The following is a 57,671-nucleotide window of genomic DNA, read 5'->3' as shown; positions in this document are numbered from 1 at the left end:
TTGATGTATCGGCCATGTGTCATCAAAGATTAACCATTGGGTGAGAAAATGCCTGACTCTTCGCAACTCGTTATCGGCGCTGATCCGGCCGCGCAACCCATCGCTCAGGCCATGCGCCTGGCCAACCGCCACGGGCTGATCGCCGGCGCCACCGGCACCGGCAAAACCGTGACATTGCAGCGTCTGGCCGAAGCGTTCAGCGACGCCGGTGTGGCGGTGTTCGCCGCCGACATCAAGGGCGACCTCTGCGGCCTCGGCGCCGCTGGCAACCCGCAGGGCAAAGTGGCCGAGCGCATTGCCGGCATGCCGTGGCTCAGTCACACCCCCAGGCTTATCCCGTGACGCTGTGGGACATTCACGGTGAGTCCGGTCATCCGCTGCGCACCACCCTGAGCGAAATGGGCCCGCTGCTGATCGGCAGCCTGCTCGAGCTGACGGACAGCCAGCAGTCGGCGCTGTACGCGGCGTTCAAGGTGGCGGATCGCGAAGGCTTGCTCCTGCTGGATCTCAAGGATCTGAAAGCGCTGCTCAATCACCTCAAGGACAATCCGCAATTGCTCGGCGAAGACGCGGCGCTGATGACCACCGGTTCCAGCCAGGCGCTGCTGCGCCGTTTGGCGACGCTGGAACAACAGGGCGCCGAAGCCCTGTTCGGCGAGCCGGCGCTGCAACTTGAAGACATCCTGCAACCGGGCGCTGACGGCCGTGGACGCATCCATCTGCTCGACGCCAGTCGGCTGGTGCACGAAGCGCCGAAGGTTTACGCAACGTTCCTGCTGTGGTTGCTGGCCGAGTTGTTCGAGCAACTGCCCGAGCGAGGCGATGCTGACAAACCGCTGCTGGCGCTGTTTTTCGACGAGGCGCACTTGCTGTTCGGCGACACGCCCAAGGCGTTGCAGGAACGGCTAGAACAAGTGGTGCGCCTGATCCGTTCCAAGGGTGTTGGCGTGTATTTCGTCACCCAGTCGCCAGCGGATCTGCCGGATGACGTGCTGGCGCAGTTGGGCTTGCGCATTCAACACGGTCTGCGTGCGTTCACCGCGAAAGAGCAGAAATCCCTGCGCGCCGTGGCCGATGGTTTTCGCCCGAATCCGGCATTCGACAGCCTGTCGGTGTTGACTGAACTGGGGATCGGCGAGGCGCTGGTAGGAACGCTTACCGAGAAGGGCACGCCGGAATTGGTCCAGCGCGTGCTAGTGGCGCCGCCGCAATCGCGGATCGGCCCGCTGACTGCAACCGAGCGCACCGTGCTGATCGCCGGCTCGCCGTTCAAGGGCCGCTATGACAAGCCGATCGACCGCGAGTCGGCCTATGAGATTTTGATGGGACGCAAAGGGCTGGCGCCGGAGGCTGAAACACCAGCGGGCAAACCGGCGGCCGAAGAGCCGAGCCTCGCCGATCGGGCGGGAGAATTCCTCGGTACGGCAGCAGGGCAGGCGCTGAAATCAGCGATGCGCCAGGCCGCCAATAACCTTGGCAAGCAATTGGTGCGGGGGTTGATGGGGTCTCTGCTCGGAGGCAGCAAGCGCCGCTGATCCAGGAATTGCCGGAGATCAAACCTGTGGGAGCGAGCCTGCTCGCGAAAGCGGTGTGTCATTCAACATCAATGTCGGCTGACATGGCCTCTTCGCGAGCAGGCTCGCTCCCACATGGGAATCGTGTGCACAGTCAGGTCTTGCTTTTGGCATGCGCCGCCAGCCGCTCCAGCGCCGCGCGCAATCCCGGATCGCTGATCCCGTCAGCCGTTGATTGAATCGTCTCCGCCGCACTGCTCGACAAATCCATCGTATGCCCGACCGCCCGATGCTGGACGATTGGCGGGCGTACGCTGAATTTGATCCGCGACAGGTTGGCGAACTCTTCGAACAATTGCAGTTGTCGTTGCAGACGTTTCTGCTGATAGCGCAGGCGCGTTGCCCAATGGCCGTCAGTGACCACCAGCGACAGCTCGCCTTCGCGCCACTTGGCTACCCGGCAATGCTCGCGGGCGGCCGGTTGCAGCTGGCTTTCGAGCAGGCGCTGCAAATGCTCCAGACGCTGGGCATGGCCGAGGATGGCTTTCAGCGGTTTGGCTTCGCGGAGCAGAACGGCGGGGGCTCTGGCCGTGAGAGGGCGAAACGCCATGATCGAACACCTGAAGTAACAGAGGCGCCATGTTAGCAGAAAGCTGTGGAACCTCTGGCCCATTGCTTTTGTCCCTGCTTTGCTCATTAAATCAACGCCTGACTTCTTTCCCCCGACGGGTTGAAGTTGAGCAAAACGCCCCTATTTTAAGTGAGCCCCGTCAAAGCGCAGTGCCAGCATCGTGGAACATCGCCACTTTCCTCACCACCGTTTCCGGGTAGAATGCTCGTTCGCATGCGGCCATGAGGGCTGCACGGGCGACTCACGGGGCCGCCCTCCATCCCTTTAGTGTGGAAGATCCTGCCGATATGTTTGCGCCTTTGTTAAAGAAACTTTTTGGAAGCAAGAACGAGCGTGAAGTCAAACGCATGCTCAAGACGGTGCAGCTCGTCAATGCCTTCGAAGAGCAAATGGTGGCCCTTTCGGACGATCAATTGCGCGCCAAGACCGCCGAGTTCAAGGCCCGTATCGCCAAAGGGGAAACCCTCGACAAGCTGTTGCCGGAAGCCTTCGCCGTAGCCCGCGAGGCCGGCAAGCGTGTGATGGGCATGCGCCACTTCGACGTGCAACTCGTCGGCGGCATGACCCTGCACGAAGGCAAGATTGCCGAAATGCGCACCGGTGAGGGCAAGACCCTCGTGGCCACCCTGGGTGTTTACCTCAACGCACTGTCCGGCAAGGGCGTGCACGTTGTGACCGTGAACGACTACCTGGCCCGCCGTGACGCCAACTGGATGCGCCCGCTGTATGAATTCCTCGGCCTGACCGTCGGCGTCGTAACGCCGTTCCAGCCGCCGGAAGAGAAGCGCGCCGCCTACGCCGCCGACATCACCTACGGCACCAACAACGAATTCGGTTTCGACTACCTGCGCGACAACATGGCGTTCAGCATGGATGAAAAATTCCAGCGCGAACTCAACTTTGCCGTGATCGACGAAGTCGACTCCATCCTCATCGACGAAGCGCGTACTCCGCTGATCATTTCCGGTCAGGCCGAGGACAGCTCCAAGCTGTACATGGAGATCAACAAACTGATCCCGCAGCTGGAACTGCACGTCGAGGAAGTCGAAGGCCAGGTCACCAAGGCCGGTCACTACACCGTTGACGAAAAGACCCGTCAGGTCGAACTCAACGAAGCCGGTCACCAGTTCATCGAAGAAATGCTCACCCGCGTCGGCCTGCTGGCCGAAGGCGAGAGCCTGTACTCGGCGCACAACCTTGGCCTGCTGACTCATGTCTACGCCGGTCTGCGTGCGCACAAGCTATTCAACCGCAACATCGAATACATCGTCCAGGACGGTCAGGTCGTGCTGGTCGACGAACACACCGGTCGTACCATGCCGGGTCGTCGTCTGTCCGAAGGCCTGCACCAGGCTATCGAAGCCAAGGAAGGTCTGAACATTCAGGCCGAGAGCCAGACCCTGGCCTCGACCACCTTCCAGAACTACTTCCGTCTGTATACCAAGCTGTCCGGCATGACCGGTACCGCCGACACCGAAGCGTTCGAATTCCACCAGATCTATGGTCTGGAAGTCATGGTCATTCCGCCGAACAAGCCGTTGGCGCGTAAAGACTACAACGACCTGGTGTTCCTCACCGCCGAAGAGAAATACGCGGCGATCGTGGCCGACATCAAGGAAAGCATGGCTGCCGGTCGCCCGGTGCTGGTGGGTACCGCGACCATCGAGACCTCCGAGCACATGTCCGAATTGCTCGTCAAAGAAGGCATCGAACACAAGGTTCTCAACGCCAAGTTCCACGAAAAAGAAGCTGAAATCATCGCTCAGGCCGGTCGTCCGGGTGCGCTGACCATCGCCACCAACATGGCCGGTCGTGGTACCGACATCCTGTTGGGCGGCAACTGGGAAGTGGAAGTCGCTTCGCTGGAAAACCCGACTCCCGAGCAGATTGCACAGATCAAGGCCGACTGGCAGAAGCGTCACCAGCAAGTGCTGGAGTCCGGCGGCTTGCAGGTAATTGCTTCCGAGCGTCACGAATCGCGCCGTATCGACAACCAGCTGCGTGGCCGTGCCGGCCGTCAGGGCGATGCCGGTTCGAGCCGCTTCTACCTGTCGCTGGAAGACAGCCTGATGCGCATCTTCGCCTCCGACCGGGTGAAGAACTTCATGAAAGCCCTGGGCATGCAGCCGGGCGAAGCGATCGAGCACCGCATGGTGACCAACGCAATCGAGAAGGCGCAGCGCAAGGTTGAAGGCCGCAACTTCGACATCCGCAAGCAACTGCTCGAGTTCGACGACGTCAACAACGAGCAGCGTAAAGTGATCTATCACATGCGTAACACGTTGCTGGCCGCCGACAACATCGGTGAGACCATCGCCGACTTCCGTCAGGACGTGCTCAACGCTACCGTCAGCGCACACATTCCGCCGCAATCGCTGCCAGAGCAGTGGGACGTCGCCGGTCTGGAAGCGTCGATCGAAAGCGATTTCGGCGTGAAATTGCCGATCCAGCAGTGGCTCGACGAAGACGATCACCTGTACGAAGAAACCCTGCGCGAGAAGCTCATGGCCGAGCTGATCGCCGCGTACAACGAGAAAGAAGACCAGGCCGGTGCCGAGGCGCTGCGCTCGTTCGAGAAGCAGATCGTCCTGCGCGTACTCGACGACCTGTGGAAAGACCACCTGTCGACCATGGATCACCTGCGTCACGGTATTCACCTGCGTGGCTATGCGCAGAAGAACCCGAAGCAGGAGTACAAGCGCGAATCCTTCACGCTGTTCTCCGAGCTGCTCGATTCGATCAAGCGCGATTCGATCCGCGTGCTCTCGCACGTTCAGGTTCGTCGCGAAGATCCGGAAGCCGAGGAGCAACGCCTGCGTCAGGAAGCCGAAGCACTGGCCGCGCGCATGCAGTTCGAACACGCCGAAGCGCCTGGGCTGGATCAGCCGGAAGCGTTGGGTGAAGAGGTCGATGTGGCCCTCGCCACCGCCACTGCCCCGGTTCGCAACGAGCAGAAGCTGGGCCGCAACGAGCTGTGCTACTGCGGTTCGGGCAAGAAATACAAGCATTGCCACGGGCAGATCCAGTAAAACCCGTTTCAATCGCTGAACACCCGCGCCGCGACCGGCTTCTGCCGTCGCGGCGTTTTGCCATTTATCCCACCGTCCTTTCCCGTGGCGGTGCTGACATCATTGAGTAAGGAGCGCATTCATGGCTGTTGGTCTTGGTCCTTTGCCAACGTTGCACCCGGTTGCCGGTTTTGAACTCGGTATCGCCTCGGCCGGCATCAAGCGCCCGGGGCGCAAGGATGTGGTGGTGATGCGCTGCGCTGAAGGTTCGACCGTGGCTGGCGTGTTTACCCTGAACGCGTTCTGCGCCGCGCCGGTGATCCTGGCGAAAAAGCGCGTGCACAATGCCGTGCGCTATCTGCTGACCAACACCGGCAATGCCAACGCCGGTACCGGCGAGCCTGGTTTGGCGGCTGCCGAGCGCACCACCGCTAGGTTGGCCGAGCTGACCGGCGTCGATGCCAGCCAGATTCTGCCGTACTCCACTGGCGTGATCGGCGAGCCGCTGCCGGTCGAGAAGATCGAAGGCGCGCTGCAAGCTGCGCTGGATGATCTGTCGGAGAACAACTGGGAAGCCGCCGCCACTGGCATCATGACCACCGACACGCTGCCGAAGGGCGCCAGCCGCCAGTTCGAGCATGACGGCGTGACCATCACTGTTACCGGCATCAGCAAAGGCGCCGGCATGATTCGCCCGAACATGGCGACCATGCTGGGTTACATCGCCACCGACGCCAAAGTCTCCCGCGAGGTGCTGCACAATCTGATGCTCGACGGCGCGAACAAGTCGTTTAACCGCATCACCATCGACGGCGACACTTCGACCAACGACTGTTGCATGCTGATCGCCACTGGCAAAGCCGCGTTGCCGGAAATCACCCGCGCTGAAGGCGAGCTGTTCGCCAAGTTGAAGCAGGCGGTGTTTGAAGTGTGCATGGACGTAGCCCAGGCCATCGTGCGCGACGGCGAAGGCGCGACCAAGTTTGTGACCGTCGAAGTGAATGGCGGCGGCAATCATCAGGAATGCCTGGACGTCGGCTACACCGTGGCCCATTCGCCGCTGATCAAGACCGCGCTGTTCGCCTCCGACCCGAACTGGGGCCGCATTTTGGCCGCCGTCGGCCGTGCCGGTGTCCCGGACCTGGACGTGAGCAAGATCGACGTGTTCCTCGGCGACGTGTGCATCGCCAGCCGTGGCGCCCGCGCCGCGACCTACACTGAAGCCCAGGGCTCGGCCGTGATGCAGCAGGAAGAAATCACCATTCGCATCGAACTGGGTCGCGGTGATTGCAGCGAAACCATCTGGACCACCGACCTGTCGCATGAGTACGTGAAGATCAACGCTGAATACCGTACTTGATTCAAGGTGTGGGAGTGAGCTGCCGGCCTCTTCGCGGGCAAGCCCGCTCCCACAGTGATTGCGGTCGTTCACAAATGCCGTGTACACCACCAAAACCTGTGGGAGCGGGCTTGCCCGCGATGACGGACGACCAGACGCCAGACATTCTGGATTGTTTCCCTGACGAAAAGGCGCCACACCATGTCCCTGCACCTGATCATCGGCGACAAACTGCTTTCCTCCTGGTCCCTGCGTGCGGCACTGGCGCTGGACCTGACCGGCGCACCCTACAGCGAAGAGCTGATCAAGCTCGGCAAGCCCGACACCCGCGAGCGCCTGCTCAAGCATTCGCCTACCGGCAAGGTGCCGCTGCTGCAAACCACCCGTGGCACCATCGCCGATTCGCTGGCCATTGCTGAATACCTCGCTGAGCAGTTTCCGTCCGAGCAACTCTGGCCGAGCGATACCTTCGCCCGCGCCCAGGCCCGCTCGGCCTGCGCACAAATGCACAGCGGCTTCTTCGCCATGCGCAATCACATGCCGTTCAACCTGAGCCAGGACGCACCACTGAACCCGGTGCCGCCAGAGGTGAAGGTCGATATCGAACGCATGCTCGCGCTATGGGCTGAGTGTCGTGCGGCAGCCACGGAAGAGGGCCCTTACCTGTTCGGTCGTGTCAGTCTCGCCGATGCCTTTTTCGCGCCGATCGCCGTGCGCTTGCGCACCTATCAGGTGAAGTTGCCGGCAGTCGACGAAGCTTATGTTGAAACCGTCTACCAATGGCCCGCCTTCAAGGCGTGGCAAAAGGCTGGACTGGAGGAATTGAACCCGTGAAACGCGTCCACGTCGCCGCTGCCGTCATTCGTGACGGCGCCGGCAAAATCCTCATCGCTCGCCGCGCTGACACTCAACACCAGGGCGGCTTGTGGGAATTTCCCGGTGGCAAGGTCGAGGCTGACGAGTCGGTCGAATCGGCACTCGCTCGCGAGCTGCACGAAGAGCTGGGCATCGTCGTTGCCGCTGCCCGTCCGCTGATCAAGGTTCGCCACGATTATCCGGACAAACAGGTGTTGCTGGATGTCTGGGAAGTCTCGGCGTTCAGCGGTGAACCCCACGGCGCTGAAGGCCAGCCTTTGGCTTGGGTCCCTGCCGAGGAGTTGATCAACTACGAGTTCCCGGCGGCCAATCAGCCGATCGTCGCGGCAGCGCGCTTGCCTGCCGAATACCTGATCACTCCGGAAGATCTCGAAGGCCCAGCACTGTTGCGCGGCATCCAGAAGGCGATCGCCGGCGGCATCAAATTGATCCAGCTGCGCGCACCCAACGGCTACGACCCGAAATACCGTGATCTGGCGGTCGACGCGGTTGGCCTGTGCGCGGGCAAGGCGCAGTTGATGATCAAAGGGCCGTTCGAATGGCTTGGCGATTTCCCCTCGGCCGGTTGGCACATCACCGCTGCCCAGCTGCGTAAATACGCAGCGGCAGGACGTCCGTTGCCGGCCGAACGCTGGCTCGCGGCATCGTGCCATAACGCCGAAGAGCTGGCGCTGGCCGAGCAGATGGGCGTCGACTTCGTCACCCTGTCACCGGTGCAGCCGACGCTGACGCACCCGGATGCACAGCCGTTGGGGTGGGAGCAGGCACAGGCATTGATCGACGATTTCAGCAAACCGGTGTTTCTGCTCGGTGGAGTAGGGCCGGCGGAGCGCGAGAAAGCCTGGCGTGCTGGGGCTCAGGGTGTGGCGGGAATTCGGGCGTTCTGGCCGGATCCAGTGTAAAGGCTACCGACCTCTTCGCGAGCAGGCTCGCTCCCACAGTGGATTGCATTTCTCCAGTCAGAATGCAGTCAAATGTGGGAGCGAGCCTGCTCGCGAAGGCGCCCTGACAGGCGCTACTTTCCTTCAGGTTTAGCAGCCGGCTGCCACAAAATCTCCGCCACTCCCTGCCGCCGCGCAATCAACCGCGCCACAACAAACAGCAAATCCGACAACCGATTGATATACGCCAGGCCAACCCCGGCCAACGGCTCAACGGCGTTCAAATGCTGACAGCGCCGCTCGGCACCGCGCGCCAGACTGCGGCAGACATGCGCCTGCGCAATCAGCATCGAACCGCCGGGCAAGATGAAGTTTTCCAGCGGCCCCAGCTCTTCATTCCACACATCGATCGCCGCTTCCAGTCGCTCGATTTCAGCCTCGTTCAACGCCTGATATTCAGGCATCGCCAGTTCGCCGCCGAGGTCGAACAGGCGGTGCTGACACGGCGCCAACACGTCGATGATTTCATTCAGTCCTGGGTGCACTTCGCACTCGGCGAGCAAACCGGCGAGCAACACGCCGACCTGACTGTTCAGCGTATCGACCTCGCCGATCGCCTCGATGCGCGGGTGATCCTTGGGGACGCGACGGCCGTCACCGAGGCCGGTCTCGCCTTTGTCGCCGGTGCGGGTGTAGATCTTCGACAAGCGAAAGCCCATGGGTTACCTCGGTAATGAATTGGTTTCGGTGGTCAATGGCGCCGGTTGCGCCAGCGGCAAACGCAGGGTGAAGCAAGTGCCCTGGCCGGGCGCCGACTGCACTTCCATCTGGCCCTTGTGGTTGTTGGTGATGATGAAGTACGACACCGACAGACCAAGCCCCGTGCCCTGGCCGATTTCCTTGGTGGTGAAGAACGGCTCGAAGGTACGCTTGCGCACGCTCTCGCTCATACCGATGCCATTGTCTTCGACCTGAATCTCGGCCCATGGCGGATTGAGTCTTGTGCGCAAGATGATCCGGCCCGGCTCGCTGTCGTCTTCACGCTGGTGAATGGCCTGGGCGGCGTTCTTCAGCAGATTGAGCAGCACCTGTTCCAGCTCGTTGGCGGTGCCCGGCACGGGCCCGAGGGCTGGGTCGAACTGGCGGATGATCGCCTGGCCCTTGAAGTCGAAACCGATGGCCAGATCGAAGTCGTTGCCGGCGATTTCCACGGCTTGGTCGATCAGCGCCGGTAGATCGCACGGCGCCATTTGCCGGGTGCTGCGGCGGCTGAAGCTGAGCATGTGCGTGACGATTTTCGCCGCGCGGGCGCCGGCCTGTTGAATGCCATCGAGCAATTGCGGGACTTCGCGGCCTTGCAGGTAGCGGTTCACCGTGTCCAGTTCGATGCCCAGTTGTTCGGCAGTCTCGATGTTCTTCGGCAGATCCGCCGACAGACGCCGGCGAATGTTCTGCACGTTGTGCAGGATCGCGCCGAGCGGGTTGTTGATTTCGTGGGCCATGCCGGCGGCGAGGCCACCGACCGAGAGCATCTTCTCCGACTGCACCATCATTTCTTCCAGCGACAGACGCTGGGTGATGTCGTCGATACGGATCACCACGCCACGCCCGGCCCCGCCCATCAGCGGATAAAACGTCAGCGCATAGTGTTTGGGTTCATCGTCCTTGAACCAGGTCACCCGGTCGACTTTGGCCACGGTGTGCTGCTCAACGGTAGCCTTGAGCTGCGGCAAGAATGGCTTGAGCGGCTCGAAGGCGAGGAAGATCGGCTGGTTCAGCGCCTCGTCCAAGCGGGTGCCGGAGAGCGCGCTGGCCTCCTGGTTCCACTGGGTGACGTAGAGTTGCTCGTCGAGGGCGATCAGCGCCGAGGGCATCGAGTCGATGATGCTGTTGAGGTAGTTCTGGAAGCCGGTGAGCTTCTTCTCGATCTTGCTGCGCACCTGGACTTCCAGCTCCAGTTTGCGGTTGGTGTGACGGGTTTCCTCGGCCAGCCCCTGCGCCTGATCGTAGGCAGCCTGCGAGTCGTCGCGGGCGCGTTTGAGTTGCTGCTCGCGGGCTTCGATGCGCGAAAGCATGGTGTTGAACGCCTCGGCCAGACTGCCGATTTCGTCGTGATTGCCGCGCGCGGCGCGCAGGGCGTAGTTCTCTTCGCGGGTGACCTGCCGCGACAATTCCTCAAGTTGATGAATGGGGCGGGTAATCAGACGTTTGATCTGCCGGGCAATCACCAGCCACAACAACACACTGAAAATCAGGATGCCGAGGCTGGCGGTCAGGGTGCCGGTGTAGAACGCCATCGGCAGCTCGCTACTGGCGACCAGCAACAGATGTCCCGGCGCCGCACCGGGACGGGGCAGGGTGATCAGTTGATTGCTGCGAAACTCGGTAAGCTGCCAGGCTTCGACATGCCGATAGCGCTCCGGCAAGTGAAGTTTGTCGCCGCGCTGCACCTGCGCCAGACGTTCACCCTTGCCGTCGTACAGGGCAGCGGCGCGCAACGGTGAATAACTGTCGAGCTCCTTGAGCAGACGTTCGGCGCTGCGCGGTGATTCCAGCGCATCGCTGACCAGACTCGGATTGGCAATCAGCCGGCCAATGGTCTGCAGGGCCTGTGGCGCCATGCTTTCCTGGGAAATGTAATAGGCGGCGCTGATAAAGGTCAGGTTGGCGACCAGCAGAACCGTGGTCAACAACACCAGCAGGGCGGCCAGCAGTTTCTGGCCGACCGGCAGGTTTTCAAGGCGCTGGCGCAATGGCATCAGGTTTATCGCAGCAGGGGAACAAGTCGTCAGCCTAGCGGCTGCTCAGTCGCTGGGCAATCCACGCTTGTGCAGATGAGCGATCAGACGTTGCTGCAACTGGTGCAGATGCGGCAGATGCAACTGATGGCGCTCGGCGACTTTACATGCGTGGCCCAACAGATAGCTGATCTCGGTGCGGCGCTGGTTGGCGACGTCCTGATACATCGAAGAATAATTGGCGGCGGTGGCGTGGATCACTCGTTCGACTTCCACTTGCAGATTGTCCGCCGCCGCAGGTTGGCCGCAGCGCTCCAGCAATTCAGCCAGTTCGGCGCAGAGCGTGGCGACTTCGCAATGATGCTCGCTCAGCCCGCCGTTGCGGCAGTCGTGGAGCACGGTCAGCGGATTGATCGCGCAGTTCAGCGCCAGTTTGCGCCACAGTCGAGTGAGGATGTCAGTGCTCCATTCATGGGGAATGTTCGCCGCTTGCAGATCGTCCAGCCAGACCGGCGCCAGCGGATTCGCGCCATCGCCCAGCCAGTTGAACCCGTGACCAGCAAACACCACGCGCCAATCGCCATCGCGGAACGCACCCTCGGTACTGGACGCACTGATACAGCGCGCCTGTGGCACCCGCGCGGCGACGGCGTCCTGACTACCAAGGCCGTTTTGCAGCAGGATCAGTTCGGCATCCGGAGCGAGACGTGGAGCGAGGCGGGCGACGGCCTCTTCGGCGTCATAGGCCTTGCACGCGACCAGCAATCGGCGAATGGGCCCGGGGCTGTCCGGGGTTTCGCCGGGAACTGCATAGGTGTGAGCTTGTCCGTTTTCTACCAGGGTTAATCCGCCCACTGCCTCGTAGCTTTGCAAGCGTGCCGCATCGCGCAGGATCAGTCGCACAGGCAAACCGGCGCGGGCCAGACGTGTCGCCCAGAGTGTGCCGAGGCTGCCGGCGCCGAGTACGTGCCAGGTGGTCGACATCAGTTTTTTGCTCGATTGCTTGCAGGCATGTGCGGCTCGCCGTATCGGTAGGAAAAGACCCGTTATAATGAGCCCGATTTTAACCGCAAGCCAAGCGCGCTCCATCCACATCGAGCGCGCCTTTTTTATTGGAGAGATTACATGCCGTCGTTCGACGTGGTATCCGAACTGGACAAACACGAACTCACCAACGCGGTCGAGAACGCCGTGAAGGAACTCGATCGTCGTTATGACCTGAAAGGCAAAGGCAGCTTCGAGTTCAAGGAAAAAGACCTGACCGTCAGCCTCACCGCCGAAGCCGCTTTCCAGCTCGAAGCGATGATCGAAATCCTCAAGCTCGCGCTGACCAAGCGCAAGATCGACGTGCAGTGCCTCGAGGTCAAGGATGCGTACGCTTCCGGCAAGCTGATGAAGCAGGACGCCATCCTCAAGGAAGGCATCGACAAAGAGCTGGCGAAGAAGATCGTCGGCCACATCAAGGAAGCCAAGCTCAAGGTCCAGGCCGCCATTCAGGGCGAGCAGGTGCGTGTCACCGGCAAGAAGCGCGACGACCTGCAGGAAGCGATCGCGGCCCTGCGTGCCAAGGAATTCGGCATGCCGCTGCAGTTCAACAACTTCCGCGACTAAGCTTGGTCTGAAGGCTATGTGGGAGCGAGCCTGCTCGCGAATGCGGTGTTTCATTCAGCGAAAAGTTGACTGACACGCCGCATTCGCGAGCAGGCTCGCTCCCACAGTTGTTTTGTTGTTTTGAATACACCCGGGAAGCCGGAAATCAGGAGATAGAACATGGATTTGAATGCGGAAGTGGACCACTTGGTCAAGGCGTCCCAGGCGTGGATCCCGATGATCATGGAATACGGCAGCCGCGTACTGCTGGCAGTGATTACCCTGGCGATCGGCTGGTGGCTGATCAACAAGGTCACGCAAAAACTCGGCGGTCTGCTGGCGCTGCGCAATGCTGACCTGGCCTTGCAAGGCTTCATCAGCAGCCTGGCCAACATCATTCTCAAGGTACTGCTGATTGTCAGCGTCGCGTCGATGATCGGCGTCGAAACCACCTCGTTCGTCGCGGCCATCGGTGCTGCGGGTCTGGCAATCGGTCTGGCCTTGCAAGGCAGCCTGGCCAACTTCGCCGGCGGCGTGCTGATTCTGCTGTTCCGTCCGTTCCGTATCGGTGACTGGATCGAAGCCCAAGGCGTGGCGGGCACTGTCGACAGCATCCAGATCTTCCACACCGTGCTGCGTACCGGCGACAACAAGACCATCATCGTGCCCAACGGCAACCTGTCGAACGGCATCATCACCAACACCAACCGTCAGCCAACCCGCAAAGTGGTATTCGATGTGGGCGTGGATTACGAGGCGGATCTGCAGAAAGCTCGGCAGGTGCTGCTGGATCTGGCCAAGGATGCCCGCGTCATGCAGGATCCGGAACCGCAAGCGGTGATTTCGACGCTGGGTGACAGTTCGATCACGGTGTCCCTGCGCGTCTGGGTTAAAACCGCAGACTATTGGGATGTGATGTTCATGTTTAATGAACAGGCGCGTGATCGTTTGAAGGCTGCCGGGATTGATATTCCATTTCCGCAGCGAGTTATACGTGTAGTGCAGGAATCGGCGGCGCAATGATAGGTTGCTAGCTAAGTAATTATTAGCCGGTCTGTCAATACAGATGAAATAAAAAAGGCCCATCGGAAGATGGGCCTTTTTTCATGCTTTAAAACTAACCACTGACAATTACAAGATGTTCAGCGGGTACTCGGTGATCAGGCGGAACTCTTTGACATCGCCTTCACCTTCGTCGGCGTTGGCCACGTGCCAAGCTTGACGAATGCGGAAGGACAGGTCTTTCGCCGGGCCGCTTTGAACAACGTACTTGGCTTCAAAGTTGGTTTCGTGGTGTTTGCCATCTTCACCATACAGACCGGCATAAGCGCTGCCTGCTGGAGTATTGGTGCCATCAATGTCCCAACCTTTGACGTAACGAACCATGAAGCTCAGGCCAGGCACGCCGTACTCAGCCATTTTCAGGTCGTAACGGGCTTGAACGGATTTTTCGCCTGCACCGTTGAAGTCAGAGTACTGGATCGAGTTGGCCAGGAAGATCGAGTCGCCACCACGGTTGTTCTTGCCCACGCCGATGTAGTCGAACGGGGTGTCGCCGTTGACCTTCTGGAAGGCCAGGGTGAAGGTGTGCGCTTTGAGGAACGACAAAGCGGTTGCCAGCGAGAACGTGGTGTTGCTGATGTCGCCCGCTTCGGCACTACCGGTGTCGGTGGTGCGATAGATGTTGAAGTCGGTGTTCAGCGAAGTATCACCACCGAATGGAGTGGTGAGGTTCACGTTGGCGTAGTACTGGTTCCAGATGTCTTCCAGCTTCGCGCCGTACAGCGATGCACTGAGGTTGTCAGTGATCGAGTATTTGCCACCGAAGTAGTCGATGTTGTTCGCCTCAACACCGGCATAGGTAGCGTAGAGGCCGCCATCACGGGCGTTCTTGTCCTGGCTGGAGCCGGAGTAGAAGTGACCGGCTTCGAGATCCAGGTCTTTCACTTCGCTGCTCTGCAACTGGAAGCCAGTGGCAGTTTGCGGAAGGATGCGCGAACCGCCGACAGCAAACACTGGGGAAGTGCTTGGCTGCATGTCGCCGAATTTCAGTTCGGTCTTGGAAACGCGGAACTTGATGGAAGCGCCTGCCTTGCCCTGACTGTCGTTGACGTCACGAGCGTAGCCGTTGGCCTTGACGGTATCGCTACGGCTCATGTTGCCAGTACCGGAAGTACCGTCACCGCCATCCAGTTTCAAGGCCAGATAGCCGTAGGCATCAATACCTACACCCACGGTGCCCTGGGTATAACCGGAGGTGAAGTTGCCGAGGAAACCCTGGGTCCAGTCTTTCTGGTCGCGGCCACCATTCTTGTTGTCACGGTTGAAGTAGTAGTTCTTCAACGTTTCGGTGAGTTTCGCACCTTCAACAAAACCTTTGGCTTCTGCCTGGTCATCTACGAACGGGGCGGCCGTAGCCAACTGGGAACTGGCTGCTGCAGCAACTGCCAGTGCGATCATGCTCCACTTCATCACGCGCATCGTGATTTGCTCCTTTGGTTTTAGAAGAGTACTGCCGTCCCACCTGTTTTATTATCTGGGCGGCTCTTTCTTTTTGTGTCGGCGCAAACTTATATCACGCCGACAATGTTGGCGATACTTGCGAAACCAACCTTTCAGCTTCTTTACGGCGTTGTCGCAAAAGGAGCGCTGGATGTCGCAAATTCACAGTACCGATGCAGCCGGACTGACAACTTTATCGCTGTTTCCGGACCTCTTGGCATCGCTACAAAAGAGTCCCTGGCAAAACACTTGAATCTCCATCGGGCAACCCTGCCACTGTTTTTATTGGCTTCAGGCGACCACTGCCGCTGGCACGCCTATAGTCCATAACGTTACGAATGCAACAAGCGTGCACAAACCGCAAAAATGTCGCGGTTATTTTTCTGTAGCGCGCCCGCATATGTGAAAACCTTGTGAAAACGGGGCCTCGGGCTTGTTTTGTCACACGCTTGACGTGGTTTGCCCAATGGTGTTGCAACGCACCAAAGGTGCGCGAGACAGCAAAAAACGTTACCGGTTCACCCCGTACTGAGTATTTGGCGGATGCCCGACCCAGTGAGCGTAGACGGGTTGTGCAGTTTTGGTGCAAAAAAATCGACGATGGGCCTGAGGGTAGTCTGTCCGTCAGAGAGTCGAGGCTCGCTAGATCAAGGAATTTCATGCGACTCTTCACGTCAAGGCTCATGTCATGGCCTAAGTTGGTGCGCGGCGCGGACAGATGTCTCATGTCGAAGCGGCTGGGGATTAACTGCCGGGGCAGCGTGAAGGCCGCTGCATTCGCAGGTATGCTGCCGTCCTGTCGCTTGGCGCGTCGCCTCTTTGGAGCCGCCGCTAAGCTGAGTCATAGGATCAGCCGGGAGTACGTACAGTGTTTGCTTTGGATTCACGACTTCAACAGGACACCCTGGTCATCGGTGACTTTCCGTTGTGCCGGCTGTTGCTGTCCAACGACAGCAATTACCCGTGGTTCATCCTGGTGCCTCGCCGCGAGGATATAAGCGAGTTGTTTCAGTTGGATGTCGCCGATCAGCAGCTGCTCTGGCAGGAAACCACCACGCTGGCCGAGTTGCTCAAGGATTCGTTCGACGCTGACAAGCTGAACGTCGCAACGCTGGGTAACGTTGTCAGCCAACTGCACATGCATGTCATCGTGCGCAAACGCGATGATGCTGCGTGGCCGGCGCCGGTCTGGGGCAGGCATCCGGCCAAGCCGTACGGCGCGGAACAGGTAGCAGCCATTCGCGAGCGCTTGCGTCTGGTGCTGACTGAAGAATTCACCTTTGTGGAGGGCTGAGTCATGAGCCTTGAAGAGCGCGTAACCGATCTGGAAAGCCGTCTGGCCTTTCAGGATGACACCATTCAGGCATTGAACGATGTGCTGGTGGCCCAACAGAAAGTCATCGAGCGCCTGCAATTGCAGATGGAAGCGCTGATCAAGCGTCACGAAGAAATGGTCGGGCAGTTCGGTGCCTTTGAAGAAGACGCGCCGCCGCCACATTACTGAGCCATTCGGCAGGCATAAAAAAACCGCGAGCAGCCAGGCTGTTCGCGGTTTTTTTGCTTTGGATCAGCGACGCGGCAGGGCGGCGATCACGTCCTCGGCTTGCAGGCCTTTGTCGCGGTTCATCACCGAGAACTCGACGCGCTGGCCTTCGACCAGGACGCGATGGCCTTCGCCACGAATGGCGCGAAAGTGCACGAAAATATCGTCACCGGAATCCCGGGAGATAAAACCGAAACCCTTGGAAGTGTTGAACCACTTCACGGTGCCGGTATCGCGATTGCTCATGTCATAGGTAGTCGGCGCAGCGGCCGGTGACGATTTGTAGAAGCTGATGGCCAGGTGCAGCAGCACGGCAACCAGCGCAATGACCAGGCTGAACAATACGGCCGGCTGGCCAGCGATAACCGGCATCGGCGCGATCAGGGTCAAGGTTTGCAGGACGACGGTCAGTACCAGAAGGGCGCTGACCAGATTTTGCAGATGCTGGCGCGGGCCTTTGTTCCAGTAAGGAATCACTGGAGCGATGACCAGGTTCAGCAGGCCGAAAAAGGCCAGGTAAAGTGCATCGGGCTGTTGCAGGTAAGGAACGGCTTCGGCTTTCAGGCTGGGTATGAACGACAGCAGCAAGGCTGCTGCGCCCATTAGCAGGTGGACGATTTTCAACATTTTGATTGGCTCACGTTATGACGGCTCACAAGGAAGAGCTGAAGGCGCACGGTTCGCTTCAGGACAAAAAAGAGGCGGTGGACACGTACACGGCATCAGCCTATGCGCAACACCCCGGAAAATAGGGCATGGCGACACGCTGCCTATTTAACAGCAAAGCCTGCGGCTACTCAAATCAGCCCGGCCAGCGGCAGAGAAACGGTCGATTTGTCGCAGTCAGGTCACCGATTCATAGCTGCGAGCCGGCGCTTGCCTTGGTAAAGTGGGGGCGAACCTGCTGGATGAATTCACTCATTGTTAGGGGGTAAGCATGGCCATTGATATCGGTATCAGTGAAGAAGACCGCAAATCCATCGTCGAAGGGCTGTCGCGACTGCTGTCGGACACCTACGTGCTGTATCTGAAAACCCATAACTTTCACTGGAACGTCACCGGCCCGATGTTCCGCACGCTGCATTTGATGTTCGAGGAGCAGTACAACGAACTGGCGTTGGCCGTCGACTCAATCGCCGAGCGTATCCGTGCGTTGGGCTTCCCGGCACCGGGCGCCTACGCGACCTACGCGCGTCTTTCTTCTATTAAGGAAGAAGTCGGTGTGCCGAGCGCCGAAGACATGATCAAGCAGTTGGTCGAGGGCCAGGAAGCGGTGACCCGTACCGCACGCGGTATCTTCCCGCTGCTGGACAAGGTCAGCGACGAGCCGACCGCTGACCTGTTGACTCAGCGCATGCAGGTGCACGAAAAAACCGCGTGGATGCTGCGCGCGCTGCTCGAGGAGTGACCCGGCCGCTGCGGACGGCTTGAGGTCGTCCGCACGCTGTCCAGACTCTTACTATTGTCGTTGGCTTATCCTACGAGGCTGGTCAACAAGTCGTATGGCGATAACTTTGTCACTGGGTTTTTATGAAGGCGCAGGATGTTGCCTTATAAATCAGCAGTCATGGCAAAGGAGTGTCAACGCTATGGTAGAAGGAGACAGGCGAAGCGACAGGATGTCGGCTTCGCGGCACGTTATAAAAGTCGATCCGTTTGTCAGCGAGTTCGACATGAATCTGATCCGGCCGTTATCGCGATCGATTCGCCTCAACGGATTTGCGACCTGCCTGCGACTCGAGCAGGTCTACTGGAACATCCTCGGCGGCATGGCCGAGGCCAATCATTGTTCGATCAGCACACTGTTGTCCCATGTCGACCGTGAGGTGCATCTGCGTCACGGCGGGGTGAAGAATTTCAGTGCGCTGGTACGGGTGGTTTGTGTCATGAACGGGATCAAAGAACTCGCACCCGCCGTTTCGCGCTGAAACGGCGGTTGCAATGAGGTTGTGGGCTGTGCAGTGTTACGGCTGCACAGCCCGCATTTAATCGATATAATCCCGCGCTTTCGCCGCAAAGCCCTGCGCGCGGCAGCAATCTGATCGCCGAGACACCCCCATGCCAATGTACGATTACCAATGTGCTTCCTGTGGTCATCAGTTGGAAGCCATTCAGAAGATCAGCGACGCACCGTTGGTCGACTGCCCTGCCTGCCAGGCGCCCGAACTGAAGAAGCAGCTGTCCATGCCGGGTTTTCGCCTCAGCGGCAACGGTTGGTACGAGACCGATTTCAAGACCGGAGCCAAGAAGAATCTGGCCGGTGGCGACAAAGCTGACTAGGGTTCAAACCCTGAACGAACGACACGCGTGAGTGGCCGCCTTGCTTGAAGGCGACAGTTACTCCACCGAATTTCGAATTACGAGAAGCGAACCACACCATGATGCGCAGCCACTATTGCGGCCAACTGAACGAAAGCCTGGAAGGCCAGGAAATTACCCTTTGCGGATGGGTTCACCGTCGCCGCGATCACGGCGGGGTGATTTTCCTCGACATCCGTGATCGTGATGGTCTGGCCCAGGTGGTGTTCGATCCGGATCGTGCCGAGAGCTTCGCCGCCGCCGATCGCGTGCGCAGCGAATACGTTGTGAAAATCACCGGCAAGGTGCGTCTGCGTCCGGCCGGTGCGACCAACGCCAACATGGCCTCGGGCATGATCGAAGTGCTGGGTTATGAACTGGAAGTGCTGAACGAGTCGGAAACCCCGCCGTTCCCGCTCAACGAGTTCTCCGACGTCGGCGAAGAAACCCGCCTGCGCTATCGCTTCCTCGACCTGCGTCGTCCGGAGATGGCCGAGAAGCTGCGTCTGCGTTCGCGCATGACCACCAGCATCCGCCGCTTCCTCGACGAAAACGGTTTCCTCGATGTCGAAACTCCGATCCTGACCCGGGCCACCCCGGAAGGTGCGCGGGACTATCTGGTGCCGAGCCGTACCCACGCCGGTTCGTTCTTCGCCCTGCCGCAATCGCCGCAGCTGTTCAAGCAACTGCTGATGGTGGCCGGCTTCGACCGTTACTACCAGATCGCCAAATGCTTCCGTGACGAAGACCTGCGTGCCGACCGTCAGCCGGAATTCACCCAGATCGACATCGAGACCAGTTTCCTCGATGAAAAAGAGATCATGGGCCTGACCGAGCAGATGATCCGCAACCTGTTCAAGGAAGTGCTGAATCTGGAATTCGGCGAATTCCCGCACATGACTTTCGAAGAAGCCATGCGCCGCTACGGTTCGGACAAGCCGGACCTGCGTATTCCACTCGAACTGGTTGACGTTGCCGACCAGCTCAAAGAAGTTGAATTCAAGGTGTTCAGCGGCCCGGCCAACGATCCGAAGTGCCGCATCGCCGCACTGCGCGTTCCGAGGCGGGGCGAGCATGCCGCGCAAGCAGATCGACGATTACACCAAGTTCGTCGGCATCTACGGTGCCAAGGGCCTGGCGTACATCAAGGTCAACGAGCGTGCTGCCGGTGTTGAAGGTCTGCAATCGCCGATCGTGAAGAACATTCCTGAAGACAAGCTCAACGTGATCCTCGATCGCGTTGGCGCAGTCGATGGCGATATCGTGTTCTTCGGTGCCGACAAGGCCAAGATCGTCAGCGAAGCCTTGGGCGCGCTGCGGATCAAGCTCGGTCACGACCTCAAGCTGCTGACCTGCGAGTGGGCCCCAATGTGGGTCGTTGACTTCCCGATGTTCGAAGAGAACGACGACGGTAGCTTCTCGGCGCTGCACCACCCGTTCACCGCACCGAAGTGCACCCCACAGGAACTCGAAGCCAACCCGGCCGGCGCACTGTCCCGTGCGTACGACATGGTGTTGAACGGCACCGAGCTGGGCGGCGGTTCGATCCGTATTCACCGCAAGGAAATGCAGCAAGCGGTATTCCGCCTGCTGGGCATCAACGAAGCGGAACAGGAAGAGAAGTTCGGCTTCCTGCTCGACGCGCTGAAGTACGGTGCACCGCCGCACGGTGGCCTGGCCTTCGGTCTGGACCGTCTGGTGATGCTGATGACCGGCGCCCAGTCGATCCGTGAAGTGATCGCCTTCCCGAAAACCCAGAGTGCTGCCGACGTGATGACGCAGGCTCCGGGCGTAGTGGATGCCAAGGCGTTGCGCGAGCTGCACATTCGCCTGCGCGAAACGCCAAAGGCTGAGTAAGACGGGCCTGAAGGCGCATCTTCGGATGCGCCTTTTTTCTTTCTCAGGTCGAATTTTTCAATTGCCGGCCGCTGCACCAGCAGGGCGGGCAAGGTTTCAAAGAGCATTCGGAGCAAGTTATGGCAGGTCATTCCAAGTGGGCAAACATCAAGCACCGCAAAGAACGTCAGGATGCCAAGAGGGGCAAGATCTTCACCAAGTGGATCCGTGAACTGACCGTTGCGGCCCGTCAGGGTGGCGGTGATCCGGGTTCCAACCCGCGTTTGCGCCTGGCCCTGGACAAGGCGTTGAGCGCGAACATGAGTCGCGACATCATCGATCGCGCCGTAGCGCGCGGTGCTGGGGCCACCGAAGCGGACAACGTTGAAGAGCTGACCTACGAGGGTTACGGCCACTGGCGGCGTCGCGGTCATGGTCGAATGCATGACCGATAACCGCAACCGTACCGCCGCAGCCGTGCGTCATGCGTTCAGCAAGTGTGGCGGCAACCTCGGCACCGACGGTTCGGTGGCGTATCTGTTCGAGCGCAAGGGCCAGATCAGCTTCGCCCCGGGCGTCGATGAAGACGCACTGACCGAAGCGGCGCTGGAAGCGGATGCCGATGACGTGGTTACCCACGAAGACGGTTCGATCGACGTGTTCACCTCGTTCACCGGTTTCTATGCGGTGCGTAACGCGCTGGAAGCGGCCGGGTTCAAGGGCGACGACGCGGAAATCGTCATGCAGCCGACCACCAGTGCCGAGCTGGATCTGGAAGGTGCGGAGAAGGTGCTCAAGCTGATCGACATGCTTGAGGACCTGGATGACGTGCAGAACGTCTACTCCAACGCGGACATCCCGGAAGACGTCGCCGCTCAGCTTGGCTGATAAGCGACTAGTCTTCCCTGTGGGAGCGAGCCTGCTCGCGAAAGCGGTGTGTCATTCAGCACCTGTATCTGCTGACATACCGCCTTCGCGAGCAGGCTCGCTCCCACATTTGCTATTGGCTGTCAGGTAAATCGTTTTATGAATCTGCAGGCGTTATGACTTTAATTCTTGGTATCGACCCCGGTTCGCGCATTACCGGTTACGGGATCGTTCGCGATACCGGGCGCGGCGGCTGCATCTATGTGGCTTCGGGCTGCATTCGCACCGGCTCCGGCGAACTGCATGAGCGTCTGCAAATCGTCTATCGCGGCGTGCGCGAAATAATCAAGACCTACGGCCCGGTGACCATGGGCATCGAAAAGGTGTTCATGGCGAAAAACGCCGACTCGGCGCTGAAGCTCGGTCAGGCGCGCGGCGCGGCCATCGTCGCCGGCGCCGAAGAGTGCCTGGAAATCGCCGAATACACCGCTACCCAAGTCAAACAGGCCGTGGTCGGCACGGGCGCGGCCAATAAAGAGCAGGTGCAGATGATGGTCATGCACATGCTCAAATTGACCAGCAAGCCGCAAATCGACGCCTCCGACGCCCTCGCTATCGCCATTTGCCATGCGCATACACGCTCGAGCCTGCTGCCGCACGGTCTGGGAACCGCACGCAGTCGTGGCGGGCGCCTGCGTCTCTGATAGCATCAGCATCAATTTTCCTGAAAGTGGCTCTCTGGTGCCTGTGTTGCCGGCGCGCAAGCCACCTTCAATCGTCGCCAGCCCACGGCTGGCCAGCGCTCAAGGATTCAAAACGTGATTGGACGCTTGCGCGGCACCTTGGCTGAGAAACAGCCGCCGCACCTGATTCTCGATGTGAATGGCCTCGGCTATGAGGTGGAAGTGCCGATGACCACCCTTTATCGGTTGCCGTCGGTCGGTGAACCGCTGACCCTGCACACCCATTTGGTCGTACGCGAAGATGCGCAATTGCTCTATGGCTTTGCCGGCAAGCGTGAGCGAGACTTTTTCCGCGAACTGATTCGTCTCAACGGCGTAGGCCCGAAACTGGCGCTGGCATTGATGTCGAGCCTGGAAGTCGATGAACTGGTGCGCTGCGTGCAGTCTCAGGACACTTCGGCGCTGACCAAGGTGCCGGGGGTTGGCAAGAAGACCGCCGAGCGTCTGCTGGTCGAATTGAAAGACCGCTTCAAGGCGTGGGAAACGTCGCCGGCGATGTTCGCGCTGGTGCCGAATCAGCCCGATGGGCCGGCGCCGGTCAACAGCGCCGAGACTGATGCGGTCAGTGCGCTGATCTCGCTGGGGTACAAGCCGCAGGAAGCGAGCAAGGCGATTTCCGCGATCAAAGACAAGAATCTGAGCAGCGAAGATCTGATCCGCCGCGCTCTGAAGGGAATGATTTAAGTGATTGAAGCTGATCGTCTGATCGCCGCCGCGCACAGCCCGCGCGAGCGCGAAGAAGTCCAGGATCGGGCCATCCGCCCGGTCAGCCTGGCCGATTACATTGGCCAGCCAACCGTGCGCGAGCAGATGGAACTGTTTATCCAGGCTGCCCGGGGCCGTAGCGAATCCCTTGATCACACTTTGATCTTCGGCCCGCCGGGGCTGGGCAAGACCACGCTGGCCAACATCATTGCCCAGGAAATGGGCGTGTCGATCAAGAGCACCTCTGGACCAGTGCTGGAACGTCCGGGTGATCTGGCCGCGTTGCTGACCAATCTCGAGCCGCACGACGTGCTGTTCATCGACGAAATTCATCGTCTGTCGCCGATCGTTGAAGAAGTGCTGTATCCGGCGATGGAAGATTTCCAGCTCGACATCATGATCGGCGAAGGGCCGGCGGCGCGTTCGATCAAACTTGATCTGCCGCCGTTCACCCTGGTCGGCGCCACCACCCGCGCCGGCATGCTGACCAACCCGTTGCGTGATCGCTTCGGTATCGTCCAGCGCCTGGAGTTCTACAGCACGGCGGATCTGGCAACAATCGTCAGCCGTTCAGCGGCCATTCTGGGTCTGCCGTTGGACCCGGAAGGTTCGTTCGAGATCGCCCGTCGCGCCCGTGGCACCCCGCGAATTGCCAACCGTCTGCTGCGCCGAGTACGGGACTTCGCCGAGGTCCGCGCCAAGGGTCATATCACCAAAGCGGTGGCGGATCTGGCGCTGAACCTGCTGGATGTCGATGAACACGGTTTCGATCACCAGGACCGGCGCCTGTTGCTGACCATGATCGAGAAGTTCGACGGTGGTCCGGTGGGGATCGACAGTCTGGCGGCGGCGATCAGTGAAGAGCGCCACACCATTGAAGACGTGCTCGAGCCGTATCTGATCCAGCAGGGCTATATCATGCGCACGCCACGGGGCAGGGTGGTGACGCGCCATGCCTACCTGCACTTCGGTTTGAATGTTCCGTCACGCATGGGCGAGATGCCCGTGGCAGACGAGTTTCTCGACGCCGTCGACGATTGATACACATTTGCTGGTGATTTATTCAGGGTTTGTACTGTCAGACGACGGTACTTTTGCGTTAAAGCTTTGAAACCACGAAAAACAGTTGTCTGGCCGGATTGGCAACCTGAGGAGTAAGCACTAGAGTATGCGCGCGCAAAACGGGCTTGAGCCGTTCGCACATCGTTGTCGCGTTTATTACGAGGACACCGACGCGGGCGGCATCGTGTATTACGTTAATTACCTCAAGTTTATGGAACGGGCTCGAACCGAGCGGCTACGGGAACTGGGTTTTGCCCAATCTGTGCTTGCCGGAGAGGACCTGTTGTTCGTCGTGCATTCCAGCGAAGCGCGCTACCACGCGCCGGCGCGACTGGACGACGAACTATTGGTAAGCGCTGATGTAATCGAATTGAACCGTGCCAGCCTGCGCTTCAAACAGCAGGTCAGGCGGGCCACGGATAATGTGCTGCTCTGCGAAGGGCAGTTTTTGGTGGCCTGCGTGCGCACCGACAGTTTGAAACCCCGGGCCCTTCCCGAAGACCTGCGTGCGGCCTTCGCCGACGCGGTCGGCCCGGGTACACACTCAAAGCAGGAGATAAAGCGTGGAAGCTAACGTCGTCGACCATTCCTCCATGTGGAGCCTGGTCAGCAATGCCAGCATCGTGGTGCAGTTGGTAATGTTGACCCTGGTGGCCGCATCGGTGACCTCATGGATCATGATCTTTCAGCGCAGCAATTTGCTGCGTGCCGGTCGACGCGCCCTGGAGAGCTTCGAGGAGCGCTTCTGGTCGGGTATCGACCTGTCCAAACTGTACCGTCAGGCCGGCAGCAACCCTGATCCGGATTCGGGCGTGGAGCAGATCTTCCGTGCGGGTTTCAAGGAATTCTCCCGTCTGCGTCAGCAGCCAGGCGTCGATCCTGAAGCGGTGATGGAAGGTGTCGCTCGTGCCATGCGCGTCGCCATCTCCCGCGAAGAAGAGAAACTCGAGCAGAGCCTGCCGTTCCTCGCCACTGTTGGTTCGGTCAGTCCGTACATCGGCCTGTTCGGTACCGTGTGGGGGATCATGAACTCTTTCCGCGGTCTGGCCAGTGCTCAGCAGGCGACCCTCGCCACCGTAGCTCCGGGTATCGCCGAAGCGCTGATCGCCACGGCGATCGGCCTGTTCGCTGCGATCCCAGCGGTCATCGCTTACAACCGTTTTGCTGCGCGCAGCGAAACCTTGCTGGGCCGCTACTACACCTTCGCCGATGAATTCCAGGCGATCCTGCACCGCAAAGTGCACACCAGCGAAGAATAAGCAGGTATTTCCCGATGGCTTTAATCGCTCGAGCTCGCAAAAAGCGCAAGCCGGTCGCCGAGATGAACGTGGTGCCCTACATCGACGTGATGTTGGTGCTGCTGGTCATCTTCATGGTGACCGCGCCGATGCTCAATCAGGGCGTGAAAGTTGATCTGCCCAAGGTTTCCAGCGAAGCCTTGCCGCAGGACAACAACACCCAGGTCCTGACCATTTCGATCAAGGCTGACAAGACCTACTACTGGAACCTTGGCAGCGAAGTCGACACCGAGAAGCAACAGGACAGGGCCATGACCCTGCCGCAAATGACTGACGCGGTGACCAAGATCATTCGCGCCGGCACCGAGGGCGGCAAACGCACCCAGGTATTCATTCGCGGCGACAAGACTGTCGACTACGGCGCCGTCATGGGCGCCATGGGCGGGTTGCAGAAAGCCGGGGTCGGTAACGTTGGTCTGATTACCGAGGCCCCCTGATGCAGCAACAGCGAGAGCCGTCCGCCTCGGAAAGCTACTTCTGGCCTAGTGTCCTGGCGATTGTCCTGCACGTGCTGGTGTTCGGCATGCTGTTCGTCAGTTTTGCCTTCACGCCTGAACTGCCGCCGGCCAAGCCGATCGTCCAGGCGACTCTGTACCAATTGAAATCGAAAAGTCAGGCGACCACCCAGACCAATCAGAAGATTGCGGGTGAGGCGAAGAAATCCGCTGCGCGCCAGACCGAAGTCGAACAGATGGAACAGAAAAAGATCGAGCAGGAAGCGGTGAAGGCGGCGGAACAAAAGAAAGAGGAAGCGGCTCAAAAGGCCGAGGAAGCCAAGAAGGCCGACGAGTCGAAAAAAGCGGACGAAGCGAAAAAGGCTGATGAAGCCAAGAAAGCCGACGACGCGAAGAAAGCCGAAGCGAAAAAGGCCGAAGAGAAACAATTGGCTGATATAGCCAAGAAGAAGGCCGAAGACGAAGCGAAAAAAGCTGCTGAGGAAGAGGCGAAGAAAGCCGCTGCCGAAGAAGCCAAGAAGAAGATCGTCGAAGACGCGAAAAAGAAAGCCGCCGAAGACGCCAAGAAGAAAGCTGAAGCTGAAGAGGCGAAGAAGAAAGTCGCCGAAGAGGCGAAGAAGAAAGCTGCTGCCGATGCTGCGAAGAAGAAAGCGCAGGAAGCGGCACGCAAATCTGCCGAAGACAAAAAGGCTCAGGCCCTGGCAGATCTGCTTTCCGACACGCCGCAGCGCCAGCAAGCCTTGGCCGATGAGCAGGGTGACGAAGTCGCCGGCAGTTTCGATGACCTGATTCGCGCTCGTGCAGCAGAAGGCTGGGCTCGTCCTCCTTCGGCACGCAAAGGCATGACGGTCGTGCTGCAGATCGGCATGTTGCCGGACGGTACGGTGACTTCGGTCAGCGTTGCCAAGTCCAGTGGTGACGGTCCGTTCGATGCTTCGGCAGTCGCGGCAGTGAAGAATATTGGACGTTTGACAGAAATGCAGGGAATGAAGCCGAGCGATTTCGCTCCGTATCGTTCATTCAAGATGACATTCACACCTGAGGATCTAGCCTTGTGAGAAACCTTCTTCGAGGAATGCTGGTCGTGATCTGCTGCATGGCAGGGATCGCGGTGGCAGATGAAAAGAACATTCTGGTCACCAGCGGCAGCGATCGGGCTACTCCGATCGCCGTCGTTCCGTTCGGTATGCAAGGCGGCGCGGTGCTGCCTGACGACATGGCGGAAATCATCGGTAACGATTTGCGCAACTCGGGCTATTACTCGCCGATTCCAAAAGCCAACATGATCAGCCAGCCAAGCCAGCCGAGCGAAATCATTTTCCGTGACTGGAAGGCAGTGGGTGCTCAGTACATGATGGTCGGCAGCATCGCGCCCGCGGGCGGTCGCTTGCAGGTGCAGTGGGCACTGTTCAACGTCGCCACCGAACAGAAAGTGGCTGACGGCAGTGTTTCCGGTACGACCGACCAGATTCGAGACATGGCGCACTTCATTTCCGACCAGTCCTTCCAGAAGCTGACCGGTATCGAAGGTGCCTTCTCGACTCGCCTGCTGTATGTAACGGCCGAGCGTTTCTCCGAGAAGAACACTCGTTACACCCTGCAACGTTCCGACTATGACGGCGCGCGTGCAGTGACTCTGCTGCAATCGCGTGAGCCGATCCTGTCGCCGCGTTTTGCACCGGATGGCAAGCGTATCGCCTACGTGTCGTTCGAGCAGAAGCGTCCGCGCATCTTCATGCAGAACATCGACACCGGTCGCCGTGAGCAGATCACCAACTTCGAAGGCCTCAACGGCGCGCCAGCCTGGTCGCCGGATGGCAATCGCCTGGCGTTCGTGCTGTCGAAAGACGGTAACCCGGACATCTACGTGATGAACCTCGGTTCGCGTCAGATCAGCCGCGTAACCAATGGCCAGGGCATCAATACCGAACCGTTCTGGGGCAAGGATGGCTCGACCATCTATTTCACTTCGGACCGTGGCGGCAAGCCGCAAATCTATAAAACCAGCGTCGGTGGCGGTGGTGCCGAGCGTGTGACGTTCGTGGGCAACTACAACGCCAACCCGAAACTTTCGGCTGATGAAAAGACTTTGGTGATGATCCATCGTCAGGATGGCTTCACCAATTTCAAGGTGGCAGCTCAGGATCTGCAGCGGGGTAGTGTAAAGATCCTCACTGATAGCACTCTGGACGAGTCACCTACTGTTGCGCCCAACGGCACCATGGTAATCTACGCCACCCGCCAACAGGGCCGGGGAGTCTTGATGCTCGTGTCCATTAATGGGCGCGTGAGGCTCCCGCTTCCTACCGCTCAAGGCGAAGTCAGAGAACCGTCCTGGTCCCCTTACCTGAAGTGAGCGGGCGCTACACGTTTTACTTAACACACTGGGGTTCATTAGGAGTTTCACGATGGAAATGCTGAAGTTTGGTAAATTTGCTGCGCTGGCTCTGGCCATGGCTGTAGCTGTAGGTTGCTCGTCCAAAGGCGGCGACAACGCCGGTGAAGGTGCTGTTGATCCAAACGCTGGTTACGGCGCAAACACTGGTGCCGTTGACGGCTCCCTGAGCGAAGAAGCTGCTCTGCGCGCAATCACCACCTTCTACTTCGAATACGACAGCTCGGACCTGAAGCCAGAAGCCATGCGCGCTCTGGACGTTCACGCCAAAGACCTGAAAGCAAACGGCGCTCGCGTTGTTCTGGAAGGCAACACCGACGAACGTGGTACTCGTGAGTACAACATGGCACTGGGCGAGCGTCGTGCGAAAGCCGTTCAGCGCTACCTGGTACTGCAAGGTGTTTCCCCAGCTCAGCTGGAACTGGTTTCCTACGGCGAAGAGCGTCCAGTTGCTACCGGCAACGACGAGCAGTCCTGGGCCCAGAACCGTCGCGTCGAACTGCGTAAGTAATTCGATATGCGAACGTGCCGTCGTGCTGTAACTGTTCTGGCTCTCAGCCTCGCGCCGCTTGCGGCGTGGGCTGCGGTTCCTGTGGTCGATGACAACTCCGGTTATAACAATAGCGGGAGCAGTTATCCGCCTGCGGGTTACGGTACGAACGGCGCCTATGCCGGGGAGCGGCTTCGGCCCCTGCCTCGGCACAAGGCATGCTGTTCAACCAATTGCAACAGATGCAGGATCAGATCTCGCGCCAGCAAGGCGTGATCGAGGAACTGCAGAATCAGGTTGCGCGCATGAAGCAGGAATCCCTGGAGCGATACCAGGATCTTGATCGGCGCATAGGATCCGGCGTTGCACCAGCCGCGACTCCCGAGAATTCTTCTGCCGGTAGCGACGCAAGTGCTGCTGCCGGTGCTGCCGCAGGCGCGGGTGCTGCTGCGGCCGCCCAAGCCCCTGCTGCGGGTAGCGAACCGGCTGATCCGGCCAAGGAAAAGCTGTATTACGATGCCGCTTTCGACCTGATCAAAGCCAAGGATTTCGACAAGGCCAGCCAGGCCTTCGCCGCTTTCCTGCGTAAATACCCGAACAGCCAGTACGCGGGCAACGCCCAGTACTGGTTGGGCGAAGTGAACCTGGCCAAGGGTGATCTGCAAGGTGCAGGTCAGGCCTTCGCGAAGGTTTCGCAGCTGTATCCCAAGCACAACAAGGTGCCGGACTCGCTGTACAAACTGGCTGACGTAGAACGCCGCCTCGGTCACACCGACAAGGTCAAAGGCATTCTGCAGCAGGTGGTGTCCCAATATCCGGGCACGTCTGCTGCGCAGTTGGCCCAGCGTGATCTACAGCGCATGTAAGCCGGTTCATCCGTGTTTTGAAGAAACCCGCGCTTGTCGCGGGTTTTTTCGTTAGAATTCACGCCCTTTTTCTGAAACACGCTTCTTGCGGTCTACGCGTTGGCGGGATTGCCTGAAGTGCCTGACGGAGGCGGACAGCCTGTTTAGCTGTTACGCCCGTGGCGACTATGCAAGACACATTGAGAATCACCGAAGTTTTCTACTCGTTGCAGGGTGAAACTCGGACTGCCGGGCTGCCCACGGTTTTCGTGCGCCTGACCGGTTGCCCGTTGCGTTGCCAGTACTGCGACAGCGCTTATGCGTTCAGCGGCGGCACTGTCCGCACCCTCGACGACATCCTTGAGCAAGTGGCCGGATATCGTCCGCGCTACGTCTGTGTCACCGGCGGTGAGCCGTTGGCTCAGCCAAACGCCATTCCTTTGCTTGAGCGGTTATGTGATGCCGGTTACGAGGTGTCGCTGGAAACCAGCGGCGCCCTCGACGTATCCGCTGTCGATCCGCGTGTCAGTCGCGTCGTCGATCTGAAAACGCCGGGCTCGAAAGAAGCCCACCGCAACCGTTACGAGAACATCGAACTGCTGACCCGCAACGATCAGGTGAAGTTTGTCATCTGCTCGCGGGAAGACTATGACTGGGCGGTTTCCAAGCTGATCCAGTACGGTCTCGATCAGCGCGCCGGCGAAGTGCTGTTTTCGCCAAGTCACCACGATCTCAATGCCCGCGAGTTGGCAGATTGGGTGGTGGCGGACAATCTGCCGGTACGCCTGCAATTGCAGCTGCATAAATATCTTTGGAACGACGAGCCGGGGCGCTGAGATGACTGAACAACTGAACACTACCGAAAAACGTGCAGTCATCTTGCTGTCCGGCGGCCTCGACTCGGCCACCGTGGTGGCGATGGCTCGCGCCGAAGGCTATGCCTGCTACACCATGAGCTTTGATTACGGCCAGCGCTCGCATGCTGAATTGCACGCTGCCGCACGTGTGGCTCGGGATCTGGGGGTAGTCGAGCACAAGGTTATCGGGCTGAACCTCAATGGCATGGGCGGCTCGGCGCTGACCGACACCAGCATCGACATCCCGGAAGAGCTCGGTGAAGGCATTCCGGTGACTTACGTACCGGCGCGCAACACCGTGTTCCTGTCGCTGGCATTGGGTTGGGCCGAAGTGCTCGGTGCCCGCGACATCTTCATCGGCGTCAACGCGGTGGATTATTCCGGCTACCCGGACTGCCGTCCGAAGTTCATCGAATCGTTCGAGCGCATGGCCAACCTGGCCACCAAAGCGGGCGTGGAAGGCAATGGCTTCCGCATTCAGGCGCCACTGCAAAACCTCAGCAAGGCGCAGATCGTCCAGGCTGGGGTGAAGCTCGGCGTGGATTATGGCCTGACCGTTTCCTGCTATCAGGCCGATGATGACGGCCGCGCCTGCGGCAAATGCGACAGCTGCCGCCTACGTGCAGAAGGCTTCGCGGCAGCTGGTGTGGACGATCCAACCCCTTATTTTTGATTTTTTCAAAAAAGGTGTTGAATAGTCCTTAAAAATCAGTATTATACGCGCCACCACACAGCGGGTCGTTAGCTCAGTTGGTAGAGCAGTTGGCTTTTAACCAATTGGTCGTAGGTTCGAATCCCACACGACCCACCATATTTAGCGGTTTAGAAAATCCGGAAGGCCCACGAAAGTGAGGATTTCCGGGTTTTTTTGCCTGCGATTCGGGCGTTCGATTTTTCAGCGCGGCCACACCTGACACAGGTCAGAATCATCTTTTTTATCAACGGGATATTCTGTAGCCTTGCGCAGCTTCAACGCTGTCCGTGCCTGATGATACTCACTCTCCCGGCGGTACCCTCTAGCGGTCCGGAGCCGGGTGTATACTCGACTTTCGCGCGAATGCGCCTGCAGGTCTTGCGAACATGACGCAGATTTCCGAACGCCTTCTGGTTCAAGCCCACCTCGACGCCAAGCAGCCGAAACCGCTGACGGCAGAGGAGGAGGCTTATTACCGTTCCGCCATCGCTGCCGAGCTCAAGGCTCAGGACGCGGTGCTCGTGGCTCACTTCTATTGCGATCCGGTGATTCAGGCCCTGGCCGAAGAAACCGGCGGCTGTGTTTCCGACTCCCTGGAAATGGCCCGCTTCGGCAATGCTCACCCGGCCAAGACCGTAGTGGTCGCCGGCGTGAAATTCATGGGCGAGACGGCAAAAATTCTCAACCCGGAAAAACGCGTGCTGATGCCGACCCTGGAGGCGACCTGCTCGCTGGACCTGGGTTGCCCGGTCGACGAGTTCTCGGCGTTCTGCGATCAGCATCCGGAACGCACCGTGGTGGTTTACGCCAACACCTCCGCCGCCGTTAAGGCTCGGGCTGACTGGGTGGTGACATCGAGCTGTGCACTGGAAATTGTCGAAAGCCTGATGGATAACGGCGAGACGATCATCTGGGGTCCGGACAAGCACCTGGGCACTTACATTCAGCGCAAGACCGGTGCCGACATGCTGCTTTGGGACGGTGCCTGCATCGTTCATGAAGAGTTCAAGTCCAAGCAGCTCGAAGACATGAAAGCGTTGTACCCGGACGCGGCGATTCTGGTGCATCCCGAGTCGCCGACTTCGGTGATCGAGCTGGCGGACGCGGTCGGTTCCACCAGCCAGTTGATCGCTGCCGCGCAAAGCCTGCCGAACAAGACCCTGATCGTCGCCACCGACCGTGGCATCTTCTACAAGATGCAGCAGCTGTGCCCGGACAAGGTCTTCATCGAAGCGCCTACGGCCGGTAACGGCGCGGCTTGCCGCAGTTGCGCGCATTGCCCGTGGATGGCCATGAACACCCTTGAGCGCACGCTGAAGAGCTTGAAGGAAGGCACCAACGAGATCTTTGTTGATCCGGCGCTGATTCCCCAGGCGATTCGCCCGCTGAAGCGCATGCTGGACTTCACCCAGGCAGCGCGAATGAAGTTGGCCGGTAACGCCTGAGTACTCCCTTGTAGAAGTGAGCCCTGTGGTGAGGGGATTTATCCCCGATGGGTGGCGAAGCCGCCCTAAATCAAACACCGCGGCATATCAGGGATACCGCGTGTGCTTCTTTACGACTGCTACGCAGCCGGACGGGGATAAATCCCCTCACCACAGGCCGGCTCTTGAGTATGGAAATTATTTGCTCTTCTTCGGGATCCGCACCACACGGGTATCCGAATAGATGTCATGCCAAGTGCGTTTCTGCTTGTCGAACAGCGACCAGAAGAACCCCAGCCCGACACACAACCACGACGCGATCGACACCATAAAGCGCAACAGCGCCTGCCACAGGCTGATGGCCGTGCCGTCGGCATTCTGCACCCGAAGGCCCCACACCTGCATCCCCAATGTCTGCCCGCCGTGGGTCCAGAACTTGGCGAAGAAGCCGAACAACACCAGCAGCAGCACCGTGGAATACAGCGGATCGCCATCGAGCTGGCCGGCATCGGTCATCGCCCGCAGGCGTTCTTCGCCGACAATGGCGGCCTGGATCAGCTTGTAGATGAATCCGGTGACGATCAGCAGGGCGGTGCACAGCAGGAAGTCGTAGAACATCGCCGCCAGACGACGACCGAGAGCAACGGGAGGAAAGTCCCCTTGCGGCGTGAGCAGGTGTTTCGACATGACAGCCTCAAGGCGTGAATGGAAGCGCCAGTTTACGGATTAGCGCGCACAAAAAAGCCCCTGATATCAATATCAGGGGCTTTTTCGTATCAGCAGATCAGGCTTCTGCTTGTACTTCGTCAGCCTGCATGCCTTTCTGGCCTTGCACAGCAACGAAAGTCACTTTCTGGCCTTCTTTCAGACTTTTGAAGCCGTTGCCCTGAATGGCGCGGAAATGTACGAACAGATCCGGACCGCTTTCTGGAGTGATAAAACCAAAACCTTTCTCGTCGTTAAACCACTTGACGGTACCGCTCTGACGTGTGGACATTTCTTATTTCCTTTGACGCATAAAATTGATGACAGCCCCTTTCACATGAAAGAGTACTGGAGCTGGTTGCAAGGAGTAAGAAGACGTCGAGCGGGATGTAGCTAACTTGTAGGCTACTGCCCAGGTCACGATTCCAAGCTGACCCATGCAAACACAGTGGACAAACTCTACGCCAACTACGGGAGAAAAAACAAGCCCTGCGAAGGCCCCGGTTTTACTGCCCTTCATGGCAGTTCGTCAGTTAACTAGTTGTGTCTTAGACGATTGTCCGGCTCTATTTTCAGCAAACGTTATAAGCAACGTTCATATTCGAAACGGATGTTAAAAAACGCACTGTTTTATGGCGATTGCGTTACACATTAGTGCACGCATAACGCAATCGCGTTACTTATAGAAACAGTCGATCAGCCGCGATAGTAGCGTTGTGGAACAAATGGCATTTTGCTTACAAGCATTTGCACCTTTTTCCCACGGACGATGGCCCACACCGGAGTGTCGAGAGCAACGTAGGCGCTGTCGAGGTAACCCATCGCCAATGGTCCTCCCAAGGTCGGACCGAAGCCACCGCTGCAGACGCTACCGATGATATCGCCGGTCTCGTTGACGATTTCTGCGCCTTCACGCACGGGGGTGCGTTCCTGGGGCAGCAGGCCGACGCGTTTGCGTGCGACACCATTTTGTTGCTGCGCGAAGATCGGCTCTGCGCCCGGGAAACCGCCGGCCCGCGCGCCGTCAGCGCGGCGTGGCTTGGAGATCGCCCAGAGCAGGCTGGCTTCAATTGGTGTGGTCTCGGTGTTCATGTCATGGCCGTACAGGCACAGGCCGGCTTCCAGACGCAGCGAATCACGGGCGCCGAGGCCAATGGCCTGGACCTCTGGTTGGGCGAGCAGGGCGCGGGCGAGTTTTTCCGCTTCGGCGGCCGGGACGGAGATTTCGAAACCGTCTTCACCGGTGTAGCCCGAACGGCTGACAAAGCAGTCCACGCCCAGCAACGACACACGGTTGAACTGCATGAAAGTCATCTTCGCCACGTCCGGCGCAAGACGCGCCAGCACGGTGACGGCTGCCGGACCTTGCAGGGCGAGCAGGGCGCGCTCTTCGAACAGCGCCGTAATGGTGCACTGATTGCCGATGTGTTTTTGCAGATGCGCGAAATCCTGATCCTTGCACGCGGCGTTGACCACCAGGAACAGCTCGTCATTGCCCAGATTGGCGACCATCAGGTCGTCGAGGATGCCGCCGCTTTCGTTGGTGAACATCGCATAACGCTGCATGCCCACCGGCAGGTCGATGATGTCCACCGGCACCAGGGTTTCCAGGGCTTGGGCTGCATTGGCACCGGTCAGGCGAATCTGGCCCATGTGCGAAACGTCGAACAACCCGGCCTGTTCGCGGGTGTGCTGGTGTTCTTTCATCACGCCCAGCGGGTATTGCACGGGCATGTCGTAGCCGGCGAACGGCACCATGCGTGCGCCGAGTTCGAGGTGCAGTGCGTGCAGCGGGGTTTTCGAGAGTTGTTCGGTGGTCATGCGGGACTCCTTGATTCATACCAATCCTCTCCCGCAGGGAGAGGGGGCTAATTAGCATTCGATAATGTTGACTGCCAAACCGCCGCGAGCGGTTTCCTTGTATTTGCTTTTCATGTCGGCGCCGGTCTGGCGCATGGTGCGGATGACTTTGTCGAGGGAGACGAAATGCTGACCGTCGCCACGCATGGCCATGCGCACCGCGTTGATGGCTTTCACCGAGCCCATCGCGTTGCGCTCGATGCACGGCACCTGCACCAGGCCGCCAATCGGGTCGCAGGTCAGGCCGAGGTTATGTTCCATGCCGATTTCCGCAGCGTTTTCGACTTGCTGCACGCTGCCGCCAAGCACTTCGCACAAGGCGCCGGCGGCCATCGAACAGGCCACGCCGACTTCACCCTGACAGCCGACTTCGGCGCCGGAGATCGATGCGTTTTCCTTGTAGAGAATGCCGATTGCGGCAGCGGTCAGCAGAAAGCGCACGACGCCGTCGTCATTCGCCCCGGGGATAAAACGCATGTAGTAATGCAGCACCGCCGGAATGATGCCCGCCGCGCCATTGGTGGGCGCAGTAACCACGCGCCCGCCGTTGGCGTTTTCTTCGTTGACCGCCAGTGCATAAAGGTTGACCCAGTCGAGCACCGACAGCGGATCGCGCAGCGCCGATTCCGGGTTCTTGCACAATTGCCGATGCAGCGCCGCCGCCCGGCGTTTGACCTTCAAACCGCCCGGCAAAATGCCTTCGTTGCGGCAGCCGGCAGCGACGCAATCCTGCATCACTTGCCAGATCTTCAGCAGGCCGGCACGGGTCTCGGCTTCCGGACGCCAGGCGCTTTCGTTGGTCAGCATCACTTGGCTGATCGACAGCCCATAGGTGGCGCAATGACCGAGCAAATCCTTGGCACTTTTGAACGGGAAGGTCAGTGGCGTGGCGTCTTCGACGATGCGATCGGCGCCGGCGGCATCTTCATCGACAACGAAACCACCGCCGACCGAGTAGTACTCGCGGCTGCGGATCTGAATTCCCGCTGCGTCGAAGGCGCGAAAGATCATGCCGTTGGGGTGATAGGCCAACGGTTTGCGGATCATCGCCAGGTGTTCTTTTTCGTTGAACGCGATGCTGTGTTCACCGAGCAGATTCAGTCGGCCATTGCCGCGAATTTCTTGCAGGCGCGCGGCGACGGTCTCGGTGTCGACAGTGTCCGGGTGTTCGCCTTCGAGGCCGAGCAGCACGGCTTTGTCGCTGCCGTGGCCTTTGCCCGTCGCGCCGAGCGAACCGTACAGCTCGACACGGACGCTGGCGGTGCTGGTCAGCAGGTTTTCACGGCGCAGCCCCTCAACGAAGCGCGCCGCCGCGCGCATCGGGCCGACGGTGTGGGAACTGGACGGACCGATGCCAATCTTGAACAGGTCGAACACGCTTAACGACATGGGGGCTCCTGCGGAGCAGTTGCTAGCTTCAAGCTGCAAGCTGCAAGCTGCAAGTAAAAGCGGATCGGGTTTTTCCTTGCGCCTTCTATAAGGCCTCAGTGCATGCAGCAAGACACAAGCCGCAAGTTAAAAGCAGATCAGCCCTTACTTGCAGCTTGCAGCTAGAAACTTGCAGCTGCCGCTCTTAAGCGTAGCTTTCGATCGACGGGCAGGCGCACACCAGGTTGCGATCGCCGAAGACGTTGTCGACGCGTCCGACCGGCGGCCAGTATTTGCCTTCGATCAGCGACGCGACCGGGTACACGGCCTGCTCGCGGCTGTACGGGTGGGTCCATTCGCCAACCAGTTCCGCTGCGGTGTGCGGGGCGTTTTTCAGTGGATTGTCTTCCTTGTCCAGCGTGCCGTTTTCCACTGCGCGGATTTCTTCGCGGATGCGGATCATCGCGTCGCAGAAGCGGTCCAGCTCTTCCTTGGATTCGCTTTCGGTCGGCTCGATCATCAACGTGCCAGCGACCGGGAACGACATGGTCGGCGCGTGGAAGCCGAAGTCGATCAGGCGTTTGGCGACGTCATCGACGCTGATGCCGCTGCTGTCTTTCAGCGGACGCAGGTCGAGGATGCATTCGTGCGCCACCAGACCATTGCTGCCCGAATACAGCACTGGGTAGTGCTCTTCGAGACGACGGGCGATGTAGTTGGCATTGAGGATCGCCAGTTGCGAAGCGCGCTTCAGACCGGCGCCACCCATCATGCGGATGTACATCCAGGTGATCGGCAGAATGCTCGCGCTGCCGAACGGTGCCGCGCAGACCGCGCCTTCCTTGCGTTCCATCTGGCCATGGCCCGGCAGGAACGGGGTCAGGTGCGATTTGACGCCAATCGGGCCGACGCCCGGGCCGCCACCGCCGTGCGGGATGCAGAAGGTTTTGTGCAGGTTCAGGTGCGAGACGTCGCCGCCGAACTTGCCCGGTGCGCAGAGGCCGACCATCGCATTCATGTTGGCGCCGTCGATATACACCTGGCCGCCGTTGTCGTGAATGATCGCGCAGATTTCGCGGATGCCTTCTTCGAACACGCCGTGGGTCGACGGGTAGGTGATCATCAGCGCGGCGAGGTGTTCGCGGTGCTCGATGGCTTTGGCGCGCAGGTCTTCAATGTCGACGTTGCCACGGGCATCGCACGCCGTTACGACGACGCGCATGCCGGCCATTTGGGCGGTGGCCGGGTTGGTGCCGTGGGCCGACGACGGGATCAGGCAGATGTCGCGGCGCTCGTCGCCACGGCTCTGGTGGTAGGCGCGGATCGCCAGGAGACCTGCGTATTCACCTTGCGAACCGGCGTTCGGTTGCAGCGAGATCGAGTCGTAACCGGTGGCGGCGCAGAGCATTGCTTCCAGCTCATCGGTCAGTTGCTGGTAACCGGCGCTTTGTGCGGCCGGGGCGAACGGGTGCAGGGCACCGAATTCGGCCCAGGTCACCGGGATCATTTCGCTGGCGGCGTTGAGTTTCATGGTGCACGAGCCCAGCGGGATCATGGTGCGATCCAGTGCCAGGTCCTTGTCCGCCAGTTTGCGCAGGTAGCGCATCAGCTCGGTTTCCGAGTGATAACGGTTGAACACCGGGTGGCTGAGGATCGGCGACTGACGCAGCAGCGCAGCAGGGATGGTGCTCTGCACCGAGGCGGCCAGCGCAGCGAAGTCCGGCAGGGTCTTGCCGTCGGCGAAGAGGCCCCACAGGGTTTCGATATCAGCCTGAGTGGTGGTTTCGTCGACCGACAGGCCCAGACGTTCGGCGTCGATCACGCGCAGGTTGATCTGCTGGGCGTGCGCCTTATCGTGCAGCGCGGCAGTGTGTGCGCCGGTGGCGACGGTCAGGGTGTCGAAGAAACTGACTTGCTCGACTTGAGCGCCCAGCGCGGTCAGGCCCTTGGCCAGGATTGCGGTCAGGTGATGCACGCGGTTGGCGATCTGGGTCAGGCCTTTCGGGCCGTGATAAACGGCGTACATGCTGGCGATGTTGGCCAGCAGCACTTGGGCGGTGCAGATGTTCGACGTGGCCTTCTCGCGGCGGATGTGTTGCTCGCGGGTCTGCATCGCCAGACGCAGGGCCGGCTTGCCGAAACGGTCAACCGAGACGCCGACCAGACGGCCCGGCATGTCACGCTTGAACGCATCTTTGGTGGAGAAATAAGCAGCGTGCGGGCCACCGAAACCCAGCGGCACGCCGAAGCGTTGTGCCGAACCGATGGCGACGTCAGCGCCAAACTCGCCCGGAGCGGTCAGCAGCGTCAGGGCCAGCAGATCAGCGGCCACCGCCACCAGGGCGTTGGCGGCGTGGAAGCGCTCGGTCAGCTCGCGGTAGTCGAACACATCACCGTTGCTCGCCGGGTATTGCAGCAGCGCGCCGAAGAACGGCGTGACGTCAGTCAGTTCGCGCTCATCGCCCACGACCACCTCGATACCCAGCGGCTCGGCACGGGTGCGCAGCACGTCGAGGGTTTGCGGGTGGCTGTGGATCGAGGCGAAGAACTGGTGGCTGCCCTTGTTCTTGCTCAGGCGCTTGCAGAAGGTCATGGCTTCGGCAGCGGCGGTGGCTTCGTCGAGCAAGGAGGCGTTGGCGATCGGCAGGCCTGTAAGGTCGCTGATCATGGTCTGGAAGTTCAGTAGCGCTTCGAGACGGCCCTGGGAAATTTCTGGCTGGTACGGGGTGTAAGCGGTGTACCAGGCCGGGTTTTCCAGCAGGTTGCGCAGGATCGGCGAAGGCGTGTGGCAGTTGTAGTAGCCCTGGCCGATATAGGTTTTGAACAGTTGGTTTTTGCCAGCGATGGATTTGATCATCGCCAGGGCGTCGGCCTCGCTGAGGCCGTCGTCCATGCCCAGCACGCTGGTGCCCTTGATGCTTTCCGGGATGACGCTGGCGCGCAGCGCTTCGAGCGAGTCGAAGCCGAGGCTGTTGAGCATGGCTTGCTCGTCACCGGCGCGCGGGCCGATGTGACGGGCGATGAATTCGTTGGCGGTGCCGAGATTGATGGCGGTCATGGCTAATTCCTCAGGCTTCGGCTTGGGCTTTGATCAGACGGTCGTAGGCGTCCTGATCGAGCAGTTTGCCGACAGCGGCGGCATCGCTTGGCTGAAAGCGGAAGAACCAGCCATCGCCCAGCGGATCTTCGTTGACCAGCTCAGGAGCGTCTTGCAGTGCCGGGTTGACTTCCAGCACGTCGCCATCGAGCGGCATGTATACGCCGCTGGCGGCTTTTACCGATTCCACGGTGGCGGCTTCAGCGCCTTTTTCGTAAGCCTGCAGCTCAGGCAGTTGCACGAACACCACGTCGCCCAGGGCGTTCTGCGCGAATGCGGTGATGCCGACGGTGACACTGCCGTCGGCTTCGGTGCGCAGCCATTCGTGATCTTCAGTAAAACGCAACTCGCTCATGGAAACTCCTCAGGGGCCAGACTCGTCTGGCGGACGCGGTGGAAAGCGTGGGCGGTGATGCCCTTATTGATGAGGAGATGAGTAGCAAGAATGCGGCCAACAAGATTTTTGTTAATTAAATCAATGATTTAGAGATTGGCGATGATGGTTCAAAATTGGCGGGTGTAGCGAAATCGCTACAGCGGTTGGCAGAGAAAAAGCTGAACGGGATCAAAGCCTTGCACTGCGCTGATCGAGGAAGGGTGTATCGATATCGTTCCGCTGTAGCGGTTTCAGTACAGGTGCGGGTCGTTTTTGAACGGATTTCGAATCCGCCCCTTTCCTTGTGGGAGCTGGCTTGCCAGCGATAGCGGTGGACCAGTCACCATCAATGGTGCCTGTGCCGCCGTCATCGCTGGCAAGCCAGCTCCCACAGGTTTTTGTGGTGTGTTCAGGGTTTGTTGGGAATGCCGTACTTGCGCAGTCGATGGGCGATCGCCGTGTGCGAGGTCTGCAGGCGACTGGCCAGTTGCCGGGTCGAGGGATAGCTGACGTAGAGTTTTTCCAGCAGCTCGCGTTCGAACCCTTCGACTGCCTGTTCGAGGCTGTCGACGTCGGTGTCGGTCTGACGCGCGACGGAGGTGCCAGCGATGTCCAGATCGCCGATATCCACCAGGCTGCTCTCACAAATCGCCGCTGCGCGGAAAATCACGTTCTGCAATTGCCGCACGTTGCCCGGCCAGCGATTGCCGAGCAGCGCCGGATAAGTCCCCGGCGCCAGACGACAGACCGGGCGCTGGATCTGCGCGCAGGCCTGCTGCATGAAGTAGCGCGCCAGCAGCAGAATGTCCTGACCGCGTTCACGCAGCGGCGGCACTTCGACGTTGAGCACGTTCAGGCGATAGAACAGGTCTTCGCGGAACAGGCCTTCGCTGACCATTTTCTCCAGATCGCGGTGGGTCGCGCTGAGGATGCGCACGTTGACCTTCACTTCACGATCACCACCGACGCGGCGGAAGCTGCCGTCATTGAGAAAACGCAGGAGTTTGGCCTGCAAGTACGGCGACATCTCGCCGATTTCATCGAGAAATACCGTGCCCTGGTTGGCCAGCTCCATCAGCCCCGGTTTACCGCCACGCGCCGCGCCGGTGAAAGCGCCGGGGGCGTAGCCGAACAGTTCGCTCTCGGCGAGGTTTTCCGGCAGCGCCGCGCAGTTGAGGGCGAGAAACGGAGCGCTGTGCCGTGCACTGATGGCATGGCAAGCGCGGGCGACGAGTTCTTTACCGGTCCCGGTTTCGCCTTGAATCAACAACGGTGCATCAAGGGCGGCGACCCGTTGCGCGCGGGCCTTGAGTGTGCGGATCGCCGGAGACTCGCCGAGCAGCGCGTCGAAGCCTTCGGCATGGTCGTGGTGCAGTGCCGAGAGTTGTTCGCCGATGCGGTTCGGTTGATACAGGGTCAGCAGGGCGCCGGCGTCGGTGATCGGCGTGGCGTCGAGCAGCAGGGTCTGGCCGTTGACGGTGATCTCGCGCAGCGGCAGGCGAAAGCCGTTTTCCAGCAGCGTGTCGAGCAGGCCGGGATCGTTGAACAGCGCCGAGACGCTTTCGCCGGCCGGTTCGCGACCGTACAACGCGATCAACGCCGGGTTGGCCAGCAGCACCTTACCGGCGCTGTCGAGGGCCAGCACCGGGTCGGTCATCGCCGCGAGCAGAGCATCGAGCTGCAAGTGCCGGCGCTGGCCGGGGAGGATATCGACGACCGTCACCGCTACTACGCCGAGCACGCGAAACAGCGCATCTTTAAGTTCTTCGAGCACCTGCGGGCTAAGGGTCGGCGCGTCGATGTAAACGTTGGGCGGAATCATCTCCACCGCATCCAGATTGAGATTGCGCCCACCGAGGATAGCCAGGACTTCCTGGGTGATGCCGACGCGGTCGATGAAGCTGACGTGGATACGCATGGGGCGGTTCAGTGATCTGCAGGGCGGAGGGGGCAAGTATGCCTTGGGGCGGGCTAATGATGAAATCTGCGGCGACTTTCGTCACAACATAATGCTCTGTGGGAGCGGGCTTGCTCGCGAAGGCGGTGTGTCAGTCGATATTTTCGTTACTGATACACCGCCTTCGCGAGCAAGCCCGCTCCCACAGGAGGTTGTGGTGGATTCGGGTTATTCGAAATGCTCGGGATTGACCGGATCCCCCGAATGCATATTCAACTTCTGTCGAATGTCTTCAAACATCAGGTCGTAATGCTTGTGCACCGAGCCGATCTGGCTGTGGGTCTTGGGGATGCCGTATTTCTCTGCGATTCGTGTGACATCACGGGCGAAGTTGTAGGCCTCTTCCTTGGGCAGGAAAAACACCTCCTTCACGTCCTTGCCTTGCATGCTGCCGTGCAGGGTGAACTGAATCCCTTTGCCTTTCTGCGGGTCGGTAAACACTTCATAGTCCAGATGCACGTTGTAATTGACGTCATCGTCGGTCAACGCGTGCCGCTCGATATGCAGATGACCGGGTTCGAATTGGGCCATTGAGCTACTCCTTTCAAGGCAGGGGAGCGGAGCAGGCGTTGAGTCTGCCCCGGCGTTTTATTGTTATCGGTAGCTGATCCCCGGCTTCGCCGTGCTGACCCGCGTACCGGCGGTGCCCTGGACGATGGCTTCGATATCCGCCAGCGAACCGATCACCGCAACCTTGCCAGTATGGCGCGCGAATTCACAGGCTGCCTGCACCTTCGGTCCCATGGAGCCGGCGGCGAAACCGAGGCGTTCGAGCTCGTCCGGATGGGCTTCGGCGATGGCTTTCTGCGTCGGCTTGCCATAGTCGATGAACGCCGCGTTGACGTCAGTGGCGATCACCAGCAGGTCGGCTTCCAGTTGCTCGGCAAGCAGCGAAGAACACAGATCCTTGTCGATCACCGCCTCGATGCCCTTGAGGTTGCGCTGTTCGTCATACATGGTCGGAATGCCGCCGCCACCGGCGCAGATGACGATGCTGCCTTTGTCCAGCAGCCACTTGATCGGGCGGATTTCGAAGATGCGTTTCGGCCGTGGACTGGCGACCACGCGGCGGAATTTGTCGCCATCGGCAGCAATCGCCCAGCCTTTCTCGGCGGCGAGTTTTTCCGCTTCGGTTTTTTCGTACACCGGGCCGATCGGCTTGGTCGGATTCTTGAAGGCCGGGTCGTTGGCGTCGACTTCGACCTGGGTGAGCAGGGTGGCGAACGGCACTTCGAAGTCGAGCAGATTGCCCAGTTCCTGTTCGATGATGTAGCCGATCATGCCTTCGGTTTCAGCGCCGAGCACGTCCAGCGGGTAGGGGCTGACCGAGGTGTACGCCGCCGCTTGCAGCGACAGCAGACCGACTTGCGGGCCATTGCCGTGGGCGATGACCAGTTGGTTGCCGGGATGGATCTTGGCGATTTGCTCGGTGGCGATGCGGATGTTGGCGCGCTGGTTGTCAGCGGTCATCGGCTCACCACGGCGGAGCAGGGCGTTACCGCCCAGGGCTACGACGATACGCATGGTGCATGTCCTTCTAGAAAACAGTGAGTTCGTGCAGGACGAATGCGATCCCTGTGGGAGCCGGGCTTGCCCGCGATGACGGTGTATCAGTCAGTGTTTATGTCGGCTGACACACCGCCATCGCTGGCAAGCCAGCTCCCACAGGGACCGGGTCGATCAGTTAGAGATCAGCCAGGGTCGAGACCAGGATCGCCTTGATCGTGTGCATGCGGTTTTCCGCTTGCTCGAAAGCGATGCAGGCTGGCGACTCGAACACGTCGTCGGTCACTTCGATGCCGTTTTTCAGGTGCGGATACTGCTCGGCGATCTGTTTGCCGACCTTGGTGTCGCTGTTGTGAAAGGCCGGCAGGCAGTGCATGAACTTGGTGCGCGGGTTGCCGGTGGCTTTCATCAGGTCGGCATTGACCTGGTACGGCAGCAGTTGCTGGATGCGCTCGGCCCAGGCTTCCACCGGTTCACCCATCGATACCCAGACGTCGGTGTGAATGAAGTCGACGCCTTTCACCGCCGCTTTCGGGTCTTCAGTGAGGGTGATGCGCGCACCGCTTTCTTCGCCGTATTTCTTGCAGCGCTCGACCAGATCATCATGCGGCCACAAGGCTTTCGGCGCGCAGATGCGCACGTCCATGCCGAGCTTGGCGCCGATCAGTAGCAGCGAGTTGCCCATGTTGTTGCGCGCATCGCCCAGGTAGGCGTAGCTGATTTCGTGGATCGGCTTGTCGGCGTGTTCACGCATGGTCAATACGTCGGCGATCATCTGGGTCGGGTGATATTCATCGGTCAGGCCGTTAAACACCGGCACGCCGGCAAACTTGGCCAGCTCTTCGACGATTTCCTGTTTGAAGCCACGGTACTCGATGGCGTCGTACATGCGCCCCAGCACGCGGGCGGTGTCCTTCATGCTTTCCTTGTGGCCGATTTGCGACGAGTTCGGGTCGATGTAAGTGACGTTGGCGCCCTGGTCATAGGCCGCCACTTCGAAGGCACAACGGGTGCGGGTCGAGGTCTTTTCGAAGATCAGGGCGATGTTGTTGCCCTTCAGGTGCTGTTGCTCGGTGCCGGTGTATTTCGCGCGTTTCAGATCGCGGGACAGGTCGAGCAGGTAACGCAGCTCACGTGGGGTGTGGTGTTCAAGGCTGAGGAGGTTACGGTTATGAATGTTAAACGCCATGATGATTCTCCTTGGATTCGGTAATCGGCCCGGCCGCTACGGGATGGGTGCGGCCAGGGAGACGGTCGTTTAGTAATCGATCGGGTCGCGGATGATCGGGCAGGTCATGCAGTGGCCGCCGCCACGGCCGCGACCGAGTTCGCCGGCGCTGATGGTGATGACCTCCACGCCAGCCTTGCGCAGCAGGGTGTTGGTGTAGGTGTTGCGGTCGTAGCCGATGACCACCCCCGGTTCCATCGCCACCACGTTATTGCCGTCGTCCCATTGCTCGCGTTCGGCGGCGAAGCTGTTGCCGCCGGTTTCCACTACGCGCAGTTTCGGCAGATTCAGCGCAGCGGCGACGGTGTCGAGGAAGCTGCCTTCTTCGCGGCGGATGTCGATGCCGCCCTGTTTACTTTCGTCAGGGCGCAGGGTGAAGGCAACGATCTGGTTGACCACTTCCGGGAAGATCGTCACCAGGTCGCGGTCGCAGAAGCTGAACACGGTGTCCAGGTGCATTGCCGCGCGGGATTTGGGCAGGCCGGCGACGATGACTTTTTCCACCGCTTTGTTGTTGAACAGGTTCAGCGCCAGTTGGCCGATGGCCTGACGCGACGAACGCTCGCCCATGCCGATCAGCACCACGCCATTGCCGATCGGCATGACGTCACCGCCCTCAAGCGTTGAGTTGCCGTGATCCTTGTCCGGGTCGCCGTACCAGATCTCGAAGTCGGCGTTGGTGAATTGCGGATGGAATTTGTAGATGGCGGTGGTCAGCAGGGTTTCCTGACGGCGCGCCGGCCAGTACATCGGGTTCAGCGTTACGCCACCGTAGATCCAGCAGGTGGTGTCACGGGTGAACTGGGTGTTGGGCAGCGGCGGCAGGATGAAGCTGGAGTGGCCGAGGAAGTCGCGGAACATCTGGATGGTCTTGCCACCGAAGCTGTCCGGCAGATCATCGGCCGAGACGCCGCCGATCAGGAATTCGGCGATGTGCCGTGGCTCGAGGCTTTTCAGCCAGGATTTCACTTCGCTGATCAGGCCCAGGCCCACCGAGTCGGCCGTCACCTTGCGTTCGAGGATCCAGTCCAGCGCTTCGGGGATGGCGACGATGTCGGTCAGCAGATTGTGCATTTCCAGCACGTCGATGCCGCGTTCGCGCATCTTGGTGACGAAGTCGAAGTGATCGCGCTTGGCCTGCGCCACCCACAGCACGTCGTCGAACAGCAGTTCATCGCAGTTGTTCGGGGTCAGCCGCTGATGGGCCAGACCTGGGGAGCAAACCATGACTTTACGCAGTTTCCCGGCTTCGGAGTGGACGCCGTACTTCACTTTTTCCGTGGTCATTTCTGTGTTCCTCCAGATGACAATCAATCAGGGGTTACAGCGTCAGGAAGCCATCGTAAAGACCGTAGGCCGCCACCACGGCGCCCACGACCACTGCGGCGAAAATCAGCTTCTCGACGTTGGTGAAAACCGGTTGTTTGAGTTCCAGCTTGGCCTTGGCGAACAGGATCGCGCCGGGCGCATAGAGCAGGGCCGACAGCAGCAGGTACTTGACCCCGCCGGCGTACAACAACCACACCGCATAGATCAGGGCGATACCGCCGATGATCAGATCCTTGCGCCGCTCGGCGGCAAAGCCTTCGTAGCTCTCGCCGCGCACCGCCAGCAGCAGGGCATAGGCCGCCGACCACAGGTACGGCACCAGAATCATCGAGGTGGCGAGGTAGATCAGTGACAGATAAGTGCTGGCCGAAAACAGCGTGATTATGAGGAAGATCTGCACCATCGCGTTGGTCAGCCACAGGGCGTTGACCGGCACGTGGTTGGCGTTTTCCTTGCGCAGAAACTCCGGCATGGTGTGGTCTTTGGCGGCGGCGAACATGATCTCGGCACACAGCAGCACCCACGACAGCAGGGCGCCGAGCAGCGAGATGATCAGGCCGACGCTGATCAACACCGCGCCCCAGTGCCCGACCACGTGTTCAAGCACGGCGGCCATCGACGGGTTCTGCAGTTTCGCCAGTTCCGGTTGGGTCATGATGCCCAGCGACAGCACGTTGACCAGCACCAGAAACAGCAGCACGGTAATGAAGCCGATCACGGTGGCCTTGCCGACGTCCGAGCGTTTCTCGGCGCGGGCGGAGAAGATGCTTGCGCCTTCGATGCCGATGAACACCCAGACGGTGACCAGCATCATGTTGCGCACCTGATTCATCACGCTGCCCAGGTCGGGGTTTTTCACGCCCCAGATGTCGGCGGTGAAGATGTCCAGTCTGAACGCGAAGATCGCGATCAGCACGAACAGCAGCAGTGGCACGACCTTGGCGACGGTGGTCACCAGGTTGATGAACGCTGCTTCCTTGATTCCGCGAAGCACCAGAAAATGCACGCCCCACAGCAACAACGATGCACCGATCACCGCCGCCGGCGTATTGCCTTCGCCGAAGATCGGGAAGAAGTAACCGAGGGTGCTGAACAGCAGAACGAAGTAACCGACGTTGCCCAGCCAGGCGCTGATCCAGTAGCCCCAGGCCGATGAGAAACCCATGTAGTCGCCGAATCCGGCCTTGGCGTAAGCGTAGACACCACCATCCAGGTCAGGCTTGCGATTGGCGAGGGTCTGAAAGACGAAAGCGAGGGTGAGCATGCCGACCGCGGTGATGGCCCAGCCGATCAGCACGGCACCGACGTCGGCGCTGGCGGCCATGTTTTGAGGCAACGAAAATATCCCGCCGCCAATCATTGAACCGACTACCAGTGCAACCAGTGCACCGAGTCTTAGTTTTCCGGGCGCTTCAGACATTTGCATGACTCCATTGCAGGAAAGGAGAGCTCACAGCCTAGTACTGTTGTCTGTTCGAACAGCTGACTTGGATCAGTGCATGGTCACATTCCATTGTTAATGAATGACTTATCCACCCGTTGCGGGCATAAAGCTGGGGTCTGAAAGGCCCGTGCCAGAGCCGTTTAGGTAACGTAATTGGGAATAGCTATTAATGCTTTCGAACTATGACGCTAGTTGCTTTTCCGCGTTTGGCAAATGTCCGTCATCTGTTTTCAGCACAGAATTGAATTATCAGGATCAGCGCACAAAACTGACTTAACGTGCTACGCGTTATCGTTATCAGCTATATATAAGAGTGCGCAGCCGGGCATTACCTGATAAACGTCATCTACTCTTAGCTTTTTAGTCAGCTGTTGTTACAAATAAACAACAGCGGCTTTTTCAAGGAGATCTGCATGTCGCAACCGACGCAAAAGCTGCGCCTTGGTGCGTTGATCGCGCTGGTGGTGGGGTCGATGATCGGCGGGGGAATTTTCTCCTTGCCGCAGAACATGGCGGCACGCGCCGATGCCGGGGCGATCCTGATCGGTTGGGGCATCACTGCAATAGGCATGCTGACCCTGGCGTTCGTCTTCCAGACCCTGGCTAATCGCAAACCGGAGCTGGACTCCGGCGTCTATGCCTATGCCAAGGCCGGGTTTGGCGATTACATGGGGTTCTCATCGGCCTGGGGTTACTGGATCAGTGCGTGGCTGGGCAACGTCGGCTATTTCGTCTTGCTGTTCAGCACACTCGGCTATTTCTTTCCGGTGTTCGGCCAGGGCAACACGCCAATCGCCATTGGCTGCGCCTCGGTGCTGTTGTGGGCGGTACATTTTCTGGTGATGCGCGGGATCAAGGAGGCGGCGCTGATCAACCAGTTAACCACCGTGGCCAAGGTGGTGCCGCTGATCATGTTCATCGTCATCGCTGCGGTGGCATTCAAGGCTGACATCTTTACCCGTGACATCTGGGGCCGCAGCAATCCCAACTTCGGCGGGGTGATGGATCAGGTGCGCAACATGATGCTGGTCACCGTGTTCGTGTTCATCGGCATCGAAGGCGCCAGCGTCTATTCGGCTCGCGCAGAAAAACGCAGCGATGTCGGCCGCGCCACGGTGATCGGTTTTCTCGGCGTGCTGGCGCTGCTGGTGCTGGTCAACGTGCTGTCGCTGGGGATCATGAGCCAGCCGGAACTGGCCAATCTGCAAAACCCTTCACTGGCGGCGGTGCTCGAACACATTGTCGGGCCGTGGGGCGCGTTGCTGATCAGTGTCGGGCTGGCGATTTCCCTGCTCGGTGCATTGTTGTCCTGGGCCTTGCTCTGCGCGGAGATCCTCTTCGCCACGGCCAAGGACAAGACCATGCCGGCGTTCCTCAAGAAGGAAAACAACAATCACGTGCCGGTCAATGCGCTGTGGCTGACCAACGCGATGATTCAGATTTTCCTGCTGATCACGCTGTTCTCGGCGGGCACGTATACCAGCCTGATTTATCTGGCCTCGTCGATGATTCTGGTGCCGTATTTGTGGTCGGCGGCCTACGCGGTGCTGCTCAGCGGGCGCGGCGAAACCTATGAACACGCGTCGGCCGAGCGCACCAAGGATCTGCTGATCGGCGGCATCGCACTGGTTTACGCGGTGTGGCTGTTGTATGCCGGTGGGGTGAAATATCTGCTGCTGTCGGCGCTGTTGTATGCCCCTGGGGTGATTCTGTTTGCCAAGGCCAAGCGTGAACAGGGCCAGCCGGTGTTTACCACGGTGGAGAAAGGGATTTTTGCTTGCGTGGTGATTGGCGCGGGGCTGGCGGCTTATGGGTTGTATAGCGGGGTGTTGTCGTTGTGATCGGAATGTTGCTTTGGCAGGGCCGGCCCCTTCGCGAGCAAGCTCGCTCCCACATGGGTTTTGTGCACGACACAGCACCCTGTGGGAGCGAGCTTGCTCGCGAAGGCGGCCTTAAAATCACCAATGCGCCCGATGCGAACCCAGATCAGTTGCCGGCCAATCCCACCGCACCGCCACCCCGTTGATCTGCACCGGCACGCGCAACCTCCGCGCCGGACCCCACGCGGTCTGTTCAATTGCCGAATCCTGATCCTGCACGTCTTCGGTCCGCAGCGGATCAAGTATCCCCGGCCCATGCTCGACCAACAGCTTCGCCGTACGCGCCAGCGACAACCGCGCCGAACCCCCGCGACCGTTGGCCAGACGCTTCGTCAGCAATCTGATCGCACTCGCCGCCAGCAGATACCCGGTCGCATGATCGAGCGCCTGCACCGGTAGCGGCGTCGGTTTATCGCTGTGCTGCCAGCGCTGTCCGGCCTCGGCGATGCCGCTGCTCATCTGCACCAGGCTGTCGAAGCCGCGGCGGTTATGCCAGGGGCCGCTCCAGCCGTAGGCGTTGAGGCAGACGTCGATCAGCCCCGGTGCCAGTTGCCGACGGCGTTCACCACCAAAACCGAGATGTTCCAGCGCATCGGCGCGATAGCCATGCAGGAGAATGTCGGCGTCCTGCAGCAAACCTTCGAACACTGCGCGATCCGCTGGAGTTTGCAGGTCCAGCCGCGCGCAATGTTTGCCGACGGTCATTTCCGGAACCACGCCGGGTTCGTTCCAGCTCGGCGGATCGATGCGCAGCACGTTCGCGCCCAGCCCGGCGAGAAAGCGGCTGGCGGTGGGACCGGCGAGGACGCGGGTCAGGTCGAGCACCTTGATCCCTGCCAGAGGCCGTGCGATCGAGCCTTGCCATGTGCTGCGGTTCTCGTCCGTCTGCTCAATGAATTGCACCAGCGGTTCGGCATTCACTGCCTGCCCTTGCGGGTGCTGCTGCCACTGCGCCCAACTGCGCATCTCGGCGGCGCAGCCCTTGGCGTCGACCACCGCCTGTTCAAGATCCGTGCTGGCCCACTGTGCGACTTTCGCCGCCATTGCGGCACGATCGGCGCAGGCGCCGAGCACGCGTTCAGCGGCGGCGCGGTGGTGCGGGGCGTTGGTGTGCAGACGGATCCAGCCGTCCCGAGTCGCATAGTCGCCGGCGATCGCGTCCCACAAGGGCGGCACCTGCCAGCCGATCGGGCGAAGCGAGGTGGAGAACCAGAACGAGGCCAGACGGCGGTCGACTGCAACCGCAGGCAAGTGCCCGGCTTGCTGATGGAGCAATTCGCTGACCGCTTGCCCGGCAGCGGCGATGCTGGCGCAGGCCAGATCGGTGACGGCGAACGCCGAGGGCAACGCGCCGTCACCGTGGAAGGGGATCGGCGTGCTCGGCAGGCCGAGTGCGGTTTGGATGGACGTGAGCAGATCAGTCATCGAAGGCCCTCCGGAACGAGAGGGGGATGATAGTGCAAAAGAATCGCGGTTTAGATGAAACCACAGGGTGAACACTTACCCCTGTGGGAGCTGGCTTGCCAGCGATAGCGGTGTGTCAGCCACAGAATGGTCAACTGACCTGCCGCCATCGCTGGCAAGCCAGCTCCCACAGGGATTTTTGTTGTTCCCGCTCTTGCGGCTAGACGCGGAACTGATCCATCAATTTCATCTGCTGGCTCGCCAGGCTGTTGAGCTGGCTGCTGATCGCTGCCGATTCCGTGGCCTGTTCGGTCAGGGTTTCGGTCACGGTGCGAATTGCCGAGACGTTGCGGTTGACCTCTTCGGCCACGGCGCTTTGCTCTTCGGCGGCGCTGGCGATCTGCAGGTTCATGTCGCTGATCACCGTCACCGCGTCGCTGATCTTGCCCAGTGCATCAACGGCCTGACGAATCTGCCCGGCGTTGTTGTGCGCCTGGGTCTGGCTCGAGTGCATGGTCGCGACCACGCCACGGGTGCCGGTCTGGATGCGCTCGATGACGATGCGGATTTCTTCCACTGAATCCTGCGTGCGCTTGGCGAGGTTGCGCACTTCATCGGCGACCACGGCAAAACCGCGACCGCTTTCGCCGGCGCGGGCGGCTTCGATGGCGGCGTTGAGCGCCAGCAGGTTGGTCTGTTCGGCGATGCTGCGGATCACTTCCAGCACTGAACCGATCTGCTCGCTGTTGACCGCCAGCGCTTCGACTTCGGTCACCGCTTTGCTGACTTCATCGGCCAGCTGATTGATGTCGCGGGTGCTGCGCTCGATGATCGCCATGCCGTCCTTCGCCGACTGGTCGGCACCCTTGGCCGCGTTGGCGGCGTTCGAGGCGCTGTTGGCGACGTCGTGGGCGGTGGCGCTCATTTCGTTGGACGCGGTGGCGACCTGATCGATTTCGCGGAACTGCACCTGCATGCCTTCACTGGTCTGGCGGGCAATTTCCGACGATTGATCAGCCGTACCGCGCGCTTCGGTGATGCTTTGTTTGATCTGCGCGATGGTCGGCTGCAGCTTGTCGAGGAAGCGGTTGAACCAGTTCACCAGTTCGCCCAGTTCGTCTTTCTTGCTGTAGTTCAGGCGCTGGGTCAGATCGCCTTCGCCGCTGGCAATGTTCTTCAGCATGTCGGCGACGCTGTTGATCGGACGGGTGACGCCGGAAGCGGTGAGCCAGATCAGCAGTAGGCCGACCAGACCGGCCACGCCCGCCACCAGCAGCGCAGTGATCACGCCGGTTTGTTGTGCGTCATCCAGTACCGCTTGCAGCTTTACCGAATCGGCCAGCAGCACATGCTCGGGCAGGTCAATGACCACGCCCCAGGCGCGCGAATTGCCGATCGGATCAACCGGGTAAACCGCGCGAATCAGGTCGCCCTGTTCGAGGATTTTCGCCGTACCGCTGCCGACCAGTTGCAATACATCTTGGCCGTCAGCGCCGAGGGCGTCGTTGATTTTTTTGCCCACCCGCGTTGCGTCAGCGCTGTCGGCCGCGAGCACGCCGCTGCCGGAAACGATCAGCATGTGCCCGGCGTTGTTGAACAGGCTGCGCTGCGAGTCGACGGCGGCGGCTTGCAGGGCGTCGAGCGCGATGTCGACACCGACCACGCCGATCGCTTTGCCGTCGACCAGCAGCGGCACGGAAATGGTCGTCATGAGCATTTCCTTGCCACCGACGGTGTCGGCATACGGGTCGAGCAGGCAGGTGCGCTTGTTGTCGCGAGGGCAGGTGTACCAACTGTTGTACGGCGTGCCGCTGACGCTGAGAGTGGTTTTGGTCAGGTCATCTTCGACCATGATCGTATTCAGCGCAGCGCCGGCGGCACGGCTCCAGTACGAGGCGAAGCGCCCGGCTTCGTTGGACTGCCGCGCGGCATCGTTGGCGAATTCGCTGTCCTTGCCGTCGAGGCCGTTGGGCTCGAAAGCCAGCCAGATGCCCAGCACTTTGTCGTTGCGCTCGAAGGCGGTCTTCAGATTCTGGTTCAACTCTTCACGCACGGCGCCGGCTTCGAGCGAACGCTTGGCCGCCATCGTCCGCAGATCCTTGATCTGGTCGGCGAGGGCGGTGACCACCAGCAGGCTTTCGCCAAAGGTTTTCTGCACCCGCACTGCCTGCTCGGCAGCCTTGGCCTGCAGCAGGTTCTGCACGCTGGCGGTGAGCAACTGGTTGCTGGATTGACTGACCAACTCGTCGTTCTGGTTGGTCTGGTAGATGTTCATGCTGACAATCAGCGCCACCACTCCGAGCAGGCACAGGCCGGAGAGCAGGACGATTTTCAGGCGAATGGACAGAGCGTCGAACATGGGGCGGTCTCGCGAATGGAAAGAAACAGGTGGCTGGGCCTGAGGCCCGTTTTGCCAAATCCATTCAGCGCCATTCAATCCTCATCGGCGTCGAGCGAGACGGCATGAGGCGCTTGCCGACGGACGGTCGCCGCTAAACGTTTGCGCAGGGGAAAGTGCTGAAAAGGCGTTAATTACAGGAATGTTTCGCGACCGTGACGGGCGTTTCCGGGCGCGACCAGATCCACAGATTGCCCAGGCCCATGCCGGCAATCGCCAGGTAGATCGGCCAGCCGTGATCGAGCATGACCAGCATCAAAGTGGCGCACAGCAGCATGCTGACGGTGGCGCTGAGTTTGGCCTTGCGCGCGATGATCCTGCCGTTGCGCCAGTTACTGAGGAGCGGCCCGAACAGCCGGTGATTTTCCAGCCATGCGCTCAAGCGCGGCGAACTGCGGGTCGCGGCCCATGCGGCAAGGAGGATGAACTCGGTGGTCGGCAGACCGGGCACGACGATGGCGATCAGGCCAATGCCGAGGCTGATATAGGCCAGCAGGCCGAACAGCAGACGGGCGAGTTTTGATGGGGCGGGTGCGGGCATGGGCTCGAAGTGGCAGTGAAGCGAGTCGGGGATTCTACAGACTTACTCAGTCCTCTGTGGGAGCTGGCTTGCCAGCGATAGCGGTCGATCAGTGACTACAAAGTTGACTGACATACCGCCATCGCTGGCAAGCCAGCTCCCACAGGATTCTCTGCTGTGTCGAGGATCAGGCAGGTTCGACTTCAGTCGCATAAGCCCGTTCCAGCAGCACGGTAAAGCGGTTGAACGCATCCAGTGCACCTTGCTCAACTTCCGCCTCTTCCGCTGCCGTGAACGGCAACGCATCGAGGGTGCGCACAAAGCTTTTCCAGCCCTCGGCACGGCCACCTTGCGGTTCAGCCAAATGCCGCGCGCCAAAGGTTTCGCTCAACTCCAATGCCACCGCGCGCTTGATCAGGAATGCCGCGCCGAGCTTCGAACCCTCCGACACGAAGATCCAGCCCAGCGCCCGCGCCTTGCTCGGATTTATCAGCGCGCCGGCCACCGGCGCCGGGACTGCGGTGTCGAGGTCGGCGAGGTCAGCCTTGGCGGCTTCGGCGCGGCAACGGGCCGGCAGATCCGGGACGATCGCGGTCAGCTCGGCATCGTTGTACAGCTCAACCAGTTCCGCCTGGAACAGGTATTGCGCGACAACGAAACGGGCGAAGCTGGCGCGGGTTTCGAAGGGCGCGTGGGCTTTGACCAGCGCATCGAGTTTGCTGTGCGGCTCATGGGTGATCTGGTTCAGGCGTTGCGAACGCAGGGCTTTTTCCGAGGCAGTCATGGGGGTGTCCTTGATAAATGAGGCGCTTGATAACAAGACGTACGGGCGGACGCCGGACAGTAAAAAACCTCACTGCGCGGCGCGAACACGCGCAGTGAGGCCGGGCGGATCAGATGTCCCAGATCAGGTTGATCGCGAAGTTGCGTCCCGGTTGGGTCAGGCGATCGAGGTTGGCCGGTTGCGTCACCGAGGCTTCGCCGACGCTGTCGTAACCGCGCACGTCATCCCATAGCCAGTATTTCTTGTCGGTCAGGTTGTAGACGCCACCGCTGACGGTGACGTCGTCGGTCACCTTGTAATAGCCGGCCAGATCGAGAATGCCGAAGCCCGGGGTCTTGAACTGGCTGCTGACGCCGTCCGGCGACTTGAAGTTGCTGTCGTCGACGCGATCCTTTTTCTTCACCACCGTCCAGCTCAGCAGGCCGCCATAGGTGTCCTGGTCGTAACCGAGACCGAAGACCCCGGTAAGTGGATTAACGCTGTTGATCGGTTCGCCGTTGTCGTTGTTGCGACCGTAGGCGTAGGCGATCGAACCCTGGGTATACAGACCTTGCGGCGCACCGAACGCATCCAGGTTCAAGCGACCTTTGACTTCCGCGCCCTTGATCGTGGCGCGCTTGATATTGTTGCTCTGGAAGGTCAACTGATCGTCGCCCGGCTTGACCGCGTCCTCGTTGATGAAGTCGCGGTACTTGTTATAGAACACCGCGACGTCGAACGAGCCCTGCTCGAAATTGCCGCGCAGGCCGGTTTCGAAACCTTTGCTTTTTCCGGCTCAAGGTCGGAGTTGGGCGCGACGGTGTAGCCGCTGGTGTTGTTCTCGAAACGCCCGTACAGCGCTTTCGCCGTCGGGGTGCGGAAGCCTTCGGCATATTGCCCGTACCAGGTGTAGTGTTCCGTCAGCGCATAGGTCAGGCCGAATTTCGGCGAGACTTTGTGCCAGGTCTTGTTCTTGTCGCTGACCGTGCCCTGGCCGTCGGCGTTCACGGTGTTGAGGAATTCCTCGGTAATGTGCGGCTTGAGCTGGGTGTAGTCGTAGCGCAGGCCCGGCAGGAAGGTCCAGTCGTTCCAGCTGATCTGATCCTGAGCGAACAGGCTGTAGGTGTTGATGGTTGGATCGGGGAAATCGCTGGCCTTGGCCAGCACGTCCGCCGCACTGGTCGCGCCAATCGCCGTGCAGCCGCGACCGACCGCCAGGCATGTGCCGTCGCCGCTGCGTGAACCGGTGACCTTCTGTTGCTTGATCGTGGTGCCGTAGGTCAGCAGATGATCGGTGTCACCGATGGCGAAGGCCTTGTCCAGTTGCGCGTCGAATACCCACTGTTTTTCCTCGTAGATCGTGTCGCGGGTACGCAGCACCTTACGAGTGATCGGGTAGTAGAACTCTTCGGTGCTTTGGTCGGTCTTGGCGATCTGGTGATTGAGGCTCCACTTGACGTTATCGGCCAGCAGGCTGTCGAGGGCGAACGAATGTTCGATGCCGAAACGCTCGCGGGTGATGGTGTCGTTACCGGTGCGCCACTGGTACATGCCGCCGGGCAGGATGCTGCTCGGAATGGTCGGCGCGCCGTTGAAATACGGGCCGCCGTAGGCACTTTTCTGGTCGGTGTCGCGATCGTCCTTGTACTTTTCGTAGGTCAGGCCCAGGCGCGAATCGTCGTTGTAGTTCCAGCCGAGCTTGGCCAGGACGTTGGTCGCGCGCACGTCTTCCGGGTTGGCGGCGGTGCGCGCAAGGCCGGTGCCGTTGTTGCCGCCGAAGGACTCGGTTTCGTGTCCGTCGCGCTGGCTGTAATGCAGCAAGCCGTCGAACTCACCGCTGCGGCCGGCGACGGTGGCGGATTTCAGCCAGCTGTCATCAGCGGAGCTGTAACCGCTTTTCAGGCGCGCGCCAACGTCCTTGCCTGGCTTGATGATGTCGTCGGCGTCCATCGTGTAGTAACTGACCGCGCCGCCGATGGCGTTGCTGCCGTACAGCACCGAGGCCGGGCCACGCAGGATTTCTACGCGCTTGACGATTTCCGGGTCGACATAGTTGCGCTGGCTCTTGGCGTACGGGCCGTTGAAGAAGCCGTTGGGGATTTCCACGCCATCGACCTGGGTCAAGATGCGGTCGCCGTCGATACCGCGAATGTTGTAGCCACTGATGCCGCCACGCTGGCCGGCACCGCCAACGGAAACGCCCGGTTCGTAGCGCACCAGATCCTTGATGGTGTTGACGTTGTTGCGGTCAAGCGCTTGGCGGTCCTGCACGCTGACCGTCGAGGGCACCCTGTTGACCGACTGTTCCTGGCGAGTGGCGCTGATGGTCACCTGATCGAGATTGAGCGTGCCGCTGCTGTTGCGTTTTTCCAGCACGACATTGTTGTTGCTCAGCTTGCGAAAGCTCAGGTTGGTCCCCACCAACAGGCGCTCGAGGGCTTTCTCCGGCGGCAGCGAACCGCGCACTCCCGGCGACGAAACGTTCTGCCCCAACTCGGCCGGCAGGCCGACCTGCCAACCGGTCACGGCGGTAAAGGCATTGAGTGCCGAAACCAGTGGTTGCTGGCCGATGGCGAACGAGTAATCGCCCATGTTGCGCGCCGGTTGCTCGGTGGCCGCCAGCAGCGGTGCGGTGCCAGCCATGAGGATGGCCGCCGTCAGCAGCGAGAGGACGCGGGAAGGGGAAGCAGTCTGGCGGGTAAGGCGTGAGGACATCGATAGCGCTCCGTGTCGCACGAATCTTTATAGGTGCTGATTGGCATGGTCAGATGCGAATCAATTGCATTGGCTATAACGAGACGTACTGTCGCTGGCTATCGAGTAAAAATAATTCTCATTCAGTTCAGGATCACCAGTGCAGGGAATTCCTGCAGGCGTGCCGAGGTGATGTGGGCGAGGGAGCGGACCACGTCCAGCGGCTGGTCGAGGCGGTAATTGCCGGTGACGGCGACGTCGGCCAATTGCTCGTTGTTGTTGATAATCCAGCCCGGATAGTAGCGGCGCAGCTCGGCCAGCACCTGATTGAGCGGGCAGTTCTCGAACACCAGACGGCCTTCAACCCAGGCCAGGTCGGCATTGGCGTCGAGCTTGGCCAGGCGGTCGAAGCCGTTAGGGCCGATGCGAATGCTTTCCCCGGCACGCAGGCGCACACGAGCGTCATTGTGGGTGGCGCGCAGATCGACATCGCCACGCTGCACGTTCACTTGTGCGACCCCGTCGAGGTAGCGCACGGCAAATGCGGTGTC

46 protein-coding genes, 1 tRNA gene and 7 pseudogenes (1 of these 54 running past the window's edge) are annotated in these 57,671 nt (G+C 60.1%); 29 read left to right on the top strand and 25 right to left on the bottom strand.

Features of this window, described 5'->3' with window-relative positions:
* Window positions 1-48: 48 nt before the first annotated feature.
* Window positions 49-1,535: pseudogene (locus ACZZZ4_RS02690) on the top strand (helicase HerA-like domain-containing protein).
* A 133-nt stretch (window positions 1,536-1,668) separates the two neighbouring features.
* Here the strand turns inward: ACZZZ4_RS02690 and ACZZZ4_RS02685 are convergent.
* Window positions 1,669-2,124 carry a DUF721 domain-containing protein gene (locus ACZZZ4_RS02685; protein WP_039758216.1) on the bottom strand — a complete coding sequence of 152 codons (456 nt, stop codon included), beginning with the start codon at window positions 2,122-2,124 and terminating at the stop codon, window positions 1,669-1,671.
* A gap of 308 nt (window positions 2,125-2,432) precedes the next feature.
* Between ACZZZ4_RS02685 and secA the strand changes: the two genes are divergently transcribed.
* The 4 genes from secA to ACZZZ4_RS02665 all read left to right on the top strand — a co-directional run bounded on the left by secA (window position 2,433) and on the right by ACZZZ4_RS02665 (window position 8,270).
* A complete protein-coding gene (secA, locus tag ACZZZ4_RS02680) occupies window positions 2,433-5,174 on the top strand; it encodes a preprotein translocase subunit SecA (protein ID WP_463547192.1) in 2,742 nt (913 codons plus the stop codon).
* 121 nt (window positions 5,175-5,295) lie between these two features.
* Complete coding sequence (gene argJ, locus ACZZZ4_RS02675; protein WP_039758212.1) at window positions 5,296-6,513, top strand: bifunctional glutamate N-acetyltransferase/amino-acid acetyltransferase ArgJ; 1,218 nt, start codon at window positions 5,296-5,298, stop codon at window positions 6,511-6,513.
* Between the two features lie 180 nt (window positions 6,514-6,693).
* Window positions 6,694-7,326, top strand: coding sequence for a glutathione S-transferase family protein (locus tag ACZZZ4_RS02670; RefSeq protein WP_016773486.1), 633 nt, complete (start codon window positions 6,694-6,696; stop codon window positions 7,324-7,326).
* Entirely contained in the window at window positions 7,323-8,270 is a 948-nt protein-coding gene (locus ACZZZ4_RS02665) for a Nudix family hydrolase (RefSeq protein WP_463547191.1), read from the top strand. Before ACZZZ4_RS02670 ends, ACZZZ4_RS02665 begins: the two co-directional genes overlap by 4 nt.
* Window positions 8,271-8,383: 113 nt before the next feature.
* Here ACZZZ4_RS02665 and ACZZZ4_RS02660 read toward each other — a convergent pair whose 3' ends face one another.
* The 3 genes from ACZZZ4_RS02660 to ACZZZ4_RS02650 are packed head-to-tail and all read right to left on the bottom strand — an operon-like array spanning window position 8,384 to window position 11,971.
* Window positions 8,384-8,968, bottom strand: coding sequence for a cob(I)yrinic acid a,c-diamide adenosyltransferase (locus ACZZZ4_RS02660; RefSeq protein WP_463547190.1), 585 nt, complete (start codon window positions 8,966-8,968; stop codon window positions 8,384-8,386).
* Between the two features lie 3 nt (window positions 8,969-8,971).
* A complete protein-coding gene (locus ACZZZ4_RS02655; protein WP_039758203.1) occupies window positions 8,972-11,008 on the bottom strand; it encodes a sensor histidine kinase in 2,037 nt (678 codons plus the stop codon).
* Window positions 11,009-11,053: 45 nt separating this feature from the next.
* A complete protein-coding gene (locus ACZZZ4_RS02650) occupies window positions 11,054-11,971 on the bottom strand; it encodes a putative 2-dehydropantoate 2-reductase (RefSeq protein WP_463547189.1) in 918 nt (305 codons plus the stop codon).
* A 141-nt stretch (window positions 11,972-12,112) separates the two neighbouring features.
* Here ACZZZ4_RS02650 and ACZZZ4_RS02645 point away from each other — a divergent pair, with 141 nt between their 5' ends.
* Window positions 12,113-12,598, top strand: coding sequence for a YajQ family cyclic di-GMP-binding protein (locus ACZZZ4_RS02645; RefSeq protein WP_016773491.1), 486 nt, complete (start codon window positions 12,113-12,115; stop codon window positions 12,596-12,598).
* 159 nt (window positions 12,599-12,757) lie between these two features.
* Window positions 12,758-13,600: a mechanosensitive ion channel family protein gene (locus tag ACZZZ4_RS02640; protein WP_039758199.1), complete on the top strand. Its 843-nt coding sequence runs from the start codon at window positions 12,758-12,760 to the stop codon at window positions 13,598-13,600.
* A gap of 108 nt (window positions 13,601-13,708) precedes the next feature.
* Here ACZZZ4_RS02640 and ACZZZ4_RS02635 read toward each other — a convergent pair whose 3' ends face one another.
* Window positions 13,709-15,058 carry an OprD family porin gene (locus ACZZZ4_RS02635; protein ID WP_039758197.1) on the bottom strand — a complete coding sequence of 450 codons (1,350 nt, stop codon included), beginning with the start codon at window positions 15,056-15,058 and terminating at the stop codon, window positions 13,709-13,711.
* Window positions 15,059-15,947: 889 nt separating this feature from the next.
* Between ACZZZ4_RS02635 and ACZZZ4_RS02630 the strand changes: the two genes are divergently transcribed.
* Window positions 15,948-16,373, top strand: a complete 426-nt coding sequence (locus tag ACZZZ4_RS02630; RefSeq protein ID WP_463547188.1) for an HIT domain-containing protein — start codon at window positions 15,948-15,950, stop codon at window positions 16,371-16,373.
* Window positions 16,374-16,376: 3 nt separating this feature from the next.
* Entirely contained in the window at window positions 16,377-16,583 is a 207-nt protein-coding gene (locus ACZZZ4_RS02625; RefSeq protein WP_039758193.1) for a SlyX family protein, read from the top strand.
* Between the two features lie 63 nt (window positions 16,584-16,646).
* Here the strand turns inward: ACZZZ4_RS02625 and ACZZZ4_RS02620 are convergent, their stop codons facing one another.
* Window positions 16,647-17,249 (bottom strand): cold-shock protein, encoded by a 603-nt coding sequence (locus ACZZZ4_RS02620; protein WP_039758192.1) that lies wholly within the window; start codon window positions 17,247-17,249, stop codon window positions 16,647-16,649.
* A 310-nt stretch (window positions 17,250-17,559) separates the two neighbouring features.
* Here ACZZZ4_RS02620 and ACZZZ4_RS02615 point away from each other — a divergent pair, with 310 nt between their 5' ends.
* From ACZZZ4_RS02615 to nadA, 19 genes and pseudogenes are all read left to right on the top strand, one after another.
* Window positions 17,560-18,030, top strand: a complete 471-nt coding sequence (locus ACZZZ4_RS02615) for a Dps family protein (protein WP_016773497.1) — start codon at window positions 17,560-17,562, stop codon at window positions 18,028-18,030.
* 181 nt (window positions 18,031-18,211) lie between these two features.
* A complete protein-coding gene (locus ACZZZ4_RS02610) occupies window positions 18,212-18,550 on the top strand; it encodes a ribbon-helix-helix domain-containing protein (RefSeq protein ID WP_039758190.1) in 339 nt (112 codons plus the stop codon).
* A gap of 130 nt (window positions 18,551-18,680) precedes the next feature.
* Window positions 18,681-18,902: an FmdB family zinc ribbon protein gene (locus ACZZZ4_RS02605; protein WP_016773499.1), complete on the top strand. Its 222-nt coding sequence runs from the start codon at window positions 18,681-18,683 to the stop codon at window positions 18,900-18,902.
* Window positions 18,903-19,000: 98 nt separating this feature from the next.
* Window positions 19,001-20,777 (top strand): annotated as a pseudogene (gene aspS, locus ACZZZ4_RS02600) (aspartate--tRNA ligase).
* A 119-nt stretch (window positions 20,778-20,896) separates the two neighbouring features.
* Window positions 20,897-21,644 (top strand): annotated as a pseudogene (locus ACZZZ4_RS02595) (YebC/PmpR family DNA-binding transcriptional regulator).
* Window positions 21,645-21,799: 155 nt separating this feature from the next.
* Window positions 21,800-22,327, top strand: coding sequence for a crossover junction endodeoxyribonuclease RuvC (ruvC, locus tag ACZZZ4_RS02590; protein ID WP_016773501.1), 528 nt, complete (start codon window positions 21,800-21,802; stop codon window positions 22,325-22,327).
* Window positions 22,328-22,441: 114 nt separating this feature from the next.
* Entirely contained in the window at window positions 22,442-23,050 is a 609-nt protein-coding gene (gene ruvA / locus ACZZZ4_RS02585; protein ID WP_024014088.1) for a Holliday junction branch migration protein RuvA, read from the top strand.
* Complete coding sequence (gene ruvB, locus ACZZZ4_RS02580) at window positions 23,051-24,112, top strand: Holliday junction branch migration DNA helicase RuvB (protein WP_024014087.1); 1,062 nt, start codon at window positions 23,051-23,053, stop codon at window positions 24,110-24,112.
* 127 nt (window positions 24,113-24,239) lie between these two features.
* Entirely contained in the window at window positions 24,240-24,707 is a 468-nt protein-coding gene (ybgC, locus tag ACZZZ4_RS02575; protein ID WP_041479792.1) for a tol-pal system-associated acyl-CoA thioesterase, read from the top strand.
* Window positions 24,697-25,392: a protein TolQ gene (gene tolQ / locus ACZZZ4_RS02570; protein WP_008080223.1), complete on the top strand. Its 696-nt coding sequence runs from the start codon at window positions 24,697-24,699 to the stop codon at window positions 25,390-25,392. The genes ybgC and tolQ overlap by 11 nt, the downstream gene beginning before the upstream one ends.
* Before the next feature lie 23 nt (window positions 25,393-25,415).
* Window positions 25,416-25,868 (top strand): protein TolR, encoded by a 453-nt coding sequence (tolR, locus tag ACZZZ4_RS02565; protein ID WP_160767866.1) that lies wholly within the window; start codon window positions 25,416-25,418, stop codon window positions 25,866-25,868.
* On the top strand, window positions 25,868-26,944 hold the full coding sequence (gene tolA, locus ACZZZ4_RS02560; RefSeq protein WP_463547187.1) for a cell envelope integrity protein TolA: 1,077 nt from the start codon (window positions 25,868-25,870) through the stop codon (window positions 26,942-26,944). The genes tolR and tolA overlap by 1 nt, the downstream gene beginning before the upstream one ends.
* Window positions 26,945-26,961: 17 nt before the next feature.
* Window positions 26,962-28,242: a Tol-Pal system beta propeller repeat protein TolB gene (gene tolB, locus ACZZZ4_RS02555; RefSeq protein WP_200890457.1), complete on the top strand. Its 1,281-nt coding sequence runs from the start codon at window positions 26,962-26,964 to the stop codon at window positions 28,240-28,242.
* A 52-nt stretch (window positions 28,243-28,294) separates the two neighbouring features.
* Window positions 28,295-28,792, top strand: a complete 498-nt coding sequence (gene pal / locus ACZZZ4_RS02550; protein WP_003178634.1) for a peptidoglycan-associated lipoprotein Pal — start codon at window positions 28,295-28,297, stop codon at window positions 28,790-28,792.
* A 6-nt stretch (window positions 28,793-28,798) separates the two neighbouring features.
* Window positions 28,799-29,637: pseudogene (ybgF, locus tag ACZZZ4_RS02545) on the top strand (tol-pal system protein YbgF).
* A 167-nt stretch (window positions 29,638-29,804) separates the two neighbouring features.
* Window positions 29,805-30,452, top strand: coding sequence for a 7-carboxy-7-deazaguanine synthase QueE (gene queE, locus ACZZZ4_RS02540; RefSeq protein ID WP_016770671.1), 648 nt, complete (start codon window positions 29,805-29,807; stop codon window positions 30,450-30,452).
* A 1-nt stretch (window position 30,453) separates the two neighbouring features.
* Window positions 30,454-31,146 carry a 7-cyano-7-deazaguanine synthase QueC gene (gene queC, locus ACZZZ4_RS02535; RefSeq protein ID WP_463547186.1) on the top strand — a complete coding sequence of 231 codons (693 nt, stop codon included), beginning with the start codon at window positions 30,454-30,456 and terminating at the stop codon, window positions 31,144-31,146.
* 62 nt (window positions 31,147-31,208) lie between these two features.
* Window positions 31,209-31,284 (top strand) — tRNA-Lys (locus ACZZZ4_RS02530).
* A 269-nt stretch (window positions 31,285-31,553) separates the two neighbouring features.
* Complete coding sequence (nadA, locus tag ACZZZ4_RS02525) at window positions 31,554-32,612, top strand: quinolinate synthase NadA (protein ID WP_016773509.1); 1,059 nt, start codon at window positions 31,554-31,556, stop codon at window positions 32,610-32,612.
* A gap of 177 nt (window positions 32,613-32,789) precedes the next feature.
* Here the strand turns inward: nadA and ACZZZ4_RS02520 are convergent, their stop codons facing one another.
* The 12 genes from ACZZZ4_RS02520 to arcD (ACZZZ4_RS02465) all read right to left on the bottom strand — a co-directional run bounded on the left by ACZZZ4_RS02520 (window position 32,790) and on the right by arcD (ACZZZ4_RS02465) (window position 47,437).
* A complete protein-coding gene (locus ACZZZ4_RS02520; protein WP_463547185.1) occupies window positions 32,790-33,278 on the bottom strand; it encodes an RDD family protein in 489 nt (162 codons plus the stop codon).
* A gap of 97 nt (window positions 33,279-33,375) precedes the next feature.
* Window positions 33,376-33,588, bottom strand: coding sequence for a cold-shock protein (locus tag ACZZZ4_RS02515; protein WP_003227496.1), 213 nt, complete (start codon window positions 33,586-33,588; stop codon window positions 33,376-33,378).
* Window positions 33,589-33,992: 404 nt separating this feature from the next.
* Window positions 33,993-35,117 carry a glycine cleavage system aminomethyltransferase GcvT gene (gene gcvT / locus ACZZZ4_RS02510; protein ID WP_463547184.1) on the bottom strand — a complete coding sequence of 375 codons (1,125 nt, stop codon included), beginning with the start codon at window positions 35,115-35,117 and terminating at the stop codon, window positions 33,993-33,995.
* 51 nt (window positions 35,118-35,168) lie between these two features.
* The gene (locus tag ACZZZ4_RS02505) at window positions 35,169-36,545 is read right to left on the bottom strand and encodes an L-serine ammonia-lyase (protein WP_463547183.1); all 1,377 of its coding nucleotides are present in this window, start codon (window positions 36,543-36,545) and stop codon (window positions 35,169-35,171) included.
* Window positions 36,546-36,729: 184 nt separating this feature from the next.
* Entirely contained in the window at window positions 36,730-39,582 is a 2,853-nt protein-coding gene (gene gcvP / locus ACZZZ4_RS02500; RefSeq protein ID WP_463547182.1) for an aminomethyl-transferring glycine dehydrogenase, read from the bottom strand.
* Window positions 39,583-39,592: 10 nt separating this feature from the next.
* Window positions 39,593-39,976, bottom strand: coding sequence for a glycine cleavage system protein GcvH (gene gcvH / locus ACZZZ4_RS02495; RefSeq protein ID WP_463547181.1), 384 nt, complete (start codon window positions 39,974-39,976; stop codon window positions 39,593-39,595).
* Window positions 39,977-40,406: 430 nt separating this feature from the next.
* Window positions 40,407-41,915 carry a sigma-54-dependent transcriptional regulator gene (locus ACZZZ4_RS02490; RefSeq protein WP_463547180.1) on the bottom strand — a complete coding sequence of 503 codons (1,509 nt, stop codon included), beginning with the start codon at window positions 41,913-41,915 and terminating at the stop codon, window positions 40,407-40,409.
* Between the two features lie 207 nt (window positions 41,916-42,122).
* Complete coding sequence (locus tag ACZZZ4_RS02485) at window positions 42,123-42,485, bottom strand: DUF5064 family protein (protein ID WP_203419229.1); 363 nt, start codon at window positions 42,483-42,485, stop codon at window positions 42,123-42,125.
* A 63-nt stretch (window positions 42,486-42,548) separates the two neighbouring features.
* On the bottom strand, window positions 42,549-43,478 hold the full coding sequence (gene arcC / locus ACZZZ4_RS02480; protein WP_463547179.1) for a carbamate kinase: 930 nt from the start codon (window positions 43,476-43,478) through the stop codon (window positions 42,549-42,551).
* Between the two features lie 160 nt (window positions 43,479-43,638).
* Window positions 43,639-44,649 (bottom strand): ornithine carbamoyltransferase, encoded by a 1,011-nt coding sequence (locus ACZZZ4_RS02475; protein WP_310409746.1) that lies wholly within the window; start codon window positions 44,647-44,649, stop codon window positions 43,639-43,641.
* Between the two features lie 69 nt (window positions 44,650-44,718).
* Window positions 44,719-45,975: an arginine deiminase gene (gene arcA, locus ACZZZ4_RS02470; RefSeq protein WP_039758149.1), complete on the bottom strand. Its 1,257-nt coding sequence runs from the start codon at window positions 45,973-45,975 to the stop codon at window positions 44,719-44,721.
* A 34-nt stretch (window positions 45,976-46,009) separates the two neighbouring features.
* The gene (gene arcD / locus ACZZZ4_RS02465; RefSeq protein WP_129997500.1) at window positions 46,010-47,437 is read right to left on the bottom strand and encodes an arginine-ornithine antiporter; all 1,428 of its coding nucleotides are present in this window, start codon (window positions 47,435-47,437) and stop codon (window positions 46,010-46,012) included.
* A 437-nt stretch (window positions 47,438-47,874) separates the two neighbouring features.
* On the opposite strand from arcD (ACZZZ4_RS02465), the gene arcD (ACZZZ4_RS02460) reads away from it, so the two are divergent.
* Window positions 47,875-49,302: an arginine-ornithine antiporter gene (arcD, locus tag ACZZZ4_RS02460; protein WP_039758145.1), complete on the top strand. Its 1,428-nt coding sequence runs from the start codon at window positions 47,875-47,877 to the stop codon at window positions 49,300-49,302.
* Window positions 49,303-49,419: 117 nt separating this feature from the next.
* On the opposite strand, the gene ACZZZ4_RS02455 is transcribed toward arcD (ACZZZ4_RS02460), so the two are convergent.
* The 7 genes and pseudogenes from ACZZZ4_RS02455 to ACZZZ4_RS02425 all read right to left on the bottom strand — a co-directional run.
* Window positions 49,420-50,766 (bottom strand): CoA transferase, encoded by a 1,347-nt coding sequence (locus ACZZZ4_RS02455; RefSeq protein ID WP_463547178.1) that lies wholly within the window; start codon window positions 50,764-50,766, stop codon window positions 49,420-49,422.
* Between the two features lie 199 nt (window positions 50,767-50,965).
* Window positions 50,966-51,493 (bottom strand): annotated as a pseudogene (locus tag ACZZZ4_RS02450) (methyl-accepting chemotaxis protein); the annotation flags it as partial.
* A 330-nt stretch (window positions 51,494-51,823) separates the two neighbouring features.
* Window positions 51,824-52,831 (bottom strand): annotated as a pseudogene (locus ACZZZ4_RS02445) (methyl-accepting chemotaxis protein); the annotation flags it as partial.
* A 442-nt stretch (window positions 52,832-53,273) separates the two neighbouring features.
* Window positions 53,274-53,684 (bottom strand): YbaN family protein, encoded by a 411-nt coding sequence (locus ACZZZ4_RS02440; RefSeq protein WP_463547177.1) that lies wholly within the window; start codon window positions 53,682-53,684, stop codon window positions 53,274-53,276.
* 166 nt (window positions 53,685-53,850) lie between these two features.
* The gene (locus ACZZZ4_RS02435; RefSeq protein WP_463547176.1) at window positions 53,851-54,447 is read right to left on the bottom strand and encodes a biliverdin-producing heme oxygenase; all 597 of its coding nucleotides are present in this window, start codon (window positions 54,445-54,447) and stop codon (window positions 53,851-53,853) included.
* A gap of 109 nt (window positions 54,448-54,556) precedes the next feature.
* Window positions 54,557-57,141, bottom strand: a pseudogene (locus tag ACZZZ4_RS02430) (TonB-dependent receptor).
* 122 nt (window positions 57,142-57,263) lie between these two features.
* Window positions 57,264-57,671, bottom strand: the 3' end of a protein-coding gene (locus tag ACZZZ4_RS02425) for a FecR family protein (protein ID WP_463547175.1). The gene runs 558 nt beyond the window's last position; the window shows 408 of its 966 coding nt (coding positions 559-966); its start codon lies beyond the right edge, outside the window; its stop codon occupies window positions 57,264-57,266.

It is taken from the genome of Pseudomonas sp. AC252, from assembly GCF_979258105.1.
This window is presented reverse-complemented; position numbering and strand designations above follow the sequence as displayed.

What these genes read in the sequence shown, in the direction of transcription:
- ACZZZ4_RS02685 (WP_039758216.1), bottom strand. Translation starts at nt 2,124, where the DNA reads ATGGCGTTTCGCCCTCTCACGGCCAGAGCCCCCGCCGTTCTGCTCCGC.
- secA (WP_463547192.1), top strand. Translation starts at nt 2,433, where the DNA reads ATGTTTGCGCCTTTGTTAAAGAAACTTTTTGGAAGCAAGAACGAGCGT.
- argJ (WP_039758212.1), top strand. Translation starts at nt 5,296, where the DNA reads ATGGCTGTTGGTCTTGGTCCTTTGCCAACGTTGCACCCGGTTGCCGGT.
- ACZZZ4_RS02670 (WP_016773486.1), top strand. Translation starts at nt 6,694, where the DNA reads ATGTCCCTGCACCTGATCATCGGCGACAAACTGCTTTCCTCCTGGTCC.
- ACZZZ4_RS02660 (WP_463547190.1), bottom strand. Translation starts at nt 8,968, where the DNA reads ATGGGCTTTCGCTTGTCGAAGATCTACACCCGCACCGGCGACAAAGGC.
- ACZZZ4_RS02655 (WP_039758203.1), bottom strand. Translation starts at nt 11,008, where the DNA reads ATGCCATTGCGCCAGCGCCTTGAAAACCTGCCGGTCGGCCAGAAACTG.
- ACZZZ4_RS02650 (WP_463547189.1), bottom strand. Translation starts at nt 11,971, where the DNA reads ATGTCGACCACCTGGCACGTACTCGGCGCCGGCAGCCTCGGCACACTC.
- ACZZZ4_RS02645 (WP_016773491.1), top strand. Translation starts at nt 12,113, where the DNA reads ATGCCGTCGTTCGACGTGGTATCCGAACTGGACAAACACGAACTCACC.
- ACZZZ4_RS02640 (WP_039758199.1), top strand. Translation starts at nt 12,758, where the DNA reads ATGGATTTGAATGCGGAAGTGGACCACTTGGTCAAGGCGTCCCAGGCG.
- ACZZZ4_RS02635 (WP_039758197.1), bottom strand. Translation starts at nt 15,058, where the DNA reads ATGCGCGTGATGAAGTGGAGCATGATCGCACTGGCAGTTGCTGCAGCA.
- ACZZZ4_RS02625 (WP_039758193.1), top strand. Translation starts at nt 16,377, where the DNA reads ATGAGCCTTGAAGAGCGCGTAACCGATCTGGAAAGCCGTCTGGCCTTT.
- ACZZZ4_RS02620 (WP_039758192.1), bottom strand. Translation starts at nt 17,249, where the DNA reads ATGTTGAAAATCGTCCACCTGCTAATGGGCGCAGCAGCCTTGCTGCTG.
- ACZZZ4_RS02615 (WP_016773497.1), top strand. Translation starts at nt 17,560, where the DNA reads ATGGCCATTGATATCGGTATCAGTGAAGAAGACCGCAAATCCATCGTC.
- ACZZZ4_RS02610 (WP_039758190.1), top strand. Translation starts at nt 18,212, where the DNA reads ATGGTAGAAGGAGACAGGCGAAGCGACAGGATGTCGGCTTCGCGGCAC.
- ACZZZ4_RS02605 (WP_016773499.1), top strand. Translation starts at nt 18,681, where the DNA reads ATGCCAATGTACGATTACCAATGTGCTTCCTGTGGTCATCAGTTGGAA.
- ruvC (WP_016773501.1), top strand. Translation starts at nt 21,800, where the DNA reads ATGACTTTAATTCTTGGTATCGACCCCGGTTCGCGCATTACCGGTTAC.
- ybgC (WP_041479792.1), top strand. Translation starts at nt 24,240, where the DNA reads ATGCGCGCGCAAAACGGGCTTGAGCCGTTCGCACATCGTTGTCGCGTT.
- tolA (WP_463547187.1), top strand. Translation starts at nt 25,868, where the DNA reads ATGCAGCAACAGCGAGAGCCGTCCGCCTCGGAAAGCTACTTCTGGCCT.
- tolB (WP_200890457.1), top strand. Translation starts at nt 26,962, where the DNA reads ATGCTGGTCGTGATCTGCTGCATGGCAGGGATCGCGGTGGCAGATGAA.
- pal (WP_003178634.1), top strand. Translation starts at nt 28,295, where the DNA reads ATGGAAATGCTGAAGTTTGGTAAATTTGCTGCGCTGGCTCTGGCCATG.
- queE (WP_016770671.1), top strand. Translation starts at nt 29,805, where the DNA reads ATGCAAGACACATTGAGAATCACCGAAGTTTTCTACTCGTTGCAGGGT.
- queC (WP_463547186.1), top strand. Translation starts at nt 30,454, where the DNA reads ATGACTGAACAACTGAACACTACCGAAAAACGTGCAGTCATCTTGCTG.
- nadA (WP_016773509.1), top strand. Translation starts at nt 31,554, where the DNA reads ATGACGCAGATTTCCGAACGCCTTCTGGTTCAAGCCCACCTCGACGCC.
- ACZZZ4_RS02520 (WP_463547185.1), bottom strand. Translation starts at nt 33,278, where the DNA reads ATGTCGAAACACCTGCTCACGCCGCAAGGGGACTTTCCTCCCGTTGCT.
- ACZZZ4_RS02515 (WP_003227496.1), bottom strand. Translation starts at nt 33,588, where the DNA reads ATGTCCACACGTCAGAGCGGTACCGTCAAGTGGTTTAACGACGAGAAA.
- gcvT (WP_463547184.1), bottom strand. Translation starts at nt 35,117, where the DNA reads ATGACCACCGAACAACTCTCGAAAACCCCGCTGCACGCACTGCACCTC.
- ACZZZ4_RS02505 (WP_463547183.1), bottom strand. Translation starts at nt 36,545, where the DNA reads ATGTCGTTAAGCGTGTTCGACCTGTTCAAGATTGGCATCGGTCCGTCC.
- gcvP (WP_463547182.1), bottom strand. Translation starts at nt 39,582, where the DNA reads ATGACCGCCATCAATCTCGGCACCGCCAACGAATTCATCGCCCGTCAC.
- gcvH (WP_463547181.1), bottom strand. Translation starts at nt 39,976, where the DNA reads ATGAGCGAGTTGCGTTTTACTGAAGATCACGAATGGCTGCGCACCGAA.
- ACZZZ4_RS02490 (WP_463547180.1), bottom strand. Translation starts at nt 41,915, where the DNA reads ATGCGTATCCACGTCAGCTTCATCGACCGCGTCGGCATCACCCAGGAA.
- ACZZZ4_RS02485 (WP_203419229.1), bottom strand. Translation starts at nt 42,485, where the DNA reads ATGGCCCAATTCGAACCCGGTCATCTGCATATCGAGCGGCACGCGTTG.
- arcC (WP_463547179.1), bottom strand. Translation starts at nt 43,478, where the DNA reads ATGCGTATCGTCGTAGCCCTGGGCGGTAACGCCCTGCTCCGCCGTGGT.
- ACZZZ4_RS02475 (WP_310409746.1), bottom strand. Translation starts at nt 44,649, where the DNA reads ATGGCGTTTAACATTCATAACCGTAACCTCCTCAGCCTTGAACACCAC.
- arcA (WP_039758149.1), bottom strand. Translation starts at nt 45,975, where the DNA reads ATGACCACGGAAAAAGTGAAGTACGGCGTCCACTCCGAAGCCGGGAAA.
- arcD (WP_129997500.1), bottom strand. Translation starts at nt 47,437, where the DNA reads ATGTCTGAAGCGCCCGGAAAACTAAGACTCGGTGCACTGGTTGCACTG.
- arcD (WP_039758145.1), top strand. Translation starts at nt 47,875, where the DNA reads ATGTCGCAACCGACGCAAAAGCTGCGCCTTGGTGCGTTGATCGCGCTG.
- ACZZZ4_RS02455 (WP_463547178.1), bottom strand. Translation starts at nt 50,766, where the DNA reads ATGACTGATCTGCTCACGTCCATCCAAACCGCACTCGGCCTGCCGAGC.
- ACZZZ4_RS02440 (WP_463547177.1), bottom strand. Translation starts at nt 53,684, where the DNA reads ATGCCCGCACCCGCCCCATCAAAACTCGCCCGTCTGCTGTTCGGCCTG.
- ACZZZ4_RS02435 (WP_463547176.1), bottom strand. Translation starts at nt 54,447, where the DNA reads ATGACTGCCTCGGAAAAAGCCCTGCGTTCGCAACGCCTGAACCAGATC.